Source organism: Idiomarina abyssalis (assembly GCF_900116625.1).
Lineage (GTDB): Bacteria > Pseudomonadota > Gammaproteobacteria > Enterobacterales > Alteromonadaceae > Idiomarina > Idiomarina abyssalis.
The window spans coordinates 1-57,671 of record NZ_FPBE01000003.1 but is presented as its reverse complement, the minus strand read 5'-3'; the positions used below and the strand labels follow the sequence as shown (position 1 = coordinate 57,671).

54 protein-coding genes (1 of these 54 running past the window's edge) are annotated in these 57,671 nt (G+C 46.7%); 38 read left to right on the top strand and 16 right to left on the bottom strand.

Going from position 1 to position 57,671, the window contains the following annotated elements; genetic code table 11:
- Both mnmE and BM359_RS07365 read left to right on the top strand, forming a co-directional pair.
- Positions 1–828, top strand: the 3' portion of a protein-coding gene (mnmE, locus tag BM359_RS07370; protein ID WP_054488952.1) for a tRNA uridine-5-carboxymethylaminomethyl(34) synthesis GTPase MnmE. Its footprint begins 549 nt before the window's first position; the window shows 828 of its 1,377 coding nt (coding positions 550–1,377); its start codon lies beyond the left edge, outside the window; it ends in the stop codon at positions 826–828.
- 36 nt (positions 829–864) lie between these two features.
- On the top strand, positions 865–2,544 hold the full coding sequence (locus BM359_RS07365; RefSeq protein WP_054488954.1) for an FUSC family protein: 1,680 nt from the start codon (positions 865–867) through the stop codon (positions 2,542–2,544).
- Here BM359_RS07365 and BM359_RS07360 read toward each other — a convergent pair.
- Complete coding sequence (locus tag BM359_RS07360) at positions 2,533–2,778, bottom strand: GIY-YIG nuclease family protein (protein ID WP_054488956.1); 246 nt, start codon at positions 2,776–2,778, stop codon at positions 2,533–2,535. The genes BM359_RS07365 and BM359_RS07360 overlap by 12 nt on opposite strands.
- Before the next feature lie 75 nt (positions 2,779–2,853).
- On the opposite strand from BM359_RS07360, the gene gloA reads away from it, so the two are divergent.
- Positions 2,854–3,408: a lactoylglutathione lyase gene (gene gloA / locus BM359_RS07355; protein ID WP_054488958.1), complete on the top strand. Its 555-nt coding sequence runs from the start codon at positions 2,854–2,856 to the stop codon at positions 3,406–3,408.
- A gap of 41 nt (positions 3,409–3,449) precedes the next feature.
- Here the strand turns inward: gloA and BM359_RS07350 are convergent, their stop codons facing one another.
- A complete protein-coding gene (locus BM359_RS07350; RefSeq protein WP_054488960.1) occupies positions 3,450–3,944 on the bottom strand; it encodes a protein tyrosine phosphatase family protein in 495 nt (164 codons plus the stop codon).
- A gap of 58 nt (positions 3,945–4,002) precedes the next feature.
- On the opposite strand from BM359_RS07350, the gene BM359_RS07345 reads away from it, so the two are divergent.
- The 16 genes from BM359_RS07345 (at position 4,003) to glmS (ending at position 19,518) form a co-directional block, all read left to right on the top strand.
- Entirely contained in the window at positions 4,003–4,452 is a 450-nt protein-coding gene (locus BM359_RS07345; protein ID WP_054488962.1) for a flavodoxin domain-containing protein, read from the top strand.
- 393 nt (positions 4,453–4,845) lie between these two features.
- Positions 4,846–6,741 (top strand): tRNA uridine-5-carboxymethylaminomethyl(34) synthesis enzyme MnmG, encoded by a 1,896-nt coding sequence (mnmG, locus tag BM359_RS07340; protein WP_054488964.1) that lies wholly within the window; start codon positions 4,846–4,848, stop codon positions 6,739–6,741.
- Between the two features lie 9 nt (positions 6,742–6,750).
- Positions 6,751–7,371, top strand: a complete 621-nt coding sequence (gene rsmG, locus BM359_RS07335; protein ID WP_054488966.1) for a 16S rRNA (guanine(527)-N(7))-methyltransferase RsmG — start codon at positions 6,751–6,753, stop codon at positions 7,369–7,371.
- 48 nt (positions 7,372–7,419) lie between these two features.
- The gene (locus BM359_RS07330; RefSeq protein WP_054488968.1) at positions 7,420–8,211 is read left to right on the top strand and encodes a ParA family protein; all 792 of its coding nucleotides are present in this window, start codon (positions 7,420–7,422) and stop codon (positions 8,209–8,211) included.
- Between the two features lie 19 nt (positions 8,212–8,230).
- Positions 8,231–9,106 carry a ParB/RepB/Spo0J family partition protein gene (locus BM359_RS07325; protein WP_054488970.1) on the top strand — a complete coding sequence of 292 codons (876 nt, stop codon included), beginning with the start codon at positions 8,231–8,233 and terminating at the stop codon, positions 9,104–9,106.
- Between the two features lie 168 nt (positions 9,107–9,274).
- Entirely contained in the window at positions 9,275–9,661 is a 387-nt protein-coding gene (locus BM359_RS07320) for an ATP synthase subunit I (RefSeq protein WP_054488972.1), read from the top strand.
- A gap of 12 nt (positions 9,662–9,673) precedes the next feature.
- Positions 9,674–10,471 carry a F0F1 ATP synthase subunit A gene (gene atpB / locus BM359_RS07315; RefSeq protein ID WP_054488974.1) on the top strand — a complete coding sequence of 266 codons (798 nt, stop codon included), beginning with the start codon at positions 9,674–9,676 and terminating at the stop codon, positions 10,469–10,471.
- A gap of 65 nt (positions 10,472–10,536) precedes the next feature.
- On the top strand, positions 10,537–10,794 hold the full coding sequence (atpE, locus tag BM359_RS07310) for a F0F1 ATP synthase subunit C (protein ID WP_011235847.1): 258 nt from the start codon (positions 10,537–10,539) through the stop codon (positions 10,792–10,794).
- 37 nt (positions 10,795–10,831) lie between these two features.
- On the top strand, positions 10,832–11,302 hold the full coding sequence (gene atpF, locus BM359_RS07305) for a F0F1 ATP synthase subunit B (RefSeq protein ID WP_054488976.1): 471 nt from the start codon (positions 10,832–10,834) through the stop codon (positions 11,300–11,302).
- 17 nt (positions 11,303–11,319) lie between these two features.
- Positions 11,320–11,853, top strand: coding sequence for a F0F1 ATP synthase subunit delta (gene atpH / locus BM359_RS07300; protein WP_054488978.1), 534 nt, complete (start codon positions 11,320–11,322; stop codon positions 11,851–11,853).
- Positions 11,854–11,867: 14 nt separating this feature from the next.
- Positions 11,868–13,409 carry a F0F1 ATP synthase subunit alpha gene (gene atpA, locus BM359_RS07295; RefSeq protein WP_054488980.1) on the top strand — a complete coding sequence of 514 codons (1,542 nt, stop codon included), beginning with the start codon at positions 11,868–11,870 and terminating at the stop codon, positions 13,407–13,409.
- A 54-nt stretch (positions 13,410–13,463) separates the two neighbouring features.
- On the top strand, positions 13,464–14,327 hold the full coding sequence (atpG, locus tag BM359_RS07290; RefSeq protein WP_054488982.1) for a F0F1 ATP synthase subunit gamma: 864 nt from the start codon (positions 13,464–13,466) through the stop codon (positions 14,325–14,327).
- 42 nt (positions 14,328–14,369) lie between these two features.
- Entirely contained in the window at positions 14,370–15,755 is a 1,386-nt protein-coding gene (gene atpD / locus BM359_RS07285; protein WP_054488985.1) for a F0F1 ATP synthase subunit beta, read from the top strand.
- A gap of 17 nt (positions 15,756–15,772) precedes the next feature.
- Positions 15,773–16,189, top strand: a complete 417-nt coding sequence (locus tag BM359_RS07280; RefSeq protein ID WP_054488987.1) for a F0F1 ATP synthase subunit epsilon — start codon at positions 15,773–15,775, stop codon at positions 16,187–16,189.
- A gap of 122 nt (positions 16,190–16,311) precedes the next feature.
- The gene (gene glmU, locus BM359_RS07275) at positions 16,312–17,682 is read left to right on the top strand and encodes a bifunctional UDP-N-acetylglucosamine diphosphorylase/glucosamine-1-phosphate N-acetyltransferase GlmU (protein WP_054488989.1); all 1,371 of its coding nucleotides are present in this window, start codon (positions 16,312–16,314) and stop codon (positions 17,680–17,682) included.
- A 3-nt stretch (positions 17,683–17,685) separates the two neighbouring features.
- The gene (gene glmS / locus BM359_RS07270; RefSeq protein ID WP_054488991.1) at positions 17,686–19,518 is read left to right on the top strand and encodes a glutamine--fructose-6-phosphate transaminase (isomerizing); all 1,833 of its coding nucleotides are present in this window, start codon (positions 17,686–17,688) and stop codon (positions 19,516–19,518) included.
- A 58-nt stretch (positions 19,519–19,576) separates the two neighbouring features.
- On the opposite strand, the gene BM359_RS07265 is transcribed toward glmS, so the two are convergent.
- The 3 genes from BM359_RS07265 to BM359_RS13040 form a co-directional block, all read right to left on the bottom strand.
- A complete protein-coding gene (locus BM359_RS07265) occupies positions 19,577–19,804 on the bottom strand; it encodes a hypothetical protein (protein ID WP_054488993.1) in 228 nt (75 codons plus the stop codon).
- Positions 19,801–20,343 (bottom strand): hypothetical protein, encoded by a 543-nt coding sequence (locus BM359_RS07260; protein ID WP_054488995.1) that lies wholly within the window; start codon positions 20,341–20,343, stop codon positions 19,801–19,803. Before BM359_RS07260 ends, BM359_RS07265 begins: the two co-directional genes overlap by 4 nt.
- Before the next feature lie 544 nt (positions 20,344–20,887).
- Complete coding sequence (locus BM359_RS13040) at positions 20,888–21,223, bottom strand: hypothetical protein (RefSeq protein WP_143441139.1); 336 nt, start codon at positions 21,221–21,223, stop codon at positions 20,888–20,890.
- A 430-nt stretch (positions 21,224–21,653) separates the two neighbouring features.
- Between BM359_RS13040 and BM359_RS07250 the strand changes: the two genes are divergently transcribed.
- The 4 genes from BM359_RS07250 to BM359_RS07235 all read left to right on the top strand — a co-directional run bounded on the left by BM359_RS07250 (position 21,654) and on the right by BM359_RS07235 (position 25,817).
- Positions 21,654–22,223, top strand: a complete 570-nt coding sequence (locus BM359_RS07250; RefSeq protein WP_054488999.1) for a DUF4377 domain-containing protein — start codon at positions 21,654–21,656, stop codon at positions 22,221–22,223.
- Between the two features lie 411 nt (positions 22,224–22,634).
- The gene (locus tag BM359_RS07245; protein WP_054489001.1) at positions 22,635–23,849 is read left to right on the top strand and encodes a permease; all 1,215 of its coding nucleotides are present in this window, start codon (positions 22,635–22,637) and stop codon (positions 23,847–23,849) included.
- Between the two features lie 41 nt (positions 23,850–23,890).
- On the top strand, positions 23,891–24,883 hold the full coding sequence (locus BM359_RS07240; RefSeq protein ID WP_054489004.1) for a response regulator: 993 nt from the start codon (positions 23,891–23,893) through the stop codon (positions 24,881–24,883).
- Entirely contained in the window at positions 24,876–25,817 is a 942-nt protein-coding gene (locus BM359_RS07235) for a GGDEF domain-containing protein (protein WP_054489006.1), read from the top strand. The genes BM359_RS07240 and BM359_RS07235 overlap by 8 nt, the downstream gene beginning before the upstream one ends.
- A gap of 38 nt (positions 25,818–25,855) precedes the next feature.
- Here the strand turns inward: BM359_RS07235 and BM359_RS07230 are convergent, their stop codons facing one another.
- On the bottom strand, positions 25,856–26,251 hold the full coding sequence (locus tag BM359_RS07230; RefSeq protein ID WP_054489008.1) for a type 2 periplasmic-binding domain-containing protein: 396 nt from the start codon (positions 26,249–26,251) through the stop codon (positions 25,856–25,858).
- A gap of 9 nt (positions 26,252–26,260) precedes the next feature.
- Complete coding sequence (locus tag BM359_RS07225) at positions 26,261–27,397, bottom strand: hypothetical protein (RefSeq protein WP_054489011.1); 1,137 nt, start codon at positions 27,395–27,397, stop codon at positions 26,261–26,263.
- A gap of 191 nt (positions 27,398–27,588) precedes the next feature.
- Here BM359_RS07225 and BM359_RS07220 point away from each other — a divergent pair, with 191 nt between their 5' ends.
- Both BM359_RS07220 and BM359_RS07215 read left to right on the top strand, forming a co-directional pair.
- The gene (locus BM359_RS07220; RefSeq protein ID WP_054489013.1) at positions 27,589–28,467 is read left to right on the top strand and encodes a cation diffusion facilitator family transporter; all 879 of its coding nucleotides are present in this window, start codon (positions 27,589–27,591) and stop codon (positions 28,465–28,467) included.
- A 12-nt stretch (positions 28,468–28,479) separates the two neighbouring features.
- Complete coding sequence (locus BM359_RS07215; RefSeq protein ID WP_054489016.1) at positions 28,480–29,052, top strand: glutathione S-transferase family protein; 573 nt, start codon at positions 28,480–28,482, stop codon at positions 29,050–29,052.
- Here BM359_RS07215 and BM359_RS07210 read toward each other — a convergent pair.
- The 3 genes from BM359_RS07210 to BM359_RS07200 all read right to left on the bottom strand — a co-directional run bounded on the left by BM359_RS07210 (position 29,049) and on the right by BM359_RS07200 (position 34,012).
- Complete coding sequence (locus BM359_RS07210) at positions 29,049–30,707, bottom strand: acetolactate synthase large subunit (protein ID WP_054489018.1); 1,659 nt, start codon at positions 30,705–30,707, stop codon at positions 29,049–29,051. The two genes, BM359_RS07215 and BM359_RS07210, sit on opposite strands and share 4 nt — an antisense overlap.
- A 126-nt stretch (positions 30,708–30,833) precedes the next feature.
- The gene (locus BM359_RS07205) at positions 30,834–33,404 is read right to left on the bottom strand and encodes a TonB-dependent receptor (RefSeq protein WP_054489019.1); all 2,571 of its coding nucleotides are present in this window, start codon (positions 33,402–33,404) and stop codon (positions 30,834–30,836) included.
- A 230-nt stretch (positions 33,405–33,634) separates the two neighbouring features.
- A complete protein-coding gene (locus BM359_RS07200) occupies positions 33,635–34,012 on the bottom strand; it encodes a DUF4168 domain-containing protein (RefSeq protein ID WP_054489021.1) in 378 nt (125 codons plus the stop codon).
- Positions 34,013–34,181: 169 nt separating this feature from the next.
- On the opposite strand from BM359_RS07200, the gene BM359_RS07195 reads away from it, so the two are divergent.
- The 3 genes from BM359_RS07195 to BM359_RS07185 all read left to right on the top strand — a co-directional run bounded on the left by BM359_RS07195 (position 34,182) and on the right by BM359_RS07185 (position 37,756).
- Positions 34,182–35,669 (top strand): sensor histidine kinase, encoded by a 1,488-nt coding sequence (locus tag BM359_RS07195; protein WP_234972472.1) that lies wholly within the window; start codon positions 34,182–34,184, stop codon positions 35,667–35,669.
- A complete protein-coding gene (locus BM359_RS07190) occupies positions 35,666–37,006 on the top strand; it encodes a sigma-54-dependent transcriptional regulator (RefSeq protein ID WP_054489024.1) in 1,341 nt (446 codons plus the stop codon). The genes BM359_RS07195 and BM359_RS07190 overlap by 4 nt, the downstream gene beginning before the upstream one ends.
- Positions 37,007–37,069: 63 nt before the next feature.
- Positions 37,070–37,756 (top strand): type 1 glutamine amidotransferase domain-containing protein, encoded by a 687-nt coding sequence (locus tag BM359_RS07185; protein WP_054489027.1) that lies wholly within the window; start codon positions 37,070–37,072, stop codon positions 37,754–37,756.
- Positions 37,757–37,762: 6 nt separating this feature from the next.
- Here the strand turns inward: BM359_RS07185 and BM359_RS07180 are convergent, their stop codons facing one another.
- Together BM359_RS07180 and BM359_RS07175 are read right to left on the bottom strand one after the other, a co-directional pair.
- A complete protein-coding gene (locus BM359_RS07180; RefSeq protein ID WP_054489030.1) occupies positions 37,763–39,796 on the bottom strand; it encodes a TonB-dependent receptor family protein in 2,034 nt (677 codons plus the stop codon).
- A gap of 2 nt (positions 39,797–39,798) precedes the next feature.
- Positions 39,799–40,932 (bottom strand): PQQ-dependent sugar dehydrogenase, encoded by a 1,134-nt coding sequence (locus tag BM359_RS07175; protein ID WP_054489032.1) that lies wholly within the window; start codon positions 40,930–40,932, stop codon positions 39,799–39,801.
- 130 nt (positions 40,933–41,062) lie between these two features.
- On the opposite strand from BM359_RS07175, the gene BM359_RS07170 reads away from it, so the two are divergent.
- Positions 41,063–42,574 carry an FMN-binding glutamate synthase family protein gene (locus tag BM359_RS07170; RefSeq protein WP_054489034.1) on the top strand — a complete coding sequence of 504 codons (1,512 nt, stop codon included), beginning with the start codon at positions 41,063–41,065 and terminating at the stop codon, positions 42,572–42,574.
- On the opposite strand, the gene BM359_RS07165 is transcribed toward BM359_RS07170, so the two are convergent.
- On the bottom strand, positions 42,571–43,485 hold the full coding sequence (locus BM359_RS07165; protein ID WP_054489036.1) for a hydrogen peroxide-inducible genes activator: 915 nt from the start codon (positions 43,483–43,485) through the stop codon (positions 42,571–42,573). The genes BM359_RS07170 and BM359_RS07165 overlap by 4 nt on opposite strands.
- A 144-nt stretch (positions 43,486–43,629) precedes the next feature.
- Here BM359_RS07165 and BM359_RS07160 point away from each other — a divergent pair, with 144 nt between their 5' ends.
- The 6 genes from BM359_RS07160 to BM359_RS07135 all read left to right on the top strand — a co-directional run bounded on the left by BM359_RS07160 (position 43,630) and on the right by BM359_RS07135 (position 49,275).
- Positions 43,630–44,175: a peroxiredoxin gene (locus BM359_RS07160; RefSeq protein WP_011235799.1), complete on the top strand. Its 546-nt coding sequence runs from the start codon at positions 43,630–43,632 to the stop codon at positions 44,173–44,175.
- A gap of 85 nt (positions 44,176–44,260) precedes the next feature.
- Positions 44,261–44,788: a carboxymuconolactone decarboxylase family protein gene (locus BM359_RS07155; protein ID WP_054489039.1), complete on the top strand. Its 528-nt coding sequence runs from the start codon at positions 44,261–44,263 to the stop codon at positions 44,786–44,788.
- 130 nt (positions 44,789–44,918) lie between these two features.
- Complete coding sequence (locus BM359_RS07150) at positions 44,919–46,151, top strand: Zn-dependent hydrolase (RefSeq protein WP_054489041.1); 1,233 nt, start codon at positions 44,919–44,921, stop codon at positions 46,149–46,151.
- A 66-nt stretch (positions 46,152–46,217) separates the two neighbouring features.
- A complete protein-coding gene (gene ccoG / locus BM359_RS07145; protein ID WP_054489043.1) occupies positions 46,218–47,648 on the top strand; it encodes a cytochrome c oxidase accessory protein CcoG in 1,431 nt (476 codons plus the stop codon).
- Positions 47,641–48,645: a serine/threonine protein kinase gene (locus BM359_RS07140; RefSeq protein ID WP_054489045.1), complete on the top strand. Its 1,005-nt coding sequence runs from the start codon at positions 47,641–47,643 to the stop codon at positions 48,643–48,645. Before ccoG ends, BM359_RS07140 begins: the two co-directional genes overlap by 8 nt.
- A gap of 12 nt (positions 48,646–48,657) precedes the next feature.
- Positions 48,658–49,275 (top strand): thiol:disulfide interchange protein DsbA/DsbL, encoded by a 618-nt coding sequence (locus BM359_RS07135; protein ID WP_054489047.1) that lies wholly within the window; start codon positions 48,658–48,660, stop codon positions 49,273–49,275.
- Between the two features lies 1 nt (position 49,276).
- Here BM359_RS07135 and BM359_RS07130 read toward each other — a convergent pair whose 3' ends face one another.
- On the bottom strand, positions 49,277–50,512 hold the full coding sequence (locus tag BM359_RS07130) for a mechanosensitive ion channel family protein (RefSeq protein ID WP_054489049.1): 1,236 nt from the start codon (positions 50,510–50,512) through the stop codon (positions 49,277–49,279).
- 12 nt (positions 50,513–50,524) lie between these two features.
- Positions 50,525–51,436 (bottom strand): acyltransferase, encoded by a 912-nt coding sequence (locus tag BM359_RS07125; RefSeq protein ID WP_054489051.1) that lies wholly within the window; start codon positions 51,434–51,436, stop codon positions 50,525–50,527.
- Positions 51,437–51,552: 116 nt separating this feature from the next.
- On the opposite strand from BM359_RS07125, the gene BM359_RS07120 reads away from it, so the two are divergent.
- Genes BM359_RS07120 through BM359_RS07110 form a run of 3 tightly spaced genes read left to right on the top strand, consistent with a single transcriptional unit; the run spans position 51,553 to position 56,658 of the window.
- The gene (locus tag BM359_RS07120; RefSeq protein WP_054489053.1) at positions 51,553–52,152 is read left to right on the top strand and encodes an ImuA family protein; all 600 of its coding nucleotides are present in this window, start codon (positions 51,553–51,555) and stop codon (positions 52,150–52,152) included.
- Positions 52,152–53,555 (top strand): Y-family DNA polymerase, encoded by a 1,404-nt coding sequence (locus tag BM359_RS07115; RefSeq protein WP_054489055.1) that lies wholly within the window; start codon positions 52,152–52,154, stop codon positions 53,553–53,555. Before BM359_RS07120 ends, BM359_RS07115 begins: the two co-directional genes overlap by 1 nt.
- 1 nt (position 53,556) lies before the next feature.
- On the top strand, positions 53,557–56,658 hold the full coding sequence (locus tag BM359_RS07110; protein WP_054489057.1) for an error-prone DNA polymerase: 3,102 nt from the start codon (positions 53,557–53,559) through the stop codon (positions 56,656–56,658).
- Between the two features lies 1 nt (position 56,659).
- On the opposite strand, the gene BM359_RS07105 is transcribed toward BM359_RS07110, so the two are convergent.
- Positions 56,660–57,208, bottom strand: a complete 549-nt coding sequence (locus tag BM359_RS07105; RefSeq protein WP_054489059.1) for a gamma carbonic anhydrase family protein — start codon at positions 57,206–57,208, stop codon at positions 56,660–56,662.
- Positions 57,209–57,671: the final 463 nt, after the last annotated feature.

Below are 57,671 nucleotides of genomic sequence, written 5' to 3'. Positions count from 1 at the left end.
GAAATCGACTTTCTTTCCGATGGTAAAGTCTCCGGCGATTTAGCTGAAATTATTGACCACCTGTTCCATATAGAACAGGAGGCCCGGCAAGGAACGCTTATGCGTGAAGGTATGCGCATTGTAATTGCCGGACGTCCTAATGCGGGTAAGTCCAGCTTGCTTAATGCTCTGGCAGGTCGCGAGTCCGCCATTGTTACCGAAATAGCCGGAACCACCCGTGATGTTCTGCGAGAACACATTCAAATAGACGGCATGCCGCTGCATATTATTGATACCGCCGGTTTACGCGAAAGCCCGGACCACGTTGAGAAAATAGGTATTGAACGCGCCTGGGATGAAATTCGTCAGGCAGATCGCGTTTTATTTATGGTCGACAGTCAGGAGACTTCTGCCATTCATCCTGATGACATATGGCCGGAATTTTTCGCTCAGTTACCTGAAGACATGCCCTACACCGTTATCCGCAATAAAGTCGACTTATCGGAAGAGCCTACCGGCATTGATGAACACAACGGCATTCCGGTTATTCATTTATCCGCCAAAACTGGCCACGGCATTGAATTACTGCGCGAGCACTTAAAGCATTGTGTTGGGTACAACACAACTGCAGAAGGAAGCTTTATGGCCAGACGCAGGCACTTAGAGGCTCTGGCTAAAGCAAAAACCCATTTACTGCAGGGTCAGGAGCAACTCGAAGCCAACATGGCCGGCGAAATACTAGCTGAAGAGCTACGTCTGACCCAACAGCACCTCAATGAAATTACTGGTGAGTTCACTTCTGACGATCTTCTCGGCCAGATTTTCGGTTCGTTCTGTATCGGCAAATAACGCGATTTCTTAGTCACCAAAAGCTAAGGAGCAACAGTGAAAGACAAGTTAGCGCAATGGGGGTTTGACTACGTCCGGCTCCGGTTTGGGTTCAGAACCGGCATTGCTGCCTGCTTGTCACTTGCTATTGCCTGGGCGCTCGGATTAGAACACCCTCAATGGGCTGCTATGACCGTCTGGGCCGTTTCGCAACCAACCCGTGGTCTTCTCGTAGAAAAAGCCGCCTATCGTGCTTTAGGCACTTTGCTGGGCACCATGTTTGGAATGATACTGGTTGTTTCTGCCGGCGGCGAGATCATCTGGCTGGTAGTCGGTTTATCACTCTGGGTAACCCTCTGTGTTTACACCGGCAATTTACTGCACGGTCTTATTTCCTACGGCACAATTTTGGCCGGGTACTCTGCCTCAATGGTCGTTCTTCTGACACAAAGCCCAGATGCTTTGATGCCACTGGGTATCGACCGTTTGCTTACAGTATTTGTCGGTATTATGACCTCGTTAGTTATTGGTTGGGCTTTTACTTATAAACGCGCGGAACAAACTTTAATTAACCAACTTCGCCGACTTACAGCCGCTAATTTACAGGATATCAGTCATTATTTTGCTGAACCGGATAAGGTTTCACTTAACCTGTCTGAAAAGCTGTCGCAGTTAGCGGCCATAGAAGCTCAATTACTCGATCATGGTACCGGTTCTGTCAGCGCTCATGAGTCAGCCAAAACCTTACGTTTAGTCATTAACAGTCAGCTTGGCTTTTTCACCGAACTCAACATTCAGGAACCAGAGAGTAACAAAGAAGTAAGTGGTCACTTACTTGAATCTTCCAACAAACTAAATGCTTCCGCCAAACGCTCCGAAATTATTGAACCTCTCAGAAAAGCCCTGAAACTGATTAAAAACGATGCGTTAAAAAGACGGTTCAGTGAATTTGTTGAAGCCACCAACGACCGTTTATCTTTTCGCGATTCAGGCAAAACGGCCAGCTCAACCCTGCTGACCAAAACTATTTTACACCGCGACTGGAGAGGCGCTCGTCAGGCAGCTATAAGAACCTTGGTTATAATGAGTCTAATTGGCGCAGCCTGGTGGTATACCGAATGGTTTCAGTTGGCTTATTTAATGTTAGGCGCCTCGGTTATGCTGACTTTATTTTCAACCGCTGATAATCCTGCTCTGACGATGAAGTATGTGTTTTTTGGGCAGTGTGCAGGAGCTTTAACTGCCATACTAATACAGGCGGCTGTCTGGCAATATCAGGATGCCATTTTTTGGATGTTAGTGGCGTTAATGCCCGTTATTTTGCTGGCTGGGTTCCCAATGTCACACCAGAAGACCGCCAATGGCAGTATGGATTTTAATCTGGTCTTCTTACTATTAATGCAGCCTTCAGTATCTTATTCGTTCCATCTTGGTCACTCTATTACCATTGCTTTGGCCGTGGTCGCCGCACCATTGCTTGCTTTAGTTGCTTATCGCCTAATTTATCCGACAAGCTTAAAGGCTCGTTACCAAACTTTATTGCAAACACTGACAGAAGAAATTGACCAGCTGGACACCGAGAAACTCACCGAAAGCCAATACAAAAGGCGCAAAGCACGCTTTTACCATCGAGTCATAAAGCTAACCCAAATTAGTGATAAGCTCGGCTTAAAAGAAAAGGACTCCATAATTGAACACCTTTTAACCGGACAAAAAAGACTCAACTCAACCGGTTAGTTCAGCTTTTCTATTGCGAGACCAACGTTTTATTTCATATTCCCGTTGGCACGCTTTTGATCTGTTAGGGTGTACCTCACTCCAGACAAGCTCAACCGGGCGACGCGCGCGTGTGTATTTAGCCCCTTTTTTATCATCCACATTGTGCTCATTAACGCGGCGCTCAACGTCAGTTGTCACACCGGTATAAAACGTATTATCAGCACACTTCACTAAATAAACCGACCAGGCCACGCTTGAACTCTCTCGTAATAAACCCAATAAACAGTGTAACAGCAGTTAATTACTGAACCGACTAAGGAAGCCATTATGAGCAGACATTTTGATGAAGCCAAGGGGTTATCGGAACAACATGACCCGGCAACACACAACTTTGTTTTTAACCAGACCATGTTCCGCATAAAAGATCCGGAACGCACCTTAAAGTTCTACAGTGAGGTGTTGGGAATGACTCTGGTAAAGCGCCTGGACTTTCCTGAAATGGAATTCACGCTTTATTTCATGGCTGCTATTTCACCGGAGCAACGTAAAGACTGGTCAACCGACCACGATAAACGTATTGAACAAACCTTTGGTCGTCCGGCTATGTTGGAGCTCACGCACAACTGGGGGGACGAAAACGACGATTCAGTGTCCTACCACAGTGGCAATGAACAACCGAAAGGCTTTGGTCACATTGGATTCGCTGTGCCCGATATTGATGCCGCCTGTGAGCGCTTCGAGAAAATGGGCGTAGAATTTCAGAAACGACCTGACGACGGAAAAATGAAAGGCATTGCCTTTATTAAAGACCCGGACGGCTATTGGATTGAGATATTTACACCAGAACGTCAGCCAGGGCTATTAAAAGAGCATTTAAAATAAAGGAAAAGGCCAGTTCATAAGAGCTGGCCTTTTTTGACTCGTCACTCAGAAAGCATCGTCTTCACTTTCTCTTCCAGCGACGTCATGCCATGTTCACGACCAACTTCTAACGCTTTTTCCACCGGCATTCCGTCTAACCAGCCCGCGCGCAAAGCCATCAGTGCGCCTACGCGGTTACTCGAAGCGCAATGCACCAGAACGGTTTTATCGCTATTTTCTAATAGAATACGATCAACCATACGTGCGTTCTCAAAGGTAACACCGTCTGCGCCATTAACCGGTACATGGTAATAAGCCATACCATTACGGGTCACAACAGCAGCTTCCTCGCTTTCGGTCATTTCTTTTTGTGAAAGCAAATTAATAACAACATCACCGCCGTTATCCGCAAATTCCGCTAACTGTTCATCTGAAGGCGTGCCCATAACCCAAAGGTTTTCAGACACTTGTTTAGGCGACTCTATACCAGCTGAAACATTGAATGAAACTATTACGGCACTTAAAGCCACTAATACCTTTATAAGACCTTTTACCATTTGGGTTCTCCTGTATGATTCGTGTTTTTCTAATAGTAGCAAATGAGCAAAAAAGTTTATGACCGTTTTACATCTTTTAGTGGGTACAACCTCCGGTAATACCGAGTTTTTAGCCGATACTGTCAGCGAAAAACTCAACGAACAAGGTATCGAAACCGAGCTTCACTACGAGCCAGAATTTGAAAAACTCCCGACCGATCAACCCTGGTTAGTTTTTCTAGCCAGTCACGGCGCCGGCGACTATGCCGACTCTATGCTGGATTTCTATGATGAAATAAATGATCCCCAAAGCCCTGATTTAACAGGACTAAACTACGCAGTTGTCGCTATTGGTGAGTCCTGCTACGACACCTTCTGCGAGGCGGGTCGTCATTGCGATAGCCGTTTGCAGGAACTCGGTGCCATTAAACTGGCTGATCGTTTAGAAATAGACATGCTGGAAGACGATCCGGAAGAAAAAACATTAACCTGGTTGCCCGCGATCACTGATTCTGTAAAGGCTCTGTGATCATACCCACATGCTTATACACAGCTATTTTAGCCTGTGATTAAAGCTGGCATAAGATCACTTAAGCACTGTCAATGGAGTGGGTATAACACTGGGGATAAACTGATCTGTGTATAACTACCCCACTTATCCACGATCTATGATCCCAGTTCAACCCCGGTTATCTACAGAGAGTGATCTTAATATGAGCTATATAAAAAAAGGGCTGTAGCGATCTATTCACAGAAAACCGCTGACTAGTAGTAATAACAATAAAAGATCTAAATAAGATCCTTTACTGATCTTCTTTAAGATCTTTAATAACACTGAACGAAATTTAACCATTTAGATTTATACAAAATCGCGTTAAAATAACCGGCTATTTTCCTATTCTTCAACGAAAGGTCACATTGAATGTCAGAACAGAGCCAACAACACTTTGATGTTATTGTTGTCGGTGGAGGACACGCCGGAACAGAAGCAGCTTTAGCCGCCGCTCGTTTAGGTGTTAAAACCCTATTGCTTACGCATAATATTGATACTTTAGGGCAAATGTCCTGTAACCCAGCCATTGGTGGAATAGGAAAAGGTCATTTAGTTAAGGAAATTGATGCCCTTGGTGGCTTCATGGCAAAAGCTGCAGATAAAGCCGGAATTCAGTTCAGAACACTGAATTCTTCAAAAGGTCCTGCAGTAAGAGCGACAAGAGCTCAGGCCGATCGCCAACTGTATAAACAAGCGATCCGCTACGCATTAGAAACACAGCCTAATTTGTCGATATTCCAACAAGGTTGTGATGATCTTATTGTTGAAAACGATCGCGTTACCGGCGTTGTTACCCAAATGGGTCTTAAATTTACCGCTAAAACCGTTGTTTTAACGGTAGGGACCTTCCTTGGCGGACAAATTCATATTGGTCTGGATAACTATCAAGGCGGCCGCGCAGGCGATCCTCCTGCAAATGCTTTAGCTAAACGCTTACGTTCATTGCCGTTACGAGTAGAGCGGTTAAAAACCGGCACACCACCGCGTATAGCCAGCCAAAGCGTCGATTTTTCAGTCATGCAGGAACAACCAGGCGATAACCCAACTCCGGTATTTTCCTATATGGGTTCGCGTGCTGATCATCCACAGCAAATCCCCTGTTACATTACGCACACCAATGAAAACACTCACGAAATTATTCGTTCAGGGCTTGATCGTTCGCCCATGTATTCAGGTGTGATTGAGGGTGTCGGGCCACGTTATTGCCCTTCTATCGAAGATAAAATTGTTCGTTTTGCTGAAAAAGGTTCACATCAAATATTCGTAGAACCTGAAGGTTTAGATACCTTTGAAGTTTACCCTAATGGTATTTCAACCAGTCTGCCGTTTGATGTTCAGCAGCGTCTGGTTCAGTCAATTAAAGGCTTCGAGAACGCTCATATTACGCGTCCGGGCTACGCCATAGAGTACGATTATTTTGATCCCAGAGATCTTAAACAATCGCTGGAAACCAAAGTCATTAACGGCTTGTTCTTTGCCGGCCAAATTAACGGCACAACCGGCTATGAAGAAGCCGGAGCACAAGGCCTTGTTGCTGGCTTAAATGCCGCATTGCAGGCACAGGATAAAGATTCCTGGTCACCACGACGTGATCAAGCCTACATGGGCGTGTTGATCGATGATCTGTCAACTTTGGGTACTCAGGAACCGTACCGTATGTTCACTTCGCGTGCGGAGTATCGTTTGCTTCTGCGTGAAGATAACGCCGATATTCGCTTAACCGAAATTGGTCGTAATCTTGGTTTAGTCGATGATGAACGCTGGGCTGCATTTAATAAGAAAATGGAAGCTGTTGAGCAGGAAAAACAACGGTTAAAAACCACCTGGGTGCATAAAGACCACGCTTCTGTGGAGCAAATTAATGCGTTGGTAAAAAGCCCTGTAACCAAAGAAGTCAGTGGCGAAGAGTTATTGAGACGCCCGGAGATCCATTATCAGGATCTTGCCAAGACGGATTTTTTTGCGCCGGGATTAGAAGATCCATTAGCCGCTGAACAAGTTGAAATTCAGATTAAATATGCAGGTTATATTTCGCGTCAGCACGATGAAATTGCGAAACAGCAGCGTCATGAAAATACTTTGCTTCCTTCACCTTTCGATTACGCTAAGATTAAAGGCTTATCGAATGAGGTTATTGCTAAGCTAAATGACCACCAGCCAGAAACAGTAGGCAAAGCGGCCCGTATTTCTGGTATAACACCTGCGGCCATTTCTATGCTTCTGGTGCACCTGAAAAAACAGGGTTTATTGCGTAAAAGTGCTTAAGGAATATATGTGAAAGAGCAGTTAAAGGAATTATTGAAGCAAGCGCAAATAACCTTGTCAGAGTCACAAATTGAGCAGCAACTGGCGTTAGTGGGTTTATTGGACAAGTGGAACAAAGCCTATAATCTGACCAGCGTAAGAAATCCAAAGGATATGCTCACAAGACATATTATGGACAGTCTGGCGGTTCGTCAGTATTTACAGGGACAACGTTTTATTGACGTTGGAACAGGCCCGGGTTTACCTGGGTTACCTTTAGCCATAGCAGAACCTGATAAAGAATTTGTTTTGCTCGATAGTTTAGGTAAGCGTATTCGTTTTATTCGGCAGGTTTGTCACGAGTTAAAATTAACCAATGTGACGCCGGTACAGGCTCGGGTTGAAGATTATCAGAACGAAAAAAAGTTTGATGGTGTAATCAGTAGAGCCTTTGCCTCGCTTAATGATATGCTTTCCTGGTGTGAGCATTTACCTTCAGATAAAGGTCGGTTTTACGCTCTTAAAGGTTTATACCCACAAGAAGAACTGGACGAACTGCCAGCGAACTATAAAACTGAAAGTATTGAGCAAATTAACGTTCCCGGCATTGACGCGAGCCGACATATCGTCATTATAAGCAAACGGTCATAAAACAACCGACAGTCGATTATCCGACAACAACAAGAGGTTATAAAACCCGTGGCTACAACCATTGCTATTGCGAATCAAAAAGGCGGAGTTGGAAAAACAACCACAGCAGTTAACCTGGCTGCATCGATGGCTGCTACCCGTCGTAAAGTGTTGTTGATCGATTTAGATCCTCAAGGTAATGCAACCATGGGTAGCGGCGTTGACAAGTACGACGTTGAAAACAGCATTTATGAATTGTTGATTGAAGAAAAGCCGGTTAAAGACGTTGCGGTAACAGACACTAACGGTAAGTATCATTTAATCGCGGCAAATGCTGATGCAACTGCCGCTGAAATTAAATTAATGGAAGTTTTTGCGCGGGAATTACGCTTGCGTAACGCGCTAAAAGCTGTCCAGGACACCTACGATTACATTTTTATTGATTGCCCTCCATCGCTGAATATGTTGACGGTTAACGGCATGGCAGCGGCTGACTCTATTCTGGTGCCAATGCAGTGTGAGTACTATGCACTGGAAGGTTTGACAGCATTAATGGAAACCATTCGTCAGCTGGCCGATGTGGTTAACCCCGGGCTAGAGATAGAAGGTATTTTGCGGACGATGTACGATCCGCGTAACCGTTTGGCTAACGATGTTTCAGAACAACTAAAAAACCACTTTGGTGACAAAGTCTACCGAACAGTCATTCCGCGTAACGTGCGTTTAGCTGAAGCGCCTTCATTTGGTGCACCGGCTATGTATTACGATAAATCATCAACGGGTTCAAAGGCTTATTTGTCCTTAGCGGGTGAACTTATCCGACGTTCTGAAAATCGTAACGAAGTAGCAGAAGAATCATAACAAGGGAATTTAGCGAATCATGTCGGCAAAAAAACGAGGTTTAGGTCGTGGTCTGGATGCCTTACTGACCAGTAATCAGCAAAACTCTGATCGTCAATCTGAACAGGTGACGGAAGAAGTTAAAGGCGAATTACAGAAACTGCCGGTTGAACAGTTAAAACCCGGTCGTTATCAGCCTCGTAAAGACATGTCACCCGAAGCTTTGGAAGATTTAGCCGCTTCAGTGAAAGCTCAGGGTATTATTCAGCCTATTGTGGTTCGCCCTGTTGGCAAAGACGAATACGAAATTATTGCCGGGGAGCGTCGTTGGCGCGCGGCTCAGCTTGCTAAACTGGAGCTGGTTCCCTGCCTAATTAAAGACGTGCCCGATGAAGCGGCCGTTGCTATTGCATTAATTGAAAACATCCAGCGTGAAGACCTCAATGCAATGGAAGAAGCGACAGCGTTGCAACGCTTATTGGATGAGTTTCAGATGACCCACCAGGACGTTGCTCAGGCTGTGGGTAAATCGCGTACTACTGTAACGAATTTACTGCGTTTAAATAATTTACAGGACGGCGTGAAAGTATTGCTTGAACGTGGCGACATCGAGCTGGGCCACGCCAAGTTGTTGCTGGCATTAGAAGGTGAACAACAAGCCGATGTAGCACAGCAAATTGTTGCAAAAGATATGACCGTACGTGACGCCGAAAAACTGGTCAGACGTACTATCGACCCACCAAAACAAACTGAAAAGCCCGAACCAGACGCAAACATTGAACATTTAGAGACGAAATTGTCTGAGACTCTGGGTGCAAAAGTTTCCATCAATCACGGTCGTAAAGGAAAAGGAAAACTGGTTATCAGTTATACCAACCTGGACGAACTGGATGGAATTCTGACTCACATCAAATAATTATTCCAATGTATTGATTGTTGTAGAACTTTTGTTAAATGGCATAGAAACCGTTGCCTACAGGCAAATTTGTTTGCAATTACATGGCAGATCTTTATACTAGCGCGAGTTTCATTGTGGCTGGTTGAAAGCCACATAAAGATAGCCGCCAGTTAAAAGGTTTTCGTCGTGACACAGGCACTCAATGCGGTAGGTAAAAAACTGGCAGGAAGAATAGTAGGCACACAATTTATTGTGGTCTTAGTTGCTGCACTTGTCACGATATTGGTTTCGAATACGCAGTCGGCTTTAGGTATTCTTTGTGGCGGATTAACCGCTGTAATACCCAACGCACTATTTGCACTTATTGCTTTTAAACATGCAGGTGCACGCGCTAATCAGAAAGTTGTACAAAGCTTCTTTTTAGGCGAAGGCGTTAAGCTTCTGCTAACAGCATTGCTGCTCATGCTCGCACTGCTGATAACAAATTTATATCCTGTGTGGTTACTGATCGGCTTCGTTATTGCCGTCACCATGCAGTGGATAGCACCGGTTTTATTTTTAAAATCAACCTAACTGGGAAACAACATGGTAAGTGGAGAACAAACTCCGACTCAGTATATCCAGCATCACCTCCAAAATTGGACGGTTGGTGAAGGGTTCTGGGCGGTGAACGTCGATACTATCTTCTGGTCCGTGTTACTGGGTGTGCTGTTTCTGTGGAGTTTCCGCAGAGTAGCCAAAAAATCCTCTGCTGGGGTACCTGGTAAATGGCAATGCTTTGTCGAAATGATTGTCGAGTTTGTCGACAACAGCGTCAAAGAGTCCTTTCACGGTAAAGATAAACTGATTGCGCCTCTGGCATTAACCATCTTTGTCTGGATATTCCTGATGAACCTGATGGACTTAATTCCGGTCGACTGGTTACCAACAGCCGCTATGTACGGTGGTTATTGGTTAGGCTTTGTTGACGATCCGCATGACGTCTACATGAAAGTTGTACCAACAACTGACCTGAACACAACCTTTGCTCTGAGTATCAGCGTATTTGCGCTCATTATTATCTACTCAATTAAGTACAAAGGCGTGAAAGGCTTTGCCAAAGAAATGACATTAACCCCGTTTAACCACTGGGCGTTAATGCCGGTAAACTTTGTGCTTGAAAGTATCACGTTACTGGCAAAACCAGCGTCATTGGCACTGCGTTTGTTCGGTAACCTGTATGCGGGTGAATTGATATTTATTCTGATTGCAATGATTGGATTGTTCCAGCTACCAGCGCACTTTGCCTGGGCTGTGTTCCATATTCTGGTCATTACATTGCAAGCGTTTATTTTCATGATGCTGACCATTGTTTACTTAAGCATGGCTTCATCTGAACACTAGTGTTCTAAACAAAAAGTTTTTAGCTTTACTTTTAACTTTAATCTACTGAAAAACTGGAGAAATCAATGGAAACTGTAGTTGCTTTTACTGCTATCGCTGTATCAATCATGATCGGTCTGGCTGCACTGGGTACAGCACTGGGCTTTGGTATTCTGGGTGGTAAATTCCTGGAAGCTGCTGCTCGTCAACCAGAATTGGCACCACAGCTGCAAGTTAAGATGTTCATCGTAGCTGGTCTTATCGATGCTATCGCAATGATCGGCGTTGCTGTTGCATTGCTGTTCACGTTTGCGAACCCATTCTTAACCCAGGTAGCAGGCTAATCGTTATTCGACGGTCACCAACTGAAGGAGGTCCGTTGTGAATATCAACGCTACTCTAATTGGACAATCGATCGCGTTTGCCGTGTTCGTGTGGTTCTGCATGAAATTTGTATGGCCACCGATCATCAAGGCTATTGAGGAACGTCAGAAAAAAATTGCTGACGGCCTTAATGCCGGTGAACGTGCTCAAAAAGATTTAGAGAAAGCCCAGCAAGAAATTGCCGAGCAGCTCAAAGAAGCGAAACAGCAAGCCGCTGAAATCATTGAACAGTCGAAAAAACGTGGCGCTAAAATTGTTGAGGAAGAAACTCAACGTGGCCACGAAGAACGTGAAAAAATCGTTGCGTCTGGACATGAAGAAGTGACAGCTGAGCGTAACCGCGTTCGCGAAGAGTTGCGTAAGCAAGTCGCCGTATTGGCGGTTTCTGGGGCTCAGAAAATCATTGAGCGTGAAATTGATAAAGACGCTCATAGCGACATTGTTGAAAAACTGGTCGCTGAACTTTAATAAAGGGGTTTGAGCTTATGTCAGAACTGACTACGGTCGCTCGCCCTTACGCAAAAGCAGCTTTTGATTTTGCTTTAGAACAGGGAGCGCTCGATAAGTGGGCAGAAATGCTTAGCTTCGCTGCTGCGGTAGCGCAAGATGAGACTATTGCCTCATTTTTGAGCAGCTCTTCGACTGTTGGAAAAACGACAGATGTTTTCTTGGGTGTTTGCGGCGACGAGCTCGACGATAACGCTAAGAACTTCGTTAAAGTACTGGCTGAAAATGAACGTTTGCCAGTACTTCCAGCGGTTAGTGAGCTCTATCAGACGCTTCGTGCTGAACACGACAAAGAAGTCACTGTAGATGTTAAGTCAGCGGTTAAACTGCTGAAAGCACAACAAACGGCTTTAAGTAAAGCACTTGAGAAGCGCCTGCAACGCAAAATTAAGCTGAACTGCAGTGTCGACAAGTCCATTATTGGCGGACTTGTTATAGAAGCTGGTGATACCGTTATTGACGGCACCTTGCGCGGCAAGCTCGACAGACTTGCTTACGCACTGCAATCCTAATTGGGGACTTGAGCATGCAATTGAATTCAAATGAAATCGCAGAACTGATCAAACAGCGAATTGAGAAGTTCGAAGTCACCAGCGAAGCCCGCAACGAAGGTACCATCATGTCTGTACAAGACGGTATCATTCGCATTCACGGACTTGCAGACTGTCTGCAAGGTGAAATGGTCGAGCTACCTGGTAATCGTTACGCTATCGCACTGAACCTTGAACGTGATTCTGTTGGTGCGGTTGTCATGGGTCCTTATGCAGATTTGCAGGAAGGCACCAAAGTAAAATCTACTGGCCGTATCCTTGAAGTTCCGGTCGGCGAAAAACTGTTGGGCCGTGTGGTAAACACACTAGGTCAGCCTATCGACGGTAAAGGTCCAATTGAAGCTGACGGCTATGAGCCAGTTGAGAAAATCGCCCCGGGCGTTATCGAACGTCAGTCGGTTGATCAGCCAGTACAAACTGGTTACAAATCAATTGACTCGATGATTCCAGTTGGTCGTGGTCAGCGTGAGCTTATCATCGGTGACCGCCAGACAGGTAAAACAGCTTTAGCCGTAGACGCTATTATCAACCAGAAAGACTCTGGTATTAAGTGTGTTTACGTAGCCATTGGTCAGAAGAACTCAACCATCTCTGCTGTTGTACGTAAGCTGGAAGAGCACGGCGCATTGGAAAACACCATTGTGGTTGCGGCTTCTGCTTCTGAATCTGCAGCGTTGCAATACTTAGCAGCTTATTCTGGCTGTACTATGGGTGAATACTTCCGTGACCGCGGTGAAGACGCTTTGATCGTATACGATGACCTCTCTAAGCAGGCTGTTGCATACCGTCAAATTTCACTGTTGCTGCGTCGTCCGCCAGGTCGTGAAGCATTCCCTGGTGACGTTTTCTACCTCCACTCTCGCTTACTTGAGCGTGCGGCGCGTGTTAACGCTGACTACGTAGAAAAATTCACTGACGGTAAAGTAAAAGGCCAGACAGGTTCTTTAACTGCCTTACCTATTATTGAAACTCAGGCAGGTGACGTATCGGCGTTCGTACCGACTAACGTTATCTCAATCACCGATGGTCAGATCTTCTTAGAAACTGACTTGTTTAACTCAGGTATTCGTCCTGCGGTTAACGCCGGTGTCTCGGTTTCTCGTGTTGGTGGTTCAGCACAAACGAAAATCATCAAGAAATTGGGTGGCGGTATCCGTCTTGCCCTGGCTCAGTATCGTGAATTGGCGGCGTTCGCTCAGTTTGCATCTGACCTTGATGAATCGACTCGTTCACAGTTGGAGCACGGTCAGCGTGTAACCGAACTGATGAAACAGAAACAGTACAAGCCTATGAGCGTGTCTCAAATGGCTGTATCAATTTATGCCGTTGAAAAAGGCTTCTTGAAAGACGTAGAAATCGACAAAATCATGGATTTTGAAGAATCGCTGCAATCTTTCATGGCGAGCGAATACGCCGAGCTAATGGCTGAGATTGATAAAACTGGCAACTATAACGACGACATCGATGCGCAATTGAAAGCCGCGCTTGAGAAATTCAAGCAAACGCAATCATGGTAATCGCACCTGGCCGCAATAGCGGCCATTTGTCGTTGAGTTAACAGGAGAATCGTCATGGCCAGCGGTAAAGAGATAAAAACTCAGATCTCGAGTATCGGTAATACTCAGAAGATCACCAGTGCTATGGAAATGGTCGCTGCGTCGAAAATGAAAAAGGCGCAGGAACGTATGGAGGCTAGTCGCCCCTATGCGGACACCATTCGCAAGGTGATTGGTCATGTGGCGCGCGGTAACCTTGAGTATCGTCATCCATTTATGGAAGAACGTCAGGTTAAGCGTGTGGGTTACATCATTGTTTCTACCGACCGTGGTTTGTGTGGCGGCTTGAACGGTAATGAGTTCAAGAAAGTCGTTAAGCACGCTAACGAATGGAAAGAGCAAGATGTTGAAGCGGATTTTGCCGCAATAGGCAGCAAAGCAACCGGTTTCTTCAAGCGTTTTGGTAAGTTGAAAGCGCAAGTTTCAGGTATGGGCGATAAGCCAGAACTGAAAGAAATCACCGGTTCTATCCAGGTTATGCTGGATGCCTTTGAAGAAGGTAAAATCGATCGCTTGTACGTTGTATTCAACAAGTTTGTGAATACGATGACCCAGGAGCCGACCATTCATCAATTGTTGCCATTGCCGCAAGCAGGATCGGAAGAAGAAGTACAGACAGGTAGCTGGGATTACCTGTATGAGCCGAATCCGGAAAGTATTCTAGATACGCTAATTCGTCGCTTTGTAGAAATGCAAGTGTATCAAGGTGTCGTAGATAACTTTGCTAGTGAGCAAGCCGCTCGGATGATTGCGATGAAAGCTGCAACCGACAACGCCGAAGATATTATCGATCAACTGCAATTGCAGTATAACAAGGCGCGTCAGGCAGCAATTACGCAAGAAATTTCGGAAATCGTGTCCGGCGCCGAAGCGGTATAACGCGGCAACGGTTAACAGAATTGAAGAGTTAGAGGAAACGTCATGAGTCAAGGTAAGGTCGTACAAATTATCGGCGCCGTTGTGGATTTAGAATTTCCACAAGACGCTGTACCAAAAGTATACGACGCACTGAAAGTGACCGAAGGTGGCTTAGAAGGTTTGGTTCTTGAAGTTCAGCAGCAGCTGGGCGGCGGAATCGTACGTGCCATCGCAATGGGTACAACTGACGGTCTGCGTCGTGGTATCACCGCTGAAAACACCGGTGAATCAATCATGGTTCCAGTGGGTAAGAAGACCCTGGGCCGTATTATGGATGTATTGGGTAACCCAATTGATGAAGCGGGCCCTATCGGTGAAGACGAGAAAATGTCTATTCACCGTGCGGCACCAAGCTACGAAGAACAGTCAAACACTAACGAACTGTTAGAAACAGGTATCAAAGTCATCGACTTGATTTGCCCGTTTGCTAAAGGTGGTAAAGTTGGTCTGTTCGGTGGTGCTGGTGTTGGTAAAACCGTTAACATGATGGAGCTTATCCGTAACATCGCAATCGAGCACAGCGGTTACTCAGTATTCGCTGGTGTTGGTGAGCGTACTCGTGAAGGTAACGACTTCTATCACGAGATGAACGATTCAAACGTTCTGGATAAAGTATCACTGGTTTATGGTCAGATGAACGAGCCACCGGGTAACCGTTTACGTGTTGCTTTGACGGGTTTGACTATCGCTGAGAAATTCCGTGACGAAGGTCGCGACGTACTTTTCTTCGTTGATAACATCTACCGTTACACTCTGGCCGGTACTGAGGTATCAGCACTGTTAGGCCGTATGCCTTCAGCGGTTGGTTATCAGCCTACCCTGGCCGAAGAAATGGGTGTTCTGCAGGAACGTATCACCTCTACTAAGACAGGTTCAATCACGTCGGTACAGGCGGTTTACGTACCAGCGGATGACTTGACTGACCCATCTCCGGCAACAACCTTTGCTCACTTGGATGCAACCGTTGTACTTAACCGTGACATCGCGTCACTGGGTATCTACCCTGCGGTTGACCCGTTGGATTCAACGTCACGTCAGTTAGACCCACAGGTTATCGGTGATGAGCACTACGACACAGCAATGGGTGTTCAGGAAGTACTGCAACGCTATAAAGAGCTGAAAGACATCATTGCGATTCTGGGTATGGACGAGCTGTCTGAAGAAGACAAACTGTCTGTATCTCGTGCTCGTAAAATTCAGCGCTTCTTGTCGCAGCCTTTCTTCGTAGCCGAAGTATTCACTGGTGCTCCAGGTAAATATGTATCTTTGAAAGATACTATTGCCGGCTTTAAAGGCATTTTGGATGGTGATTACGACGATATGCCAGAGCAGGCCTTCTACATGGTTGGTACCATCGAAGAAGCGGTAGAAAAAGCCAAAAACCTGTAACCGACCGGGAGGTTTGAATGGCAACACAAACATTAAATCTGGACATTGTTAGCGCTGAAGACAAATTGTTCTCAGGCGTTGTACAAACGGTTCAGGTCTCTGGTAGCGAAGGTGAGCTGGGTATTTACCCAGGTCACGCGCCCCTGCTGACAAAAATCAAACCAGGTATGGTTCGGTATGTCAGCGAAGCGGGCGACGAAGAACTTCTGTATGTCGCCGGTGGAGTGTTAGAAGTACAGCCTGGTCATGTCATTGTACTAGCAGACGTTGCTGTTCGTGGTGACGATCTCGATGAGAAAGAAGCTGAAGCGGCGAAGAAACGCGCTGAAGAAGCTATTGCTGACTCAAGTGCAGATGTGACCTATGCAGAGGCAATCGCCGAGTTATCGCGCGCATTGGCTCAGCTTGAGGTTATTCGTAAGCTTAAGCGCTAAAACTTCTGCGTTAAAATACGTAAAAGGCCTTGTTGTTAGTGCAACAGGGCCTTTTTTGTCGTTACAATAGGTTTACGTAATAAAGCTGCTGCAAGCGATACTGAATTAAGGATCTCATTAATATGAAGTTACGCGTTGTTATTCTGGCCGCAGGGAAAGGAACCCGCATGCGTTCAGACTTACCCAAAGTGCTGCATAAAGTGGCGAATAAACCGATGGTAGAGCACGTCATTGATACTGCCAGGTCATTAAAGCCAGATGCCATTAATTTAATTTATGGTCATGGTGGCGATCAGCTGCAGCAAGCTATTGCCGGCGACGACTTAACCTGGGTAGAGCAACGTGAACAATTGGGTACCGGTCATGCCGTTCAACAGGTTATCCCGCACCTTAAAAGCAATGAAAAAGTCATTATTTTGTATGGTGACGTGCCCCTGTTAACCGAGTCCACTTTAATTAAGCTGGTAACTGCCAGTGCTAATACCTCGCTTGGCTTGCTGACTATGACGTTAGCGGAACCAACAGGTTATGGTCGTATTGTGCGTAACGAACGCCGCAGCGTAACCGGCATTGTTGAGCAAAAAGACGCAAATGCGCAGCAGTTAGCTATAGACGAAGTAAACACCGGTATTATGATAGCTGACAGCGACAAGCTAAAAGGCTGGCTTGAGCAACTCAGCAATGACAACGCGCAGAAAGAATATTACCTGACTGACATTGTGGAAATGGCCGCCCAGGAAGGCGTTAATATTGCCACTGCACAGCCTGACAACGCGCAGGAAGTGGAAGGTGCCAACAACCGCCAGCAGTTAGCTTCGCTAGAGCGCGCATTGCAGCAGCGTCAGGCAGAAGAGCTGATGACTCAGGGCGTGACTTTAATTGACCCTGCTCGTTTTGATTGCCGCGGTAAATTGAGTGCTGGCAGCGACGTTACTATTGATATTAATGCGGTTTTCGAAGGCAATGTGGTTCTGGGTGACCGGGTCGTTATAGAGCCAAACTGTGTCATTAGAAACTCTGTTATTGGCGACGACACGGTTATTCGTGCGAACTCTCATATAGAAGATGCAAAAGTGGCAAAAGGCTGCAAAGTCGGTCCTTTTGCACGGCTGCGACCCGGTGCGGAACTTGCGGATGAAGCGCAGGTCGGAAACTTTGTCGAAATGAAAAAAAGCCGTTTAGGTAAAGGCTCAAAGGCCAGTCATTTAACCTATCTTGGTGATACTCAGGTGGGTGAATACGCAAATATTGGTGCAGGTACCATTACCTGCAATTACGATGGTGTGAATAAAGCGCTTACCGAAATTGGTGACGGCGCTTTTGTTGGTTCAAACAGCTCTTTGGTTGCGCCTGTCTCCATTGGTAAAAATGCAACCGTCGGTGCCGGCTCGGTAATTACCCGGGCGGTAGCAGATGACGAACTGGCTGTAGCCCGGGGCAAGCAGCGTAATATCAGCGGATGGCAACGTCCACAGTCGAAAAAAGGAAGTTAACTTATGTGCGGTATTGTAGGCGCGACGTCTGAACGTCGAGTAACAGGTATTTTGCTGGAAGGCTTAAAACGACTGGAGTACCGGGGTTACGATTCGGCTGGTGTGGCTGTTATTGACGCCGATAAGCATTTAAAAAGTGTGCGTCGTACCGGTAAAGTACAGGAACTTAAAGATGCTATAGACCAGAACCCGTTAGACGGGACTATTGGTATTGCGCATACGCGTTGGGCAACGCACGGCGGTGTGACTGAAGCTAATGCCCACCCTCACCGCTCTGAGGATCAAATTGCTGTTGTGCATAACGGCATTATTGAAAACCACGAACGTCTGCGTGAAGAGCTAAAAACCGAAGGTTATATCTTTAACTCGCAGACTGACACCGAAGTAATCGCTCACTTAATTCATCACGAACGCAAAACGCATGGTGATCTACTGGCTGCCGTTAAGTCGGCTGTACGTCAGTTGGAAGGCGCTTACGGTACCGTGGTTATGGATACCCAATACCCTGAGCGTTTAGTGGTCGCCCGTTCTGGTAGCCCTCTGGTTATTGGTGTGGGTATTGGCGAGAACTTTGTGGCTTCTGACCAGTTAGCTCTATTGCCGGTAACCCGTCAGTTTATCTATCTGGAAGAAGGCGATGTAGCCGACATTAACCGCACTGAAATAGACATTTATGACGCCGAAGGCAACGCTGTAGAGCGCGAAATTATTGAGTCTGATGTCAGCTATGACGCAGGCGGGAAAGGCGAGTATCGCCACTTCATGCTAAAAGAAATTTACGAGCAGCCTATTGCCGTTCGTAACACACTGGAAGGCCGCTTGTCCGAAACCAGCGTGCTGGATAATGCTTTTGGCGAAAACGCCGCCGACATTTTAAAAGGTATCGAGCACGTTCAAATTGTTGCCTGTGGAACGAGTTACCACGCAGGTATGGTGGCTCGCTACTGGCTCGAATCTATGGCGAACGTTTCATGTAATATCGAAATTGCCTCAGAATTCCGCTACCGAAAGTCTTATGTTCACCCGAACAGCTTGTTAGTCACCATTTCTCAAAGTGGTGAAACGGCAGATACCTTAGCAGCACTGCGTTTGTCGAAAGAGCTGGGTTATAAAGGCAGCCTGACTATTTGTAACGTGGGCTCCTCGTCTATGGTACGCGAATCGGACCTGGCCTTTTTAACCCGCGCTGGTGCGGAAATTGGTGTGGCGTCAACCAAAGCCTTTACGACCCAGTTGACCGGCCTGCTTATGCTGACCTTAGGTATTGGCAAATACCGCGGCATGCCAGAGCAACAGCAAGAAGCTGTTGTCCACGCGTTGCAGGCCTTGCCAGCCAAGCTGGAAGAAGCGGTGTCACTGGCCGATGAAATTGAAGAGTTAGCGCAGGACTTTGCCAACAAAGAGCATAGCCTGTTCCTGGGACGTGGTAATCAATACCCTATTGCTATGGAAGGTGCGTTAAAACTGAAAGAAATTTCATACATTCACGCCGAAGCGTACGCCGCTGGGGAATTAAAACACGGCCCACTGGCACTTATTGACGAAGAAATGCCGGTTATTGTCGTAGCCCCCAATAACGATTTACTGGAAAAGCTGAAATCGAATGTTGAAGAGGTTCGCGCTCGTGGCGGTTTGATGTACGTTTTTGCCGACAAAAACGCCCGCTTCAAAGGCGATGAGTCGTTAAATGTGCTTAACGTCTGCCATTGCGACGAAGTGATAGCGCCTATTGTCTATACCGTTCCTTTGCAGCTGCTGTCTTACTACGTTGCCCTGATTAAAGGCACCGATGTGGACCAGCCTCGTAATTTAGCAAAAAGTGTAACGGTCGAATAAATCAGAAAGGGCCGAAAGGCCCTTTTTTTCGGCGTACATTAAAGTTCTTATCCTTGAGCTAACGGAGTAGCTTTTTGATGAAAGGTTTAGCGGCAATACCAACGCTTCCTGCGATGATAATATAATACTTATCTTTAAAGTCGGTAAGGCCTAACGGCTTGTCTAAAAGATCTACGATATAAGCCACATACCCTATACAAAATATAGCCAAGGATAATGCTATAAAATAAAGACTAAAGTTAGCAATAAAAGAAAAAATTCCTCTAGTCACTTGTTCTTTTTTCATGGTGACCCAATTATGTCTTCGTAACGTGGGTAGCCGTCTTTATCTACCGCCCAACTATTAGTTTCCCAGAAATTGCTAAAGTGCGAGGTAGTGACAATTAGATCATTGACTGAAAACGGCCCGCTTAAAGTAGGGTTGCCAGGCAGGCAGGTTATATAGTAGTCACAGTCTTGAGGTTGACCTATTCCCCAAGTCCCTCCTCCAGGGCATGTTAAAGGGTTGCCATTACAATTGTTTCGTACAAAGTCATCATAATCTATAGGGTTTTCGGAGTAGTACTCACTCCACTCTATCAGGTTTTTTTCACACTTCTTGCTCATTACCTCGTCGGCCATAAATTCGGAGACTCCGCCTGTAATAGCTACTGCGACTTGAGCTGCTCTTGTTTGGGGTAGCAAGGAAGCTGTAACAGTTATTGCAGCTGCTACTCCTCTGCAATGTGTACTCAAACCTTCGTATTCTTCATTGTCGTTATTTGCTGAAGAATGAGCAGAGAAGAGAATTAAAAAACACATTATGGCTATATTTGAAGTTTTCATAATATCTCCATGTTATTTTTATGTTGAAATTTTATTATTTGTATTTTAGTCGTTTTGTCAAATTTTTCTGTGAAGTCATCTTCGGCATAGTTAAATGCGAATATTCGTTGATTATATGTATATCGTTTGCAGGAGCGCTGAGTCCCATCTCATTTTTGAGTAAACGCCTGAGTAAGTCTTTTCGCTAGGTTTTTTGTGATATCCGGCAATAAGGTTTTCAGGCAAATCTTTCCATGATCCCCTGGTTTAGAAGGTGTCATTCTTTGCATATTGAGCCCGGAAAATCCCGCCTTTTTGTGAAGACGGTCGTTTTGAGCTGCAGTACCTGTTTTCAATTAGGGGAGCTCATTTTGAGATAATACATCTCTGACAGTAATGTAACTCTCTGGCTTATGAGTTTTTGGGATTAATTGGATGGGGCCAAATTTAGACGCCAAAAAATATGTCTTCTACGTTTGTGGAATCCCATAATCTGGGCAATACACCGAATCGCTCTACACATGGTGTCTCGCCTGCTAACTTTGAAAAGGCGTATTTTGATAACCTACAGACTGTCTAGTGAAAGCTGGGAAGTCCACTCTTTAGAAGTTTCACAAGATATTGGCAGGCCAATATGTCCTAACAACGCGACATCATCGCCTCCTGATTGCCCATCATCAATATCGACTCTATAAATGCCCTCTGGAGCGCTTTCATAGGATACAAAGCGGGTAGGCTCCTGCGGCAAGAGGGAGGCTTTTACATTAACAGAAGAGCCGGGGCTGCCTCCTCCGCCAATGCACTGTTCTGATTCAACGGTTAAAACATTCACTTGAAAGTCGACGTTATACGTCGTATCGGGCTTTAAGTCTGAAATGTTTTTCTTTATATATCCTTTCATATCGCTTGAGTAGTTGTACCAGCTAAACTCAACCCCCTTACGATACTCATAGGGTTCAGGAAGTTGAGACAGCGTTGAAACGATTTCATCATTTCTTTCATGCTCAACAGCATAGTCTGCAACACTAATCTCGAATTCCTGAGAACTTTCCGAAAAGTCGAACGATAAGTTAACAGATTGTTTGTCTGATGGCGGAGGTGGTGTAGAATTCTCCCCCGAACCACAGGAAGCAAGAAGTAGAACCGAAAAGAACAACGCCTAAAATTTATAATTCATTATCATTCCCTAAATGCAACTTCCTGTTTCTACAAGACTTTCGCTGATTAAAACGATTAATTAAAAACATAAATAATGTTACAATTATTTAACTTATTTTTAAACCGATTATCTTTCTGCAATTTACCTTATCTATAATCAGGAGTACGAATAAATGGAATTTAAAACCCTGTCACGTTCCTTGTTACTCACATTTATGACCGCATATTTGTTTGGTTGCGGCGGCTCAAATGATTCTGATGAGGGAATTGAATATACCGTCACAGTGGCGTCTGAACCCGTGTATTACGGTTTAGGTATTCAATTTACCCCGCCAATAACTGGACATGGAACTAATCAAAGTGGACAAGAAATTTTCACCACTAGTATTGAGGGCTTTGAACATGAGTTCGGAACCTCTTATGAGTTACGTGTACTTGAGAAAAACGTTGATACTGAAGGTGTTGCCGATGGCAGTTCAATATCAATTGAGCTGGTCGAAGTTATTAGCTCGCAGTCCGACTCCGTTGGCACCAGCTATGTTTACAGCGAAGTAGAACTTAGCGGAAACCCTTTTACTGATAAAGAAGAGGGAGTTTATGGCTTTTATCAATATGAGTTCCTCTGTGCTGAAAACGCGGATTGCGATGCCTTGGTAGCTATTGCCGATAGCGGTGGTCTTGTTGAAGTCGAGTTCGAGTACACCGGTGGTGAAATACCTGTTACTTTGGTTCGATGGAATTAGTAACACTGTGTGAACCTCATGAAAGACTACCGAGAATCAGTAAGTTTTGTACTGCTGAATCTGCTTTTCCAAGTTACTCTCGGGGCTCTACTGAGCCCTTTACTAGATAATTTTGCGGGCCCAATCATAGTGGCTTCAAGTTGTGAAACGGAGTCACTCGAGGGTACTAAGGGCTGGTTCGAGTCCTATGGTGACAGCCTTTTCACTTGCTTTGCTGCACTTTAGTCGTCTTTTTAGACTACTTAATTATTTACCTGAATGCTCAATGTTAGAACTTAAAGCGGATACAGAAGTCCATTCAGGTAGAGATCAAATTTCGGAGAATAACGTAGGTTGTAAATAGTAACCAGGAAATGCCCATCATGGACATGAGCAGGAAATGAAGGTGGGCTTCAAGTAAAAGGAGCTATCATGGAAAATTTCTTATCACTATGGGGCGAATCGGCGTACACCAGCCTGGGCTTTTTCTGGATGGCTTTATGGGCGTTTGTATTAGGTTATTTGATCAGTAGCCTAATTCAAGTGCTTATCACTAAGCGGCGAATGCGCAAGGCTATGGGCGGCAATGATCTCAAATCCGTGTCGCTGGGCACTTTTTTTGGCTTTATCTCCAGTTCCTGCAGTTTTGCTGCACTTTCAACTACGCGGGCATTGTTCAATAAAGGGGCGGCCTTTAGTGCTTCAATGGCCTTTATGCTGGCCTCTACCAACCTGGTCATTGAACTGGGTTTTGTTATTTCTATTTTCCTCGGTTGGCAGTTTGTGGTTGGTGAATACGTTGGCGGGTTGCTGCTGATTTTATTCGTCTGGCTTTTTATTACGGTAACTAACCCCAAAAACCTCATCAAAAACGCCCGAGAAGAAGACGAAGAAGACGACGAGCATCAACATGAGAGCACGTTGTCTGATCTCTTTAGCTCAGATACCTGGAAAAAAGTTGGTCAAAAGTACGTTATGGAATGGCAGATGGTCTGGAAAGACGTGCTTATTGGTTTTACCGTTGCCGGTGTTATTTCCGCTTTTGTACCAAGCGCGTTTTTTGAATGGCTGTTTATTGGCGTAGGTACTGAGGGTGACCCGGGTTTCTGGTCATTACTGCAACAAGCGGTAGTGGGCCCGGTAGCCGCATTTTTCACCTTTATTGGCTCTATGGGTAACATTCCATTGGCTGCCGTCTTGTTCGGTGAGGGCGTAGCCTTTGCAGGTGTTATGGCGTTCATCTTCTCCGACTTAATTGTACTGCCGGTACTAAAAATTAATGCTCGTTACTATGGCTGGAAAATGGCGCTGTATATTGCCTTAATGCTTTTCACTTGTCTGGTGGCAGCATCCCTGGTTATGCACTATGGACTGTTCGCCTTTGATTTACTGCCGGACGCATCACAATGGTCGTCACCGGCCGAGCAGAAACATTTCAAACTTGATTATGGCTTTGTTCTGAACCTTATTTTCTTACTACTAAGCGTGGTCATGATTGTTCTTTGGCGTAAGAAACAAAAAGAGCACGACCATCACCACCACCATGACCATGGCGGTTCGTCCTCGGTAAGTGAAAAGGTTATGACTGGCCTTTGTGGTGTGAGTGTATTCTGGTTATTGGGCGGAATGGCCGTCTATATTTTGTAAAGTACCTTAACGGACAGGCTTTGTTATGCCATGTTTAGACTATGAAAGTTCTGATATGTGATGACTCAAAAGTTGCTCGAAAAAGCATTGAGCATGCCTTACCCAAGAGTTGGGACATTGAGGTGCGCTTTGCTGAAAACGGGCAAGAAGCTTTAGATCTTGTAGAGCAAGGTCTTGTTGAGCTGCTGTTTCTGGATTTAACTATGCCGGTTATGGATGGTTTTGAGGTATTACAGAACATTAAGGAAAAGCAGTTAGACTGCCTGACTATTGTTGTTTCCGGCGACATACAGGAAGAGTCTCAGCGCCGGGTTGAAAAGCTCGGAGCTTTGGGTTTTATAAAGAAACCCATTGTTTCTGAAGAGTTGCACGATGTACTTGAGCGCTACGGCCTTATCAGAGAGTTATTGCCCGGGAACCACCAGCGTAAGAAGACAAAAACGGAGCATATTGAACCTACCGATATTTTAAAGGAAGTGAGCAATATTGCGCTTGGTGATGCGGCAAAACTGCTTGGTGGTATGCTGGGTTCCTTTATTCAGCTACCTGTGCCCGATGTTGCTAAGCGCCCATACAATACTCTGATTAACGAACTTCACGATGAAAATATCCGGGTAAACATGGTGTCCGAAGGTTTTGTTGGTAACGCTATAGCCGGAGAAGCCATTCTCTGTGTTGATAACCGGACCCTAAACGACTTACCGTCTAAGTTGTCGGACTATCACGGTTATGAATTTAAGGACGACAGCCGAAGTGTCCTTTTAGATGTTGCCTCAACGCTTATTGCCGCTTTTTTAAAGCGGTTCTCATCGCAACTGGATTTAGAGTTAAATATTAGCCAGCCAGCTTTCTTGGGAATGAGCGAAACCGTCAATAATGTTTTTAAAGAGGATGTGAAAGATAAAGAAGTTTTAATCATTACCATCGATTATGAGATCCCTGATTACCATTTAAATTGCGATCTCTACGTTATTTTCACTGAAGCTTCAATTGCTGCACTTGAAGAACGAGCCGGGTACTTTATCGATGAATAAAGAGGAACTAGACATCACCAACCTACACTGGGTACTGCAAATTCTTCAGAACATTGAGGTTGGGTTGATTGTTTTTGACCGCGATTACAACGTTAAAGTGTGGAATGGCTTTATGGAAAACCATAGCGGCATCAGTAGCGTTGTCGCTAAAGATGAAAATTTGTTTACGCTATTGCCAACCTTACCTAAAAGCTGGTTCCAATATAAAACTGAGTCCGTTTTAAAGTTGGGTATTCAGGCCCACTGTAACTGGCAGCAAGAGCCCCATATTCTGAACTTTGAAAACACCCGGCCTTTTACGGCTGAATCTGATTTGATGTTCCAGAACGTAACGTTATTTCCTCTATTCTCCACGGACAAGCAAATTCACCATGTTTGTGCGTTGGTTTATGACGTCAGTGAGGAAGCCAATAATTTATTAAAGTTAAAAACTATCAGTCAGACCGATGCTTTAACCCAGCTCGTTAATCGCGGACATTGGCAAACGCTGTTTGAGCAGGAGTTTCTTCGTTGTAAGCGTTACGAAGACACCGCTTCAGTTATTATGATGGATATTGATCACTTTAAGCAGGTTAATGACACTTATGGGCACCAAATTGGTGACCGCGCTATTCAGCTAATAGCAGATATTATACTGGGAAGTCAGCGAGAAACGGATGCCTGTGGTCGTTACGGTGGAGAAGAGTTTGTCATACTCTTACCTAAAACGTCATTAAATGATGCTGTGTTAGTGGCCGAACGCCTGAGAAAGCAGATAGAGGAAACGCTTCTGCCCTTAGGCAAAGAATATAACGATGAGCAGCTAAAACTGACAGTAAGCGCAGGCGTTGCTGAGTTTTCTAATGAATTTTCAATTGCTGAGAACTGGTTAGAAAAAGCGGATGCTGCGTTATATGAATCGAAAGAGAAGGGCCGAAACCAGGTATCGAAGTAAAACCTCCGGCAAACAACCGGAGGTTTTATTCTTATTGTTTAGAAAGTAGCAATTACCTTCAAATCACCTGACACTTTGCTTTTATCAGAAACATACCCAATGCCCTGTGGGTTACTCAGTAAAAACTCAATAACCGCATCATCATTTGCCAAAGTATCTAGCGGCGTTGCACGACCGGTGAACTTCAACTTTGCCCAGTGGCGTTTAAGCTGCTCACCAGACTGCCCTAATAAGGTTTCTTCGAAAGCCTTTCGGGTTGCTGAGTCTTCAGGTAAGTTTACCCCGGTTAAAACTCGCGACTGCCCCAGGAATATTCGAGAAACTGACTCTTCGTTAATCTCAGTTTGTGAAACGACTACGCCATTTTGTGCAAGAGCTGAAAAGCTCAGCAGGCTTGTCGCTATAACGATGAGAAATACAGCAAACTTTTTCATCATAATTCCTTAAAATACAAATTGAACTGCAGCGGAAACCAGTACGTCAGACTCATCGATTAACTTGTCGTCAGAATGGGTAACGTCAAACTTCAGTACAGCGCTTGGCGCGATGTTAAAGTTGGCGCCTACAGAGGTGTAAGTGTTCTCGCTAATAACCTGAGTTGCTACTTGGTTAATAACGGCTTGTAACTGAGGAACAGGAACGCTGAAACGCTCGGCATCAATGACTTTATCGTCGGTTTGGCCAACGGTAGCGTGTAATGTCCAGTCTTCAAAACGCTTACCTGCAGTAAGGTAACTAGAGCGCTGTTCAGGAATATAGCTGCCATCAACTTCAAGCTCGGTATATTCTCCACCTACAAACCAGTTGAAATTGTCGTACATAAAACCGACACCAGCGAAAGTCCCTTTGTCTTCAGAAACTTCCAGCTCTGAAGCGACCTGTGCAGCACCCGCTTCTCTTAGCGTTGCCAGCAAGCCGTCAATCTCATTAAGGTGAATATTGGTATCGTTGGTCTGGTAATACGCAATACGCATGGTCAGGTTGTTGTAGATGGCGCTGGTATTAAAACCTATCAGGTTATTCATTTCTGCTTCTGCCGCTTCGCTGCCACCTGCTTCAATATCGTCTTGCATGTTGCCGGCAATAACTTGCGTATTGAAGATAAAGTTACCGACAAAGGCGTTGTGCTGGAAGCTCACACCAGTGTAATTGTCGAAAGCGACACGATAGACACTTTGAGGTGTGCGTAGCCAGTGGTAGCTGTAACCTATATCCAGAGAGTCTGAATACATATAGAAAGGCAGGCGCAATTTACCCACGTTAATGCTTGCCGCGTCGGTTAGTTGGTACTGTAAGTAGGCCCATTCAACACCTAAGTCGAAGTCCTCTGAGCCACGAGACATAATCTGTGCGGTGACACTGAGTTTGTCAGATAAGTTGGCTTTTGCTTGTAGTGCAAATAAGCTCTCCGGATTAAAGTCTACGTCGTTATCGTAGCCAAACAGTTCGTCGTCGCTGCCAGTTGTCATACCTGCTGCGATATTACCAAAACCACTCCACTGAATTTTATCTTGTGCCTGAGAAGGCAGGCTCATGACCAGTGCTGCAGCACCGAAACAAGCTGCTAGAGAGTACTTCATTTAAAGCTCCTGAGAAAAGTTACATCATCTTAATTTAGAGGGATCTAAATTTGGCGAAATTTTGCACTGTTAAAGATGCGTAAGCAATACTTCATTTGCCGTACAGAAGAGTGTTAAATTAACAATATGGCTCATTTTTATGCGCATTTTTATCGCCTGAAAAGTACATTTGATTAACAGTTAAGGATGCTATGCACCATCACCATCATCACCACGAAAGCTCGTCAGAGCGCATTGGCTGGGCGTTTTTCCTTAACCTGTGTTTTACCATTATTGAGTTTATTGGCGGAGTGTTGACTAACAGTACCGCTATTTTAGCTGACGCAGTGCATGATCTCGGCGACAGCATCTCTATTGGTATGGCCTGGCTGTTGGATAAGTTCAGTCGAAAAGACGCAACCCACACCTTTACCTACGGCTACCAGCGGCTTTCTCTGGTGGGTGCTTTTATTAATGCTGTTGTACTGACGGCAGGTTCTATCTGGATTTTATTCGAAGCTATTCCTCGTTTATGGAACCCGGTAATGCCAATGGCCGAAGGTATGGCGCTATTGGCCGTGTTCGGTGTCATTGTGAATGGCTATGCGGCATTTAAGCTTTCTCATGGCAAGTCGCTGAATGAACGAGTGCTTAACTGGCATCTGCTTGAAGACGTATTGGGCTGGGTAGCGGTGCTAATTGTGTCGATCATTCTTATGTTTGTCGACTGGCCTATTTTAGACCCCCTTTTATCCATTGCTTTTACCCTGTTTATTTTGGTGAACGTTATTCGTCACCTGGGTTCTACGGTTAAACTCTTTGTACAGGCGTCCCCCGACCCGGAAGTTTATCGGCAAATACGCGAACAATTAACCTCGTTAGAACTCGTGAATGATGCCCACCACTTACATTTCTGGTCTTTGGATGGTGAGCGCCATGTATTAACGGCGCATATTGTGGTATCAAAAGAACTGGAATGCGCGGAAAGAGCGCTTTTAAAACAACAAATATCAGAACAGTTAGCTGTGTTTGAGTTGGCTCATACAACCATAGAGCTGGAGTACCCAGACGAAGCTTGTCGAGATCATTAACAGGAGAAGATCATGGAATTGTTCGGAAGTTATACCTCGCCGTTCGTTAGGCATTGTCGCATTGCTTTACTGGAGACAAAGACAAAATTCTCATTTACCGAAACGGACTTTGAAACCAGCGCTAAATTAACCCCGGCTAAAAAGGTGCCGTTTTTGCACCACAATGATCTGCGCCTTCATGACTCAAGCAGCATACTAAAATACGTTCGGGAAAAAGCCGATGAGCGTTTTTTTGCGGACACAAAAGATTTTGATCAGTACTGCCTGGTAAACACGGCTATGGATGCTGCCATTAATTTGTTCTTGTTAGAAAAAGCGGGTGTAACACCAGATAAGGTACCTTACCTTAAGCGCCAGCAGCAGCGTATTGAAGACATACTTCAACTCATGGAAGACAAAGAGCATGCGGTTGCTTATGAAGGGCCTCACCCCTTTAGTGACGGAGAGCTACGTTTAGGTTGTTTCTTAAGCTGGGGCTTATTCCGTGAACGTTTCAATCTGGATAAGTATCCGCGACTTCAGGCCTTTGTCGATAAATTAAACGACTATCCTTACTTCGCGGATACTGATCCTAACCGTGATTAATCGGCTTTAATGGCACGGCTGCGCTGGGGAATTTCCTCATTCAGCAGCCGGTCATTTTGTGAATAGTCCACCGGAACATCAATAAGGTGAACCCCGGGCTTATCTAAGCAGTCTTTTAGCAGCGGTATCAGATTCTCAGTTTTGTCTAAACGATAGCCCTTCGCACCATAAGACTCTGCATATTTCACAAAATCCGGGTTATTGAAATCTAAGCCATAGTCGCTGAGTTTCATGTGTTGCTGTTTCCATTTGATCATGCCGTAACCGCTGTCATTAAGGATAACGACAACAATATCCAGCCCCATGCGCACCGCGGTTTCAAGCTCCTGCGAGTTCATCATAAAGCCGCCGTCACCGCATATTGCCATAACTTTCTTTTCCGGGTTAACCAGCTTAGCAGCCATTGCAGAAGGTAAGCCGGCACCCATTGAAGCCAGTGCATTATCCAGCAGTACAGTATTTGGCTGACGCGCTGGGTAATTACGGGCAAACCAAATTTTGTAGATGCCGTTGTCCAGTGCAATGACACCGTCGTCCGGCATCACTTCACGGACATCTTCCACCAGACGCTGTGGTAAAACCGGGAAGCTACCATCGTCGGCGCCTTCATCGGTATGGTCACGCATATGGTCGCGAACCTTCAGCATAAAGTCGAAGTCCCAGTGGTCTTGTGGCTCAGTTCCCTCTTTTAATTGCCAGATGCTGTTGCCAATATCACCAATCATGCTGGCGTGCGGGAAGTAAACTGAGTCGACTTCTGCGCCCTGAAAGTTAATGTGTACCACTTTACGTTTGTCATTATCGCCGGTTTTCATCATAAATGGGGGCTTCTCTACCACGTCGTGGCCCACATTAAGGATTAAATCCGCTTTCTCTATCGCCCGGTGCGGGTAGTCTCCATCGGAAACGGCCGCGTTACCCAGCCAGCGAGGATGATCCTCATTGATAACGCCTTTACCCATTTGGGTGGTAATAAAAGGAATGCCGGTTTTATCGACAAAGGCGCGTAACATTTTTGCCGTAATTTTACGGTTGGCAGCGGCACCTATCAGCAACACCGGGTGTTTTGCTTCTCGCAGAAGTTCCAGCACGTGGCGTACCGACTTATGCTCGGTAATGGGGCGGCGCGAATGACTGGCTTGTATTGGAAGGCTGCTGACCTCCTCGCGGCTGATGTCATCCGATAACTCCAGATGAGAAGCGCCCGGGCGTTCGTCCTCAGCGCGACGGAAAGCTTCGCGTATGTGCGCCGGAATGCTGCTGGCGCTAATAATCGCCTGAGTGTATTTGGTAATGGGGGTCATCATGTCGACCACATCAATGATTTGGAATTGACCCTGATGACGCTCCTTTATGGGTTTTTGTCCGGTAACCACAACCATGGGCATAGCGCCAAGCTGAGCATAGGCCACAGGGGTAACCAGATTCGTTGCACCCGGCCCCAGGGTTGATAGACACACGCCGGGCTTTCCGGTCAGGCGACCGTATGTGGCAGCCATAAAGCCAGCGCCCTGTTCATGCCGGGTTAAAATAAGTTCGATATCAGACTTTGATAGGGACTCAAGTAAGTCCAGGTTTTCTTCGCCGGGAATGCCGAAAATGTACTTCACACCCTCGTTTTCAAGTGCTTTTACGAATAAATCGGATGCTTTCACTTCGCTTTCTCCTTGCGTTAAAGAATCTTCTAGTTAGGCCTACGTAAAGCATAGGAGAGATGATCAAAAAAATCCGCAATCAGCACTAACTGATTACGGATTTTACAGTCTTTTAAAACTGAACTCTTAGAACGAGTAACTGACTTTTGAGTAAACAAAGCGGCCACGAGGGTTGTGAACGCTTGGTGCATAGCCGTAAAGGTCGTTGTTAAACGCTTCCGGTGGCTCTTCGTCGAACAGGTTGGTGGTACCAATCGTCAAACGAAGTTCCGAGGTCACATCGTAGTATGCTTGTAAATCAACCAACAGTTGCTTATCAATCATACGGGTTTCACTCGACTCAACGTTAGCCGGTGCCTGATAATCTTCAAACTCACCAATGTAGTTCAGATTGAGGTTAACACCTAAAGCATCACGTCCCCATTCTGCACGGGCTGTCCAGCGGTGCTCCGGATACTCGTACTCGCCGGCATAGTCGATACCGTCTTTCTCGAACTTGCTCATGTAAGACCAATCAAGACCTAAACGAACATCGCCAATGTCTTGTAGTTGCCAGTTATAGTTTGCTGAAAAATCAACCCCTGCAGCTTCCTGACTGGAAAGGTTAACGTAGGTGTTGTAAAGAACAGCCAACTCACCCAGCTCATCTCCTGGTAGTGGGTCGCGGCGCTCACAGACCTCGCTGTCCTGGTCGTTACAGTGCTCGTTGTAAACGTTCTCAAAGTCGTTTTGAACAATTTTGTTATCTTGTTCAATTGACCAGTAATCAGCAGAGATATCAAACGCGTCAGTGACCTGCCAAATACCACCAATATTATAGCTTGATGACTCTTCTGGCTGCAGGTCTTCAGAGCCGGAGAATACAATGGTGTAATCCAGTGGTACACAGCTTTCGCCATCGGTTTCGCAACGATATTCATCAATAAAGAAAGTTGAAACCTGCGATGGACCCAGACCAATTTGTGCCAGTGACGGAGCACGGAAACCTTCGCCGTAGGATGCTCGTAACGTCACGTCTTCAGTCGGACGCCATTGCAATTTAAACTGCGGATTGAAGGTTGAGCCAAAGTCACTGTAGTCATCGTAACGACCGGCAACAGTTGCTTCTAACTGATCAGTAATTGGAATGAGAAATTCGACATAAGCAGCCCACTGGTCGCGCTCAGCTTCGGCTTGCACCGATTCGGTACCAAAGATAAGACCACGCTGGAACTGATCATCCGGTTGGTCAAATACGTCTTCTTCACGGTATTCAAGACCGGCTGCCATGGAGACCCAATGCTCACCCAATTGGAACGCTTCGCCAGCGATACTGGCATCAACTGCGGTCAGGTGGGATTCACCCCGGCGTACCAGTGAAGTAGTAATGTCATTAATGACTTCAGGGTCGTTGATGGTGCCGCCAAATGGATTGTAGTTGCCAGCGTTAATTTGCTCCTGCAAAAAGTCAGTACGTACCCATCCTTGCTCACGTGAACCCGTTTGCATGCCTTCGCTGCGGCCTTTTTGGTAAGAGATATCCCATGCCCAGCCGTCTAAGTCTCCGCGTAAGCCCGCAATAAAACGTAAAGTGTCGGATTCAACATCCCAAATACGGGCACCGGCATCTACTGTCCGGAAAAAGTTGATATCGACACGCTCACCCCAAGGGTTGTTAGGGTGATCAGCCGGGACATAGAGTCCGGCATCGGCGTCTAACGGTGTCGGTGCGCCACCGGCTTTTGAGCGGTTATGCTGAGCGGCTACTTCGATATAGCCCTCAACGTCTCGCGAAAACTCTTTACGAGACTGGATAATAGCACCTACGCGTTCAGCTTCCGGGAAGATTTGCGCATAAGGACCGTAGTCAAATACACAGCGTGTTCCAACCAGTGAATCTTCCGGACAGTCCGGATCGGGCTGCTCCTCACCGTCAACAATAAAGCTTCCCGGAAAGCCTCGTGATGAGCGAAAGTCATTACCGCCCCATGGACTTTGGTTTGCAGTACCGTTTCTGCCAAACTCGGCACCTGTAATCGAGGTGTTTTTCCAGTAATCCAGAATCATGGTGGTATTGCTGTCGTCTCCACCCGTGCCCCAGACCAGACTCATACTGGTTTCTTCGTAGTTAGCATCACCGGTTGTTCCACCGTGACTGGCCGTTAGCTCTGTACCGACAAAGTCATCTCTTAAAATAATATTAACGACACCAGCTACGGCGTCAGAACCGTAAATAGCGGAAGCACCGTCTTTCAGAATATCGATGCGTTCAATCGCCGCTACGGGAATTGAGTTAATGTCGACAAATGAATTTGCTACGCCTTCGGCAAAGGAAGAAACCGCTACACGACGGCCGTTAAGCAAGACCAGTGTTGAGTCGGCACCAAAGCCACGCAAGCTAATTGCAGCAGCGCCGTTCGCGGTAGTGTCCTGGCTATTGCCCTGAGTTGAGAAGGTTCCCACACCGGCCGATGGCAAGCGCTCGAGAAGTTGCTGAAGGTTGTTAAAACCTGAGGCTTCAATGCTTTCTCTGTCAATAACTTCGACAGGAGAAGCGCCTTCCATATCGGTTCGTGAGATTCTGGAGCCTGTGACCTGAATGCGTTCAAGAGCGTCATCTTCTGCCTGATTCTCTTGATCCTGCGCAAAGCTGACCGGTGACGCGAATGCGGCTCCTATTGCTAATGCACATAGCGAGTATTTAAAGTTTGTTTTCATTATTATGTTCCCCCCGGGAGTTTTTATCGATTTTGTGTGTTAAATCAACAACACAGCATCTTTTGTTACATTAAATCAACATGTGATCAATACAATATATTGTAAAAGTTTGAAAAAAATCGAAAGCTTGATGCTAAATGGATTAAGTGAGGGGAAGCTGTTTAAACTTTAAATGAAAAAGCCCGCGACTCAGAAAGAGCCGCGGGCTTTGTATTAAATGGAACTAACGATTAAGAGTTTTCTTCACCTGTCATTTCTTCTAAGCGTGCACGTAACTCTTCGTCGTTTTGTGCCTGCTGAATAATCATGTTGTATTCTTGCGGAGTAAGGCCTGCATCTTCAACGGCTGCAATCATTTCTTCCTGTGCAGACTGCTGAATTTCACGAGCCTCTTCCTGGTTCTCAGCTTCCTGGAACTGGTCACGGTATTTTTCAGTAACACCCTGAACGTCTTCCATAGCGGTTACAAATTTAACCAGCATACCTTCAGTGATTTCCTGAGTTTGCTGCTGCTGAGCCATAGGATCCTGCGATTGCTGCTGTTGAGCCATTGCCGCAGTACTACCCAGCGCGAATACAGTTGCTAATGCGATAATTGTCTTTTGCATGATAATCTCCTAATTGAATTTATCAGTTTTTATTAACGCTCTAACTAAAGCGAAGACTGTGCCAACTTTTTAACGTGTTGATTTTAATATGCTTTTAGTTTTTTTCAGTTAGCGCTCAGAAAGTCAGCCCAAAAATGTGTATCCTTAGTACACAGTCAAAGGAGGCAGTGTGACAAAAAGATACAGTTGGCCACTATCCAGCCTGCAACGAAGGCTTCTAATGTATGTCGTTGTGCCTATGTTATTGATTTCGGGCGTGGCGATAAGTGTTGGACTGCAGGTTGCATCTGACGAAGCCAATGAGCGTTTAAAAAGTGACTTAGAGCTGCTGGGACGGGCCATTAGCTTACCCATAAGCGATGCATTACTTAATAACGACTTAGCAACGGTTCAGGCTAACCTGGATTCAGTCTTTAATATTGGCCGGGTGTACGGGGCATCGGTATACAATGTGTATGGTCAGCAAGTCGCAGAAGCCGGTATCACCGAAACCGATTTGAGCAACAGCCAGCTCGCACTGGAAACTGTTCAGACGGGGGTGAAGCAAGACGACTACCGCCGTGTTGAAGGTCGCGATGTTTTCTCCCAATTCCTTCCTATTGTTGATCGTGGCGGCCGAATTATTGGCTTACTACAAATAAACCGGCGGGCCAGTGACTTCGATGAGTCTTTTGAAACGCTGAGTCAGTATGCCTGGCTGAGCTGGGCTGCATTTGGCCTGATCACTATTGCGGTATTGGTATTTGGGCATTATCGCGGTGTTGGGCGACATGTGGTGGCACTAAAAGACGCAATGCTGCAAGTCGCAAAAGGAAATCGAAGCACTCGAGTGACACCCGCCGGGCCTTCGGAGCTTCAGGATGTTGCCCTGGGGTTTAACCGGATGCTGGATAGCATTACTGAAGCGGAGCAGGAGTTAGAACAGCGACGTGAGCACGAAGCGTCGTTGCAGCGAGCGTTGCGGGAACAGGAAAAAATGGCAGCTATTGGCAGTGTAGCCAGCGGTGTTGCCCATGAGTTAGGAGCGCCGCTTACTGTTATTGATGGACGCGCCAGTCGATTATTACGTAACCATAAAGACGATGACAGCCAGCGACAACTTAAGGCCGTCAGAGGCCAGGTACAAAGGCTTACCGGACTGGTGAATCAATTGCTGGCATTTTCAAGAACGCCGGTGCAGCACAGAGAAAGCATTTCCCTGCGAGATCTGATAACAACGGCAATGACCAGCATTGAGTTTGAGCAGGATAAAGGTTCTGCCAGAGTGGTAGTTAAAGAGCTTGTCGATGTCATTCTTAAAGTTGACATAAAGCGACTGGAACTGGCCTTAGTAAACGTACTGCGCAATGGCTTGCAGGCCGCTGAATCTGAGGTTGCTGTCGCGGCTGAGTACGCTAATGACGGAGTCGTCATTACCATAGATGATGACGGAGAAGGTTTACCTGATGCAATGAAAGATAAAGCATTACAGCCGTTCGAAACCAATAAACCACAAGGTAAAGGGACGGGTCTGGGTTTGACCATAGTTAAGCACGTATTGAATGATCATGGTGGTGAATTGTCTTTGACCAATAACCCAAATGACGGTTGTCGGGTTATTTTGAGTTTACCGGCACAATGCGTTCGGCAAGCGGTTAAAAACGGAGGCAGTAAATGACAGCAGCAAAAGCCATGATAGGTGTAATTGAGGATGATCCGGCTCTACAGGAACTGCTTGTTGAAGAGCTTGAGGCTGAAGGCTATAAGGTAACTGCCTGGGGCAGTGTTGAAGGCTTTAAAAAAGCCGCTGCAACTCTGGACTTGATCATTAGTGATATTCGCTTGCCGGGTCAGTCGGGGCTGTCACTTTTAGACAGCCTGAAAAATGAAGACAACGCTCCGGCACTGTTATTAATTACGGCTTTTGGCACGGTTGATCAGGCGGTTGATGCGTTAAAGCAGGGCGCGGATGACTTTCTGACCAAACCTTTAGATGTTGAACATTTATTGCTAAGTGTACAACGTATTCTTGAGCATCGCTCGTTGCAGCGGGAGCTAAAGCGCTACCGTCAGCAGCAAAAAGGACCGGGTGGTTTAGTCGGGCAGAGTCCGTCAATGCGCAAGCTTTATGATCAAATAGAACGTATTGCGCCGGCTGACGGAAGCGTTCTGATCACCGGCGAAAGTGGTACCGGTAAAGAGCTGGTGGCAAAGGCGCTGCATCAGTTAAGTGACCGCGCTGAACAAAGCTTTCAGGCGGTAAACTGCGCCGGCATTCCGGCCGATTTAATGGAAAGTGAATTTTTCGGCCATGCAGCCGGGGCTTTTACCGGCGCGCAGAAAAAACGGCAAGGTTTATTGAAACAGGCAGACGGCGGTACCTTGCTACTGGATGAAATTGGCGAAATGCCAATGGCTTTGCAGGCGAAACTATTACGTGTATTGCAGGAAGGCACGATTCGTGCGGTGGGCAGCGACGAAGAAGAAACCGTGAATGTCCGCATATTGGCTGCTACCCACCAGGACTTAGAAAAGCACGTTGAAGACGGGCGCTTCCGGCAGGACTTATTTTATCGGCTGGAAACCTTTAGTTTACGAGTGCCTCCTTTACGCGAGCGCGGTGAAGACATTGAACGTCTCGCTAACTACTTTTTACAACAGTTGCAGAAAGGCAGCGACAAATCGGTTCAGAGCATTTCACCGGCTGCGCTTGAACAGCTTTATCGCTATCGCTTTCCTGGTAATGTCCGCGAACTGCAAAATGCGATAGAGCGTGCGTTTACTTTTTCCAGAGACGACAAAATAGCGGTTGAAGATTTACCGCAAAGAATTCTGGAGAGTGAGCATGAACCCGAAGTGGAATATGCCGCAGAGTGGCCAACTCTGGACGAATATCAAAATCAATACATACGCAAAGTGCTGGTGCACGCAGAGGGTAATAAATCGAAGGCGGCTGAAATTCTTGGGGTAACCCGGCGCACCTTGTACCGCTGGCTTGAGCAGCATGGTGAGTGATCAAACTGGCGTTTTACTGCGTAGTCTATAATAAGTTTTTGACTCATTTAACGGGAGTGCTAAGTGAAAGTATTAATGGTATTAACCTCACACGATAAGCTCGGTGACACAGACCATAAGACAGGTTTCTGGGTAGAAGAATTTGCGGCTCCGTACTACGTTTTTGCAGACGCGGGCGTGGATGTTACTTTGGCATCGCCAAAAGGTGGTAAGCCACCCATCGATCCAAACAGCACTTCCCCTGACGCTCAAACGGAAGCGACGAAGCGCTTTGATAACGACACAACAGCACAGCAGAAATTAGAGACAACCTGCAAGCTGGATGAAGTTGATCCGGAAAGTTTTGATGCGATTTTCTATCCTGGTGGTCATGGACCTTTATGGGATTTAACGAACGACGAGCATTCAATTAAGCTCATTGAGCACTTCTGGAGTAAAGGTAAGCCGGTTTCCGCTGTTTGCCATGCTCCTGCGGTATTACTGAATGCTAAAACGCCGTGTGGCGACCCAATTGTTCAGGGCCGCACAGTAACGGGCTTTAGTAACAGCGAAGAGGCTGCGGTAGAGCTTACCGATGTGGTCCCTTTCTTACTTGAGGACGAACTGACAGCTAAAGGCGGTCATTACCGCAAAGTTGATGACTGGCAGGCCTATGCCGTTCAGGACGGCATGTTAATTACAGGTCAGAACCCTGCGTCATCGGAGCAGACGGCGCAGCGCCTGCTCGATGTACTCAGAGCCAGCCTGTAATTTGCCTTAAAAGCGTCGGCGCCAACTGATGCCGACGCTAGCCTGCCTGCCAACAGCAGGTTCGAATGAGCGTCCGCTTCCCTGGTTAACAACAACAGCACCAACGTAATCCTTGTCCGTAATATTGTCGACCCGGGCCCATAGGTCCAGCTCGCTTTTTGCCCACTGCCAGTCGCGGCTTACTGCAATATCCCAAGTCGTATAAGACGGTGCAAAGGTATCGTTTTGATCATTAACCGGCGTTTCATTTCTATACTGCCCCGCTAACTGAACCAGCCATTGCTCTGCGGGCTGCCAGTTCAGGCGCAAGTACCCCTGGCTCTTTGCTACGCCGGGTAATTGATTACCCTGTAACGGGCCATCATCAAAGCTAGCGTCTATATAACTGTATGACAGCAGCACATTTAGCGCTTGTGTCAGCGCCCCGTTAACGCTCAGCTCAGCCCCTTCGCGCGTTGTTTCTGAGGCATTACGGTAGGTTGTACGCCCATCGTTTGACTGGTCTACGAGAATTTCGTCTTCGCTTTCAATACCAAAGAAAGCGAAATGCAGACGCCAGTTGTTATCGAGTTGATGCTTAATACCCCATTCCCACTGATCATTGGTGGATGGACCCAACTCGCGGTTCAGGCCCGAGCCTTCATTTCGGTAGGCAAGTTCTGTCAGCGTCGGGGTTTCAAAACCTTGTCCTAAACTCAGATAAGTTGCTGAGGTTGGCAGAAACTGCCAGGTAAGCGAAATAGCGGCTGTGGTTTCACTAAAGTCACTGCTACCACTGTCATCGGAGTTATCCAGCTCAGTAAAGTAGTCTTTTACTTCATAATTAATGTCACTGTAACGAACCCCACCAGTTGCAGACCAGTCTTCAGACAGCTGCCACTGAAAACGCAAATAAGCTGAAGCATTTTCAATCCAGTTGAATTCGTCGCGACGCAGCTCGCCCTTTTCACCGCTGTTATTCACAAAACCAAAGCGGTGATCCTGCTGGCGTTCTATTTGCGCGCCGAGGGTTGCCGACCAGTTGACTCCGCGCTGGCGCCAACGTGCATGTGCTCCCTCAAACTGGCGGGAAACATCGATAACCGCACCCGAGCTTGTGTCACCATCACCGGCAAACGGCAGGAACTGCTCAATATCGCGGTCGCCCTGCCACAGTGAGAGTAAGCCCTCGCCATTGTCGCGTTCATGAAACCAGCTAAATGAACCCTGACGATGATGAATGTCCTTGCGGGTATTGAAGTCAACTGCCCGTTGTACTGTCTGGGTGGGGTCATAACGCCAGTCTTGTGGGGTTAATGCGCTGGGGTCCTGCAATAGTGGCGCATCGTTATTATCATAGCGGATAATAAAGCGATTCTGATCATCCCATTGATGGTACCAGCGCACAGCCTGTTGCTGGCGCTCGGCGGAGTTATGTCGGCGCGGGCCGTCAGTCTGAAAATCTGACGCCAGAACTTGCAGTTGTTTGTTGTCGGTTGCCCATTGGGCATTGACGTTATACCGCTGTGTGTTGTTCTCGCTGAACTGGCCACCCCATTCCAGTGCAGTTTCAGTCGGCTTGCGGCTGAACCATTCAACCACACCGCCACCGGAGTTACCGTACAAGGTAGCTAACGGACCGCGCAAAACTTCCAGCGAATCAATGCTGTCGAGAAAAATACTCGAGGTTTGAGCCTGGCCATCGGGCATAGACAAAGGAATACCGTCGACATTAAGTTGCAAACCTCTTACTCCAAACGCGGCTCGTGAACCGAAACCGCGAACCACCAGGCGTGTATCCTGCGCGTAGTTATAACGGCTGTCGGCCTGAATCCCTGCAACGCCGGCTAAAGCATCACCGGCATCAATTTTCATGGAGGGTAAGGTGTTTTCGACGTTAACGCGGTCAATGCTGGCCGCAGTGGTTAGCCAGGGTGTTTCGCTCTGAGTGGCTGTCACCACGACGGTTTCGTCGACTTCTGTCGAATGAACAACGAAAGAGGCCGCCAATAAAGGCAGCCCCGTGTAAGTGAGTTTTTTTAAAACTGCTGAATATGACATGGTTAATCCGCTGGTTTTATCTGAATAATGGCACCGTCAGACTCATCGGTCAGTAAATATAAGTAACCGTCGGGTCCTTGTTTAATGTCACGAATACGTGCATCAACGGCGTCTTCAAATAAGCGCTCTTCATGCATCATGCGGCCTTCATATAAGTCCAGGCGGGCTACCAGGGAGCTTTTCAGGGCAGCAACAAAGAAGTCGCCTTTCCATTCAGGGAAAGCATCTCCCGTGTAAAAGGTGGCGCCAGCTGTTGCAATAGACGGAACCCAATAATAAAACGGCTGCTCAGTGCCTTCTTTTACGGCGTCCTCGCTGATGGTTCCGCCGCCGTAGTCAACACCGTAAGTCACTTCCGGCCAGCCATAGTTTTTACCGGCTTCAGGAATATTTACTTCGTCGCCGCCTTGTGGGCCGTGTTCAACCGACCATAACTTTCCGGTTTCAGGATGAATATCAGCGCCCTGAACGTTGCGGTGACCATAGGACCAAATTTCGTCAAGTGCGTTGTCATCGCCAACAAAGGGGTTGTCTTCCGGTATGCTGCCATCCGGCCAAATACGTACGATTTTACCGTGATGGTTATCCAGCGTTTGTGCATCATCCATACGTGAGTAACGGTCACCTAAGGTAATGTACAAGTGTCCCTCAGGAGAAAAGACTAACCGTGAACCAAAGTGAGCATTGCTCTCATATTTTGGTGCCTGGCGAAAGATAACTTCTTTATCCGTAAATTCTTTGTCATTAAGTTTGGCACGCATAACGGCCGTACTGTTGCCTTTACCGTCGTCCTGGGCTGCTTCGGAGTAGCTAATGTAAACCCAATTGTTTTCTTCAAAGTCTGGGTCAACGGTTATATCCAGCATACCACCCTGACTTTTAGCAACGACTTCCGGGGTGCCGCTGATTTTTTCGCGGTAGTTACCATTAGCTGATACCCAGTAGATATCTCCGGTTCGTTCTGTCACTAAAATGCTTTTATCCGGAAGAAATGTCATACCCCAAGGGTTAGTGAAGCCGTCAGCAAGTGTGCTGACACTGACTTTATGACGTTCCGTTTCGACATCTTCAGCGGTTGCAGCAGTACTGAAAGAAGCCGCTAGTATTGCGGTTAAAACAACTTTTGGATTGAACATCGGTCTCTCCTTCTTATTGAATTATCTTCAGTATACGTCATTCATCGGAATTTTGATGACACTGTGCTTGATCTGTTCGTCGCTTTGGCCGTTAATACTGTTATCAATTGTAAAAAGGTATTGGAACTTCATGAGCAGCAAGGTGTTTAGTACCGACTCGTTACTGATTTTAGCGCAGTGGTTAGCCGCTGCTTTTGTTCTGGTTATTATTGGGTTAGTCGTTTCTGTTGGCATCATGTACGTTGTTGACAGGACGCAGAACCGACACACCATAAGACATAACTACCCTGTTATTGGCCGCTTTCGCTACATGTTTGAGCGTATGGGTGAGTTTATGCGTCAGTATTTCTTTGCGATGGATCGCGAAGAAATGCCATTTAACCGGGCGCAGCGTAGCTGGGTGTACCGGGCTGCCAAGAACGCTGATCGTAACGTTGCCTTTGGTTCAACACGTGACTTAAGTCGTACCGGAACTATTATTTTCAGCAACGCTCCTTACCCGCCTATGGCTGAGCAGGCAACATCGCCAGAGCCGATTACTATTGGTCCTTACTGCGAGACTCCTTATTCTCCGGTGTCGTACTTTCATATTTCAGGAATGAGTTACGGTGCGTTGTCGCCGGTGGCGGTTAAGTCACTGTCGCAGGGGGCTGCAAAAGCCGGCTGTTGGTTGAACACGGGTGAAGGTGGCTTGTCGCCTTATCATTTAATGGGGCATTGCGACATTGTGTTTCAAATGGGGACTGCGAAGTTTGGTGTTCGCGATAAAGAAGGTCGACTCGACGAGGACCGTCTGGCAGAACTTGGTCGCCACGACAATGTGAAAATGTTTGAAATTAAACTGAGTCAGGGTGCTAAACCGGGCAAAGGCGGTATCCTCCCGGGTGTTAAAGTTAACAGTGAAATAGCCAGAATTCGGGGAATTGTTGAAGGCGAAGACGCAATTAGCCCCAACCGGCATCCGGAGATAGGCAATAACGAAGAGTTACTCGATTTTATCGAAAAGGTTCGTACTATTACCGGCAAGCCAACGGGGTTCAAATTTGTGATGGGCGATCCTTCATGGATCGACGAACTGATAGATTGCATTTTAACTCGCGGCGAAGAGTCAGCTCCTGATTTTATTACGCTGGATAGTGCCGATGGCGGAACCGGAGCGGCACCCCAGCCGCTAATGGACTACGTGGGTTTAAGAGTGACGGAAAGCTTGCCGATACTCATCGATAAACTGACCGAAGCGGGCTTGCATGGAAGAGTCAGGGTTGTGGTTTCCGGCAAAATGATTACACCGGCTGATGTGGCCTGGGCTATTGCTATGGGTGCCGATTTCGTGACTTCGGCACGAGGTTTTATGTTTTCACTAGGCTGTATCCAGGCTATGCAGTGCAACAAAAACACCTGTCCAACTGGTGTAACAACGGATGATCCTAAGCTGATGAGGGGACTGGATCCTGAGAATAAGTCGGTACGTGCGGCTAACTATCACAAATATATGGAGTATGGCGTCAATATCATTGCGCACTCCTGCGGTGTAACCGATCCGCGCCGGTTAAACCGCCGCCATGCGCGGGTAATTAAACCCGATGGCGAGAGCATCAGCCTGGCGGAACGTTATCCGTTACCACCGGCCAGACGTCGTTAGTTGAGTGTATTGACCGGCAACAGGCGCGCAATTTCTTCGGCGATTTTTCGGAAGGTTTGCCGACGACTGGTGGTCGGACGGTATACCAGACCGATATCACGAGAAGCTTCCTGACCAGTTGGCTTTAATGAAACCAAATCGGTGTTTTCTAAAATTCCCCGGTCAATGGCCATTTGCGGAACAAAGGTAGCGCCTAATCGGGCGTCTGCCATTTGCACCAGGCTGTGTAGGCTAGTCGCCGTAAAAGGATTCATTTTAATGGAATCGGTAAGCTGACAGGCCGCAACGGCGTGACCGGTCATGCAGTGCTCTTTTTCCAGCAGGAAAATACTGCGATCAGGCAGTTTGTCGTAGTCAACGGGCTCTCCTACTGTTTCCGCCAGTTCCTTATGCACCACCAGTTTGAAAGGGTCACGACCCAGTATCCATTTTTGGTTGCCCTGAATGTCCATAGGCAGCGCCAGTAACAGAATATCCAGCTCGCCGTTACGCAGGCGGTGCAGTAAGTTTTGTGTGGTATCTTCAGAAAGTTGCAGCAGTAGCTTAGGGAACTTGTTTTGTAAGTTTTTACTGAGTTCACCAATGACAAAGGGGGCTATGGTGGGAATAATGCCGAGCCTTAACGGCCCTTCCATAATATTGCCCTGCCCCTGAGCATAATGCAGTAACTCTTCCGACGCGCTAATGATGTCCCGTGCTTTTTCCACAATTTCTTCACCTAAGGCGGTAAAGAGAAAGGATTTATGGTCACGCTCAATAAGCTGGCAATCCAGTTGCTCTTCCAGATTTTGAATGCCACTGCTTAACGTCGACTGGCTAACATTGCACTCGGCCGCCGCGCGGTTAAAGTTTTGTTCCTGGTGCAGCGCCAGCAGGTAACTTAGGTTTTTCAAACTTGGTAATTTACTCATGAGATACCCGTCGCGTTTTTAATTGGTATTTCCGATTATCATAATTCGTTTTATTCGTTTTATCCAATCTGTCTCCGTCCGTACACTAGCCCTCGACTCGTTAAGGAACGAATACACTTTAAATCCCAATCACGGAGACAATTTATGTTAACAGTAGGCGATAAACTACCAGAATTCAGCGTCATTGCGGCAAAACCTAAGTTCAACATGCCGGAAGAGAATGGCGAAAGCGCTTTTGAAACTATCGACAACAACAGCTTTGAAGGTAAGTGGAAAATCATTTTCTTCTACCCAAAAGACTTCACTTTTGTTTGCCCAACTGAAATTGTTGAGTTCGCAAAACTGAATGAAGACTTCGCTGACCGCGACGCCGTTGTTATGGGCGGCAGCACTGATAATGAATTTGTAAAACTGGCATGGCGCCGTGAGCACCCTGACCTTGACCGCCTGAACCAATACTCTTTTGCTGACGACGGTTCTTTGGTCGACGGATTAGGTGTTCGTGACAAAGCTGAGAATGTTGCTTTACGTGCGACCTTCATCGTTGACCCGCACAACGTTATCCAGCACGTATCGGTAAACAACCTGAACGTGGGTCGTAATCCGGCAGAAATCGTGCGTATTTTAGACGGTTTACAGACCGATGAGCTGTGTCCTTGTAACCGTGCACTGGGCGGCGACACCCTTTAATCGGTGTTTACTTCCTAGAACTAAGCGCTGATGGCATTGCCATCGGCGTTCGCTAGGCGCTTTTACAGTATTTCAGGAGTTAAGCATGGCAATTGCAGACTACAAACAATTACTGGGTGATCACAGTAAAGACACCAAACTTAACCTGTCGAGCTTGTTCTCAAACGTTGAGCAGTCAGGTTTAACAAATGACCAGTTCTACGGCACAGCACTTTCGCTGGTTTACACTTTGTCGGACAACGAGCTGACTCAGGCCGTGGAAGAAGAAGCCGAAGGCAAAATTGAAGAAAACGTTAAGACGGCGGCAAAAACAGCAGCGTCATTAATGGCAATGAATAACGTCTATTATCGCTTCCTGCATTTATCGAGCGATAAACAGTTTTCTAAGCTTCCTGCGGGGCTCCGCATGAACGCAATGGCGAACCCGGGTGTGGATAAAGCCGACTTTGAGTTGTTCTCACTGGCGGTATCGGCACTGAATGGTTGTGGTATGTGTATTGATTCGCACGTACAAACCTTGCTGAAGCACGACGTTTCAGCACAAGCAATTCAATCGTCAATTAAGTTGGCGGCGGTACTTAATGCAGCCTTAACTGCACGCAAACTGTCGTAAACCCTCTAGGGGCTCCCCTTTGCCCCGTGCAACCTTTGCCCGTACCTTTTGGTGCGGGCTTTTTTATGGGTGCCTTTTTGTTGCTCCGTAGTTTATGTCCTACGCTTAAAACAGAAGCTAAGGAGGTACTATGCTGAGTATTAATTCAGACCGCTTAAAAAAATCCGTGCTTGAACTGTCCAATATTGGTTACAACGAAACTGACCACGGCGTCTACCGTTGGGGTTTTACTGATGCCGATATGGAGGCGCGCCAATGGATGATGAACCAGGCAAAAGCCGAAGGTTTTGAAACCTTTATGGATGGTGCCGGTAATGTGTTCTTCGGTATTGGTGACTATCTTAAAAAACCTGCCGTTCTTACCGGTTCGCATTTAGATACGGTTCCGGCTGGCGGTATTTTTGACGGCGCACTGGGCGTGTTGGCCGGATTCGAAGTTTTGCGCTCGATCAAAGAAAATGACATTAAATTGAAGCATCCTGTATGGGTGGTCGGCACTGCTGAAGAAGAAGGACGCTTTGGCGGTATGATGGGGTCACAGGCTATTGCAGGTGTACTAAACCCTGACTGGCTTATGTCGGCTCATGACGCTGATAATGTGTACCTAAAAGACGCCATGGCCGCTCATGGCATGAATGTGATGGATGCTCTGGACGCAGCCTGGCCACCTGAGCGACTGAAAGCCTTTTACGAGTTACACATTGAGCAAGGGCCGGTACTTTTTCAAAAAGAAATTACCATTGGTGCCGTGGAGGGCATATCCGGTGTTTTCAAATGGATAGTGCACTTAAAAGGTAAAGCTGACCACGCTGGTACAGCACCAATGAACATGCGCAGCGACGCCTTCATGGGGTTGGCTGACTTTGCTCATGAAATTGAGCGCATTATTGCAGAAGACGGTACGGACAAGACGCGTATTACTGTGGGTAAAGTGGATTTAAAGCCGGGCAGCCCGCATACCGTACCCGGAGAAGCCGTATTTACTATTGTCGGTCGTGATATGAGCCAGGATGTGATGAAAGAGCTCGCAGATTCTTGTAATAAGGCGTTGTCAGCCATTGCCCGTAAACACCGCTTAAAATTTGAGTATGAACAGGTAAGCTGGCTGAATCCTCAGGCATGTTCAGAAAAATTGACAAAGCAGATAGAAGAGAAGGCAAAAGCAAGAAAGTATTCGTGTCTGAAAATGCCCAGTGGGGCTGGACACGATGCACAGTTTTTTACTGAAATTACAGAGTCAGGGCTTATTTTCATTCCGTCTGTAAACGGTGTCAGTCACGCGCCCGATGAGTGGTCGCACTGGCATGATGTGGAAGCTGGTTGTAACATACTTTTTGATTGTATTATTGATTCAGCTCAGTGAGCTGCGCAAACAGTTAGGATCCGTTATACTGTGCGCACCTCGCCGTGATACTAAGTGGTATTGTTCATGGAACAAAAGATAACGGTTCAGTCCGCCGATAAAGTTAAAATTCAACGTCCGGACGGGCAAAAGCACAACAATAACTATTCCCCTCGTAGCCGCATTTATGTGCGCGACATTAAAGGTGCGATGGAGTACTTCCGCCGTGGCTTTGGCTTCCTGCTACTGGCCGTTTTTGCCATTATTCCCTGGCTCACTTACCAGGGCGAACAGGCGGTCCTGCTCGACATTATGGAGCAGCGTTTTCGTATTTATGGTTTAACGCTTTGGCCACAGGACTTTACCGTTGTCGCCTGGTTTGCCATTGTGGCCGCCGTTGCGCTGTTTTTTGTCACCACTATATTTGGACGTGTCTGGTGTGGCTTTATGTGCCCTCAAACAACCTGGACCTTCATATTTATGTGGTTCGAGAAAAAGTTTGAAGGGCCGCGCAATAAGCGTATTAAGCTGGATGAGCGCAAAATGGACTTTGATAAGTTCTGGCGTAAAGCCGGTAAACAAACCGGCTGGATTCTGGTGGCTCTATTAACATCCATGACCTTTGTCGGTTACTTTACCGATATACGCGAACTCTTCCTGAATTTCTTTACTCTGGATGCTGGCTTCTGGGCAACATTCAGTGTTCTTTTCTTTACTTTCTGCACTTATGGCAACGCCGGGTACATGCGCGAGATTATGTGCACGCACATGTGTCCTTACGCGCGTTTCCAGTCAGCTATGTTCGATAAAGACACCTACACCGTGTCGTATGATGCAGAACGCGGAGAGCCGCGTGGTCCGCGGTCACGTAAAGCCGATCCGGCGGAGAAAGGCTTAGGGCACTGCATCGATTGCTATATGTGCGTTCAGGTTTGCCCGACAGGTATTGATATTCGAAATGGGCTGCAATACGAGTGCATTGACTGCGGTGCCTGTATTGATGCCTGTAATGACGTTATGGATAAAATGAACTATCCGAAAGGGCTTATCCGCTTTACCACAGAGCGTAACCTGGCGGCCAAAGACAAAAAGCAGAAGACCAATCCGTGGCGAATGAAAAGTATTGGTTACTTTATTATGGTTCTGGCGGTCAGTGCGGTATTGGTCTGGGATATTGCCAGCCGAGTCCCACTGGAAGTTGATGTATTGCGAGACAGGAACCAGCTTTTCAGAGAAAATATTGAAGGCCAGATTGAAAACGTCTTCACCTTAAAGCTGGTTAATAAGTCGCAGCAGGACATGACTTACCGCATAGAGGTCAAAGGGTTTGAACAGTTTGAACTGATTGGTGACTCCACTAAACAGGTTTCGGCCGGTGAAGTTGGTACATTGCCGATAACGGTAGCGGTTCCACCCTCTTTATTGAAAGAACAGGTCACAGAGTTTTACTTCGTGGTAACAGCGGTTGATAATGCGGATATAACTAATACGCATCAGAGCCGCTTTTTATATGAGTAACCTTACAGAGAACGCGTCTGACTTTGCTTTTCAGGGGCTGACGCCGGATCTTGTTGTTAATGCGTTAGAGAGTGTTGGCTTGTATCCCGCTTCGGGCTTACTGGCACTAAATAGCTATGAAAACCGGGTCTATCAGTTTGCTGACGATGATCGCAAACGCTACGTGGCAAAGTTCTACAGACCTCAGCGCTGGCGCACTGAGCAAATAGAAGAAGAGCTGGCATTTGTCGAGGAGCTGGCGCAAGCAGAGGTTCCGGCCGTATCCGCTTTACTACTGCAGAATAAACGCCTGCATGAGTTCGAAGGCTATCGTTTTTGTGTTTACTCAAGCATTGGTGGGCGGGCATTTGAGCCTAATGACCTGGATGAGCTTGAGCGCCTGGGACGTCAAATTGGACGCATGCATGCAGTGGCTCAGGCGGGCAAGTTTAAAGTGCGGGAAACTATCGACTATGAAGGTTTTGTGGAGCAGTCCGTGGCGGAGTTACGGCAATCCGCTTTATTACCCGCAGAGCTAAAAGACGCCTTTTTTGCCATTCTTGATCCCTTAAGTGAGCGCTTACGTTCTACACCTCTGCAAGACTTTGATTATCAGCGTCTGCATGGCGACTGCCACATCGGTAATATTTTACAGTATGAGGAAAAGCTGACCTTTGTCGATTTTGACGATTGTCGCTCAGGACCTGCGGTCCAGGACTTATGGATGATGCTGAATGGCCCGCATCAGGAGCAGACTCTGCAGATGGATGCACTGCTGACTGGCTACGAAGATTTTTGCGAATTTGATACCGCGCAGTTGATATTAATTGAACCTTTGCGCAGTTTCAGAATCATTCAATATATGGCATGGTTATCACGCAGGTGGCAAGATAGTGCTTTTCAGAGAGCGTTCCCCTGGTTTGCAGAAAGCCGTTATTGGGAACAGCAGATTCTGGCATTGAAAGAACAATTAGCGGGGCTGGATGAAGCGCCGCTGAACCTTGGTTTTAACGGATAACAGGAAATGACAATGAAAAAGTGGTTAATGGGTTTTGCCGGAGCATTAATGGTAGCAGCAGGTTTTGCTCAGGCTCAGGATTTTGAGGAAGGTGTTCACTATGAGGTGATAGCCGATGAAGCGACCAGTAAACCGGAAATTACCGAGTTCTTTTCTTTTTACTGTGTTCATTGCTACCGGTTTGAACCCATAGCAAAAGAAATGAAGTCTGAATATCCGGAAGCTTTTAAAAAGGCGCATGTGTCGTTCATCAGCCCACGGGGCAATGTGGGTGAAACCATGACTCAGGCTTTTGTGGTTGCACAAAAGCTGGATAAAGAAGAAGAACTGTCCGCTGCTATATTTGACTATAACTTCAATAAAAACAATATGCTGACCAGTAAACAAGACATTCGTAATGTTTTTGTGGTCAATGGTGTTTCTGGTGACGAATTTGATAAAGCCATAGCGAGTTTTAGTGTTCGTGCTGCAGCCGCTAAAATGGACCGCCGCGCCAGTAACTTAGGGGTTAACGCAACACCGACCTTTATTGTCAACGGTAAGTATCAAATGCTGCCACAGGGTTTCCGTGACAGCGACAACTTCCTTGAAGACTTTTCTAATCTGGCCGGTTATCTGCTGGAAAAATAATTCAGGACTCCGGTTTGTACTGACAATAAGCGCCTTCTCCATTCTGCGAGAAGGCCTGATTATTGTTTAAAAACTGATAGTTCTTCAGTCCAAAGTCCGGCATAACACTGTACAAGTATTCCACAATAGAACTTTGTACTGCCTCGTATTTCATCCAGTCGATTTGCTTACAAAAAGCATAAATTTCTAGAGGGATACCGGCAGCTGTCGGCTGCATTAATCGAGCCATGAGTGTGAGGTCTTCTCGGACTTGCTTATGGTTTCTAAGGTAATTATCAGTAAACACTCTAAAGACGGTTAAATTACTGACCGGCTTTTCCAGTTCATTAGCCTCTAACCAGTCTTCTGCGGACTGTTTGAAGTGCTTTTTAGCCAATTCATCCAGTTGCTCGTCGGAAAGAATTTTGGAACTGTCGAGGTCAATCATCAGTGATCGGCGCATGCGACGACCTCCGGTATTAACCATTCCCTGCCAGTTTTTAAAGGATTCGTGAATCAAAACATAAGTCGGTAAATAAACAATGGTTTTATCCCAGTTTTCGACTTTTACTGAAATAAGCCCAACTTCTTGCACTGTGCCATCAACACCGTGGTCAGTCAGCTCTATCCAATCTCCTATGGCAACCATGCGGTTAGTCGCCAATTGTACTCCGGCAACAAAGCCCATTAAGGTATCTCTGAAAACCACCATCAAAATAGCGGTCATTGCACCGAAGCCACTTAGTAAGTACATGGGCGACTTGTTCATAATAATGGCAATGGTAATAATGATAGCCATCAGCACCAAAACGAGCTTGGCCACCTGTATAACCCCCGTAATTGGGACTTCTCTTGCTTTATAGGTGTAGTCATAGGCAATTGAAATAACGTTAGCTAAGGCGGTAAGAATACTGGTGATAACCCAGGTTAGGTAAACCCCTACAACGGTACGTAGCGGCGACTGCCAGCTTTCGAAGTCATCAATAAACAGAATAGGTATAAAGCTGTGTATTACGACAATAGGAGCCAGGTTTGCACAGCGCTTGAAAAAGCCACTGTTAACTAAAGCTTTATACCAACGCTCTGGTGCTTTGCTGAGTAACCGATCAATGGCGTGATCAATAATCCAACGGGCTAAGGCATAAGCAATGTAACAACCTATTAAAACGAGTAATGAGCTGATAACAAGGCTCAGTTCTTGTAGGTTACTGTCAATTCCGAATTTTTGAAGCCACTCTTTTATAAACTCAAAGTCCATTATAAAACTCCCTTAGCGGGTGCTGTGAATTTCCTTACGCATTTCGTCAATGGTTTGGTCTTTTTGCTGCCAACGTTTATTCAGCCACTGTTGAAAGTGAGCCCTAAAAGCTTCGTCACTGGCGTAATCACCAATTAAGTCTTTAGTAATAGGCAATGTCTGTATATCAACATAGACGTTTTTCAGCTGTCCGCTTAATAGATGCCAGACTACCGGGCGCTTATCATTCCCCGGATAAACAATGGTAATGTCCAGAATGGCTTCAAACTGACCGCCCATAATTTGCAGTGAGAAGGCGGTACCACCTGCTTTGGGAGGGAGCAAATTACGAAAAGGGCTTTGTTTTTTCTTGTGCTTTTGCGGAGTAAACCGTGTGCCTTCGCAGAAATTCACCACTGTTGTGGGAATGTGACGGAATTTAGCGCAAGAACGCGTTGTTGTTGCGATGTCTTTGCCTTTTAAGTGGGGCTTTTTCTTTAGCAACTCTTTTGAATAGCGCTTCATAAAGGGCATATCGAGTACCCAGCAGCCCCAGCCAATAATAGGTACCCACATAAGCTGTGACTTTAGGAAAAAGCGTGGCATTGGCATATGGCGGCGGGTCAGGTGCATTAATACCAGTACATCGACCCAGCTACGGTGGTTTGCCATAACCATATACCAACCCTTTTCATGGAGTTCCAGGTCACCTTTAATGTGCCAGTCCATGCGTTGGGTCAGCTGAAACATCATCGACATACAGTATGCCCAGACTCTGAATAAGCCGTTTCCTAGCTGCGAACAAATGCGTTGAGGGGTTTTAAATGGCAGTAACACTTTAAAAACACCAATACCAATAATTGAAACACCAATAATAGCGGTGGTGATTAATCCCCATAAAAAGTTAATAACCACTCTGAAGGGAATAAGTATTGATGTCAGCATATCGCCCAGCCCTAACCATAAACAATGAGCAAATGATAACTGAAGCCAGGAATGATGTCTGTTGCTAACCAGTAAAAATTAATGATACTGTATATATGTACAGTATTGGAGGCGTTATGCAGACAAAGATTCAGACCCTTATCCAACAGGGGCTTATCTGGCATGGCCAGACGACAGACACTCAGGCAGCAACGCTAAGCACGGGGTTTAAGCAGCTGGACAAAGTGCTTGGTGGCGGGTGGCAATACCCGGGTTTGCATGAGTGGCAGCTACAAGTGCCCTTCTCTGAGCAGGCTTTGCTATTGCCGCTGGTAAAGCAGGCCGTGCAGCAGCATCAGCCCGTTTTCTGGATAAACCCTCCAGCCTGGCTGTCGGCGGCGGGGTTACATTATTATGGCTTAAGCAAGTCGATGCAGATAGTCATTCAAACGAATGCAGAAAAAGCAGCCTGGGCTTTTGAACAGGTATTGCAAACAAAAAATGCCTTGGCACTAGGCTGGTTTGAGCAAAAAACAACGACAGCTCAGTGTGTCCGACGTTGGTATAAAGCGTCGCAAACAGGACAAATGGGTGTGGTCCTGAGTGAGCCAACGGTTAATGAAGAAGCCCGGGCGTACTCTAATCGGTTACGTTTAAAGATGACCACAACAGGCGTCACGCTGGACTTGTTAAAGCGTAAAGCTGGCTGGCCATTGGAAAACGTAGCGCTTCAGTAATGTGGCTGTATTGTCATTTCCCTCAGTTGTTGCTGGATAACAGGGTTCGGTTACAGCCTGAGAGCAACACATTGCCCCTGGCGTTTTACCAGTTACAGAGCAGTCAGTCTGTTATTGTGCAGTGCAATGCACTGGCATTGGAGTGTGGCGTAAGACCACAACTTCAGACCGTTATGGCAATATCGCTTTGTGAGCAGCTGCAGCTCATGGAGTATTCATCAGAGCGTGAAGAGCAAGCCCTGCAGCAGTTGGCCTCCTACTTGTATCAGTGGGCAGCCAAGCTGGTGTTGTACCCACCGCAAGGGCTGGCAATTGAGTTGAACAGCCTGGAACAATTGTATGGTGGGCGTAATGGCGCATTTAATGTCTTGTCGCAAAAAGTTCAGGAATTACCGGTTACTTCGCAGTTGGCTGTTGCGGATAACTCATTAGCTGCGCAATTGTTAGCCGAATTTGGTTCTCCTGTTTCTCTTTTGGCTGAAAAACAAGCTAATCTGCTGGCAGAGTTACCCATTCAGAATGCCGGTTTAAGCCTGAAAGCGCAGAAGCACAGCAAAGCTGCGGGGTTTCGTTTGCTGGGGGAGCTTATGCAACTGCCCGGAGGGGAAGTTGGCCGCCAATTAGGGTTGGAAACGTTATTGCATCTGGAGCAGCTGCAAGGGCTGAAGCAACAAAGTCATCACTTTTTTATGCCCCCGGAAAGTTTTCAGCAAAGCTTAGACCTGGTGACTGAGATCCCTCATTGGCAAGGGTTACTGTTCCCGCTAAAAAGGCTATTTGGGGAGCTGGAGAACTTTCTTTATCAACGGCAGAAAGTGGTACAGCAGGTAAAAGTTGAACTGCAGCATCGCAATGAGCCTCCTTCAGTTGTTCCGGTCGCTTTAGCTGAGCCGGGTTGGCGAGGGTCTAATTTCTTGTCTTTGCTGCAGTTGAAAATGGAGTCCATCCCTTTGCCGGAGCCGGTTATAGAAATTAGGCTGGTGGCGAATGAATTATTGCGTGCTGAGCAACACAATGAGCAATTTTTCGGAGCGCAACAGCATCGGCATGAAACTCTGCAGCTCATTAGCCGGCTACAGGCAAAGTTAGGCAAAAATGCCGTATTTTCTCCGGCAGTGAATGATGATCCTCGTCCTGGCTACAGTGAGGTTGCTCGTCCGCCCGGGGAAAAACCGCACGCTGTATTGAATGCACCGAAACGCCCTCTTTGGATGTTGCGACCAGCACAAGTAACCTCGATAGATTTGTGGCAATTACAGCATGGGCCTGAACGGAAACATTGCGGCTGGTGGGACGCAGGTGAAGTTGCACGGGACTACTGGATCGCGAAAGACAAATTCGGGCGTTTGGGTTGGATCTATTTTGAGTCTGACCAGTGGTATTTACAGGGTTGGTTTAGCTGAAATGTCATCGCCTTCTGTGCTTAATAAATTTGCGGAATTACACAGCCTGAGTCACTACAGCTTTTTACAATCTGCAGCGGCTCCGGAAGATTTAGTCATTCGGGCCGATGAATTGGGTTACACCGCCATAGCAATAACCGACGAATGCTCGGTGGCAGGCATTGTTAAAGCCTATCAGGCGTCAAAGGAACGTCGCATTAAATTCATTGTTGGCAGTGAGTTCCGGCTGCCTGAGCTGGGGACCATAATATTGCTCGCCCCTACTCGCGAAGCTTATGCACAGCTTTGTAAAAAAATCACTTTGTTTCGTAGTCGCAGCGAGAAAGGTCATTACCAGGCCAGTATTGACGATTTTTTTAACGGGCTCTCTTTATGTTTTCTGCTCTGGCAACCTGACTTCAGACAGGCTCAACTAATTGCTATTGGCGAAAAGCTTAAATCGGTATGGAAGCAACGGCTTTGGTTATTGTACGAGCGTCATTATCAGGCTGACGATGAAAAGAACTTTCACGCTATGACTGAGCTGCAACGAGCACTTAAGGTGAAAGTAACCTGTGCGGGAGGCGCCCGTATGGCAACGACAGAACAGCAACCGTTATACGATATTCTGAACGCTATTGCGCAGGGAAGTTCGCTGGCAGAACAGCCGGGTTTAGCCAGCAATAACGCAGAACACCGTTTACGTAGCTTAAGTGAGCTGCAGCAATGCTACCCAGAAAAGTGGCTGGCAGAAAGCGTAGCTATTGCCGACCAGTGTCAGTTTTGTTTATCAGAGCTTCGCTACGAATACCCTGCTGAACTGGTACCTGATGGAATGAGTGCTGCAGAACACTTAAAGCAGTTAACCGAGGACGGCGCGCGTTGGCGCTACCCCGAAGGCGTGCCTCCATCAGTAAAGGCACTTTATTTGAAAGAGCTTAGTCTGATAAAAGAGCAGAGCTACGAGCCTTTCTTTTTAACCATTCACGACTTAGTTCGCTTTGCCCGTAAGCAGGGTATTCTGTTTCAGGGGCGTGGTTCGGCGGCAAACTCCGTCGTTTGTTATTGTCTGGGTATTACCGCGGTTAACCCTGCGCAAATTCAGGTATTGTTTGAACGCTTTATTTCCAAGGAGCGGAACGAGCCGCCCGACATTGATGTCGACTTTGAGCACGAGCGCCGCGAAGAGATTATTCAGTACATTTACCGAAAATACGGTCGACAGCGAGCTGCCCTTGCGGCGACCGTTATTACCTACCGCTTTAAAAGTGCTTTTCGGGATGTTGGCAAAGCGCTGGGATTTAGTGAGCAACAGCTGCAGTATTATCGAAGTCATTTGGATACGCGCGATAAAGAGCAAAGCTGGCAGCAACAGCTCGCGCAACAGCACCCTGAAGTAGCAAATTCGGTGCGGGGCCGACACCTTTTACATTTTACCGAGCAACTTATGGGCACTCCCCGACATTTGTCTCAGCATGTCGGTGGGTTTGTCATTGCTGCCGATGACTTATCACGGCTGGTTCCGGTAGAAAATGCCTCCATGACGGAGCGAACGGTTATTCAGTGGGACAAAACAGACCTTGAAAGTCTCGGGCTGTTAAAAGTGGATGTACTGGCGCTGGGCATGCTCACTGCGTTACGAAAAATGCTGGCGCTTATTAACTCACGCTATGACCAGCAACTCACCATAGCAACCATTCCGCAGGAAGACAGTCGGGTTTATCAACAGTTGCAAACCGCCGACTCTATGGGGATTTTCCAGATAGAGTCCCGTGCGCAAATGAACATGTTACCGCGACTAAAACCCCGGACTTTTTATGATCTGGTCATTCAAATTGCGATTGTCCGGCCTGGTCCTATTCAGGGTGACATGGTACACCCTTTTTTGCGACGTCGGGCCGGTCTGGAAGCCGTGGATTACCCCAGCGATGAAGTAAAGTCGGTTTTAGAAAGAACCCTCGGTGTTCCTATTTTTCAAGAGCAGGTAATTAAGTTGGCTATGGTGGCCGCTGGTTTTAGCGGTGGAGAGGCGGACCAGCTTCGGCGCGCGATGGCCTCATGGGGACAAAACGGACATTTAACCCGCTTTGAAGACAAGCTCATCAATGGCATGTTGGCGCGCGGCTATAAACAAGAGTTTGCCGAACGACTTTTCAAGCAAATTTGCGGTTTTGGACAATATGGTTTCCCTGAGTCTCACTCTGCCAGCTTTGCCAACCTGGCTTATGTGTCGTCCTGGTTTAAAACCTATCATCCGGCGGCTTTTTATGTGGGCTTGCTTAATAGTTTACCAATGGGCTTCTATTCGGCCTCGCAATTGGTACAGGACGCACAGCGCCACGGCGTTGAGTTTCTATCGGCAGATATTAATTTGAGCCACTGGGATTACCATTGGTTACCTAAAGAAGGTACGAGCTCTGTTGAAACCGTGCGTATGGGGTTAAGGCAAATTCAGGGGGTATCTGAAACAAGAATCATACAGGCACTGAATGAAAGACGGGAAAAAGGCTTTACCAGTATTCACGAGTTAAGGCAAAGTGGGCTGAGGGACTCCGATATCAGCGCCCTAGCCCGCGCCGATGCTTTGCAGAGTATCGCAGGCCATCGACATCAGGCGCACTGGCAAAGTATTTCCATAAGTGATCAGCAAATGCCGCTATTTGCGAATGTAAAAGATCAGCCCGCCCGGGAGCTGCCTGCGCCTCATGAGTCAGAGAACATAAAAGCCGATTATGAATCAACGGGTCTGACTTTAGGCCGGCATCCATTAGCTCTACTGAGAAACTCACCGGAATTAAAAAACTGTGTCATGGCCAAAGACCTGATAACTTGCCGTTCTGGCCAGGTGCTCACACTGGCTGGCTTAGTGACCTGCCGACAAAGGCCCGGAACCCGTAGCGGGGTCACCTTTTTAACGCTGGAAGATGAAAGCGGAAACAGTAATGTGGTGGTGTGGGCGCACACCGCTCGTCAATTTCGGCAGTGTTTCCTGACCAGCAACCTACTTTGGGTAAAAGGTATTGTCGAAATTCACGAAGGTGTGGTGCATGTTATTGCAGGCCGGCTAAAGGACTTATCCAGCCTGCTGAGTTTTTCCCGGCTTGAAAGCCGACGTTTCCATTAATTTAAGAAACGGGGCTCACCTGTAAAAGGTAGTCATCTTTAAGATCAACGTAATTTTGCGCCGACTGGCTTAAAAAGTTACTTTCACTACTATTTAAGCGGCGTTTCTTCTCAGCCGGACTGCCAACATATAAATAACCGCTTTCTAAGCGCTTGCCCGGAGGGACTAAGCTGCCTGCACCAATAATGACATCATCTTCTACGACAACGTCATCCATAATAACGGCCGACATACCCACCAGAATGCGATTGCCCAGGCGGCATCCGTGCAGCATACAGTGGTGGCCTACAGTGACATCGTCACCAATGACCAGAGGATGCCCTTCTGGGTTCGAGTTCGATTTACGAGTGACATGTAATACCGTGCCATCTTGAATATTTGTACGCTTACCAATGGTCATGCTGTTGACGTCACCACGCGCGGAAACCATAGGCCAGACACTACTGTCATCACCAATGGTGATATTGCCGACAATAACGGAGCTGGGATCCAAATAAACCCGCTCCCCAATAACTGGTTCATATTCATGGTAACTGCGGATATCTGCCATAAGTGTGCTCCTAAGTTAAAAAGCTATTAAGACCTTTATAGCAGATAGAGAATAATAGGTCATGTTTGGCCTTGCTTTGGTGAGAAAAGCAGCGTGTTGCCGAAACTTTACGCAGTCAGCAAAAAAACAGTTATAAAGGCATAAAAAGCGCTTGACGGGGCGAGTTAAATCTCTAAAATGCGCTCCACGTTCGAGGCAGGCAACGAAGCCGCCGAAAACCTAAGTTTTCTTAAACATCTTTTTTCAAAAAAGTATTGACGGAAAACACACGGTGTGTAGAATACGCACCTCTCGCAGCCAAGGCTGCTGAGAAACGCTCTTTAACAATTCTATCAAGCCAAGCAAACTGTGTGGGCACTTGCAGAAGTAAGCAAACAGAAATATTTGTATTGCAACTTTTGAATGAGTGTTCAGCAAGGTTTCATTAATGAAGCTAAGCAAAAACGCGTAATTCATTGAGTTG

Excerpts from the sequence above, each read along its gene's own strand:
- gloA (WP_054488958.1), top strand. The coding sequence starts at position 2,854 with ATGAGCAGACATTTTGATGAAGCCAAGGGGTTATCGGAACAACATGAC.
- BM359_RS07350 (WP_054488960.1), bottom strand. The coding sequence starts at position 3,944 with ATGGTAAAAGGTCTTATAAAGGTATTAGTGGCTTTAAGTGCCGTAATA.
- BM359_RS07345 (WP_054488962.1), top strand. The coding sequence starts at position 4,003 with ATGACCGTTTTACATCTTTTAGTGGGTACAACCTCCGGTAATACCGAG.
- mnmG (WP_054488964.1), top strand. The coding sequence starts at position 4,846 with ATGTCAGAACAGAGCCAACAACACTTTGATGTTATTGTTGTCGGTGGA.
- BM359_RS07325 (WP_054488970.1), top strand. The coding sequence starts at position 8,231 with ATGTCGGCAAAAAAACGAGGTTTAGGTCGTGGTCTGGATGCCTTACTG.
- atpB (WP_054488974.1), top strand. The coding sequence starts at position 9,674 with ATGGTAAGTGGAGAACAAACTCCGACTCAGTATATCCAGCATCACCTC.
- atpE (WP_011235847.1), top strand. The coding sequence starts at position 10,537 with ATGGAAACTGTAGTTGCTTTTACTGCTATCGCTGTATCAATCATGATC.
- atpH (WP_054488978.1), top strand. The coding sequence starts at position 11,320 with ATGTCAGAACTGACTACGGTCGCTCGCCCTTACGCAAAAGCAGCTTTT.
- atpA (WP_054488980.1), top strand. The coding sequence starts at position 11,868 with ATGCAATTGAATTCAAATGAAATCGCAGAACTGATCAAACAGCGAATT.
- atpG (WP_054488982.1), top strand. The coding sequence starts at position 13,464 with ATGGCCAGCGGTAAAGAGATAAAAACTCAGATCTCGAGTATCGGTAAT.
- atpD (WP_054488985.1), top strand. The coding sequence starts at position 14,370 with ATGAGTCAAGGTAAGGTCGTACAAATTATCGGCGCCGTTGTGGATTTA.
- BM359_RS07280 (WP_054488987.1), top strand. The coding sequence starts at position 15,773 with ATGGCAACACAAACATTAAATCTGGACATTGTTAGCGCTGAAGACAAA.
- glmU (WP_054488989.1), top strand. The coding sequence starts at position 16,312 with ATGAAGTTACGCGTTGTTATTCTGGCCGCAGGGAAAGGAACCCGCATG.
- glmS (WP_054488991.1), top strand. The coding sequence starts at position 17,686 with ATGTGCGGTATTGTAGGCGCGACGTCTGAACGTCGAGTAACAGGTATT.
- BM359_RS07265 (WP_054488993.1), bottom strand. The coding sequence starts at position 19,804 with ATGAAAAAAGAACAAGTGACTAGAGGAATTTTTTCTTTTATTGCTAAC.
- BM359_RS07260 (WP_054488995.1), bottom strand. The coding sequence starts at position 20,343 with ATGAAAACTTCAAATATAGCCATAATGTGTTTTTTAATTCTCTTCTCT.
- BM359_RS13040 (WP_143441139.1), bottom strand. The coding sequence starts at position 21,223 with ATGAAAGGATATATAAAGAAAAACATTTCAGACTTAAAGCCCGATACG.
- BM359_RS07250 (WP_054488999.1), top strand. The coding sequence starts at position 21,654 with ATGGAATTTAAAACCCTGTCACGTTCCTTGTTACTCACATTTATGACC.
- BM359_RS07245 (WP_054489001.1), top strand. The coding sequence starts at position 22,635 with ATGGAAAATTTCTTATCACTATGGGGCGAATCGGCGTACACCAGCCTG.
- BM359_RS07240 (WP_054489004.1), top strand. The coding sequence starts at position 23,891 with ATGAAAGTTCTGATATGTGATGACTCAAAAGTTGCTCGAAAAAGCATT.
- BM359_RS07235 (WP_054489006.1), top strand. The coding sequence starts at position 24,876 with ATGAATAAAGAGGAACTAGACATCACCAACCTACACTGGGTACTGCAA.
- BM359_RS07230 (WP_054489008.1), bottom strand. The coding sequence starts at position 26,251 with ATGAAAAAGTTTGCTGTATTTCTCATCGTTATAGCGACAAGCCTGCTG.
- BM359_RS07225 (WP_054489011.1), bottom strand. The coding sequence starts at position 27,397 with ATGAAGTACTCTCTAGCAGCTTGTTTCGGTGCTGCAGCACTGGTCATG.
- BM359_RS07220 (WP_054489013.1), top strand. The coding sequence starts at position 27,589 with ATGCACCATCACCATCATCACCACGAAAGCTCGTCAGAGCGCATTGGC.
- BM359_RS07215 (WP_054489016.1), top strand. The coding sequence starts at position 28,480 with ATGGAATTGTTCGGAAGTTATACCTCGCCGTTCGTTAGGCATTGTCGC.
- BM359_RS07205 (WP_054489019.1), bottom strand. The coding sequence starts at position 33,404 with ATGAAAACAAACTTTAAATACTCGCTATGTGCATTAGCAATAGGAGCC.
- BM359_RS07200 (WP_054489021.1), bottom strand. The coding sequence starts at position 34,012 with ATGCAAAAGACAATTATCGCATTAGCAACTGTATTCGCGCTGGGTAGT.
- BM359_RS07190 (WP_054489024.1), top strand. The coding sequence starts at position 35,666 with ATGACAGCAGCAAAAGCCATGATAGGTGTAATTGAGGATGATCCGGCT.
- BM359_RS07180 (WP_054489030.1), bottom strand. The coding sequence starts at position 39,796 with ATGTCATATTCAGCAGTTTTAAAAAAACTCACTTACACGGGGCTGCCT.
- BM359_RS07175 (WP_054489032.1), bottom strand. The coding sequence starts at position 40,932 with ATGTTCAATCCAAAAGTTGTTTTAACCGCAATACTAGCGGCTTCTTTC.
- BM359_RS07170 (WP_054489034.1), top strand. The coding sequence starts at position 41,063 with ATGAGCAGCAAGGTGTTTAGTACCGACTCGTTACTGATTTTAGCGCAG.
- BM359_RS07165 (WP_054489036.1), bottom strand. The coding sequence starts at position 43,485 with ATGAGTAAATTACCAAGTTTGAAAAACCTAAGTTACCTGCTGGCGCTG.
- BM359_RS07160 (WP_011235799.1), top strand. The coding sequence starts at position 43,630 with ATGTTAACAGTAGGCGATAAACTACCAGAATTCAGCGTCATTGCGGCA.
- BM359_RS07155 (WP_054489039.1), top strand. The coding sequence starts at position 44,261 with ATGGCAATTGCAGACTACAAACAATTACTGGGTGATCACAGTAAAGAC.
- BM359_RS07150 (WP_054489041.1), top strand. The coding sequence starts at position 44,919 with ATGCTGAGTATTAATTCAGACCGCTTAAAAAAATCCGTGCTTGAACTG.
- ccoG (WP_054489043.1), top strand. The coding sequence starts at position 46,218 with ATGGAACAAAAGATAACGGTTCAGTCCGCCGATAAAGTTAAAATTCAA.
- BM359_RS07140 (WP_054489045.1), top strand. The coding sequence starts at position 47,641 with ATGAGTAACCTTACAGAGAACGCGTCTGACTTTGCTTTTCAGGGGCTG.
- BM359_RS07135 (WP_054489047.1), top strand. The coding sequence starts at position 48,658 with ATGAAAAAGTGGTTAATGGGTTTTGCCGGAGCATTAATGGTAGCAGCA.
- BM359_RS07130 (WP_054489049.1), bottom strand. The coding sequence starts at position 50,512 with ATGGACTTTGAGTTTATAAAAGAGTGGCTTCAAAAATTCGGAATTGAC.
- BM359_RS07125 (WP_054489051.1), bottom strand. The coding sequence starts at position 51,436 with ATGCTGACATCAATACTTATTCCCTTCAGAGTGGTTATTAACTTTTTA.
- BM359_RS07120 (WP_054489053.1), top strand. The coding sequence starts at position 51,553 with ATGCAGACAAAGATTCAGACCCTTATCCAACAGGGGCTTATCTGGCAT.
- BM359_RS07115 (WP_054489055.1), top strand. The coding sequence starts at position 52,152 with ATGTGGCTGTATTGTCATTTCCCTCAGTTGTTGCTGGATAACAGGGTT.
- BM359_RS07110 (WP_054489057.1), top strand. The coding sequence starts at position 53,557 with ATGTCATCGCCTTCTGTGCTTAATAAATTTGCGGAATTACACAGCCTG.
- BM359_RS07105 (WP_054489059.1), bottom strand. The coding sequence starts at position 57,208 with ATGGCAGATATCCGCAGTTACCATGAATATGAACCAGTTATTGGGGAG.